This is a genomic window from Methylobacterium sp. E-066 (assembly GCF_022829635.1).
Taxonomy (GTDB): Bacteria; Pseudomonadota; Alphaproteobacteria; order Rhizobiales; family Beijerinckiaceae; genus Methylobacterium.
Genome location: NZ_JAKSYO010000040.1, coordinates 1 through 55,582, shown reverse-complemented (window position 1 = coordinate 55,582; position 55,582 = coordinate 1). Strand labels below are relative to the sequence as shown.

Sequence of the window (55,582 nt, the reverse complement as noted above, 5' to 3'; positions counted from 1 at the left end):
AACGGTGATTTCGGCGATGCACAATTCATCGACCCGATCGACATCTTCGCCGATCCCGAGAAGAACGCGCCGTTCATCGTCAAGGACGGGATCCTGAAGATCCGGGCGCGGAAGCACGACAACGGAAAGTGGACCTCCGGCCTGCTCTCCTCGGCCGATCCCACCACCGCCGGATTCGCCCTGATGTACGGGTATTTCGAGGCGCGCATGAAGCTTCCGCCCGGTCCCGGCGTGTGGCCCGCCTTCTGGTTGAACGCCAACAAACCGAAGGACGACAAGACCCCGTCGGTGGAGATCGACGTGCTCGAATATTACGGCCAGTTCCCGGACGGATTCCATTCGGTCTGGCACGTCTGGGACAAGACCGACCCGAAGAAGAACAGCGGCGGCGAGATCATCACCTCGGTCCCGAGCGGCTCGCTGAACGACAGCTTCCACACCTACGGGGTGAACGTGACGAAGGAGTGGGTCGTGTTCTACCTCGACCGCCGCGAGATCGGCCGGACGCCGACGCCGCCCGAGCACACCAAGCCCCTGATGATCCTGGTCAATCTCGCCCTCGGTTCCGGCTGGCCGATCGACAAGACCCCCAACCCCTCCGATCTGCTGGTCGACTACGTTTACGCCTTCGCCCCCGACGAGACGAAGCGCGACGCCATCTGCAAGGAGTAAGGCCGATGGCCCGGCGCCGGGCCATCGGACTCAGGACGCGGGGGAGATCGGATATTCCCTCGCCTGTACGGCGATTCGACGGATATCGCGGGATCAAACAGTGTCCTGACGATCAAATGCCACGAATCATCGTCCTTTTGATTGCATCCGCGGGCACAGACTAAAAATCGCGATTGCCATGCTTCCGACAGGTCGGGCATGCGGGATCGCGACCGAGCTGCACCTCCGCGGCGGCGATACGCACGGGTTTCGAGGGCTCAAAAGCATCATGCTCCTTCCCAAAACAGCGGCCGCCCGGATCATTTCCTGCGACGTGTTCGATACGCTGCTCCATCGCGACCACCGGTCGGAACGCCAGCGGTTCAACGACATTGCGGTGCGCGCCGCGCAGCTTCTCGCCGCCGAGCGGCGGATCGTGCGGCATCCGGGGGCGATCTACGACGCCCGCATCGAGGTTCAGAAGCAGGCCTACCGGGCGCTCGACCTGTCCTGCCCGACGGGAGACGTGCGGTTCGCCGACATGGTCGACGCCATGGGCCGGATCCTGAGTCTCGATGCGCAGGCGGCGGAGATCCTGCATCGGGCCGAGATCGCGGTCGAGATCGCCCAGCTGAAGGCGAATACGCCGCTCTTGGCCTGGCTGGCCGAGCAGGCGCGGGCGGGATGCCGGATCATCGCCGTGAGCGACACCTATCATCGCGGCGAGACGATCGCCCAGCTGCTCGCCGCGCACGCGCCCGATCATCCCGTCGCCCACATCTATGCCAGCGCCGACCACAACGCGACGAAGCGGACGGGCGCCCTGTTCGGCGTCGTGCTGCGCCAGGAGGGCGTCGCAGCCACCGACATCCTGCATATCGGCGACGACACCACCGCCGACGTGACGATGGCCCAGGCCGCGGGGTTGCGCTCCCTGCAGGTCCTGCGGCCGAAGCATCTCGTGTTCCGGCGCCGGGCCGATGCCCTGCGCGCCCGCGCCCTGCACGGGCTCCGGATCCGGGCGGCGCACGCGCCGCGCGCGGGTGCGCCGGCGTGACGGCGCCCGATACCGGCCCGCTCGACGCGGAGGCGTTCGGGCGCAGCGCGCTGGGGCCCATCCTGGCGGAGTTCTGCCTCCGCCTCTGGCTGTTCGAGCGCTTCATCCAGGGCGACGATGCCGTCCTCCTGTTCTGCGCCCGGGGCGGCCTGCGGATGCGGCTGGCCTACGAGCACTTCCTGGCGCGGACCGGTCTGCCGCAACGCTTGCCCCGCGCGGATCTGATGGTGTCGCGCCTCGTCGCGGCCCGGACCGCGTTCGACCCGCCGAGCCCGGGGGTCCTGTCCGAGCTGGAGCGCGAGTTCAGCGGCCAGTCGATGGCCGAGATCGCCGCCGCCCTGTCGCAACGCGACGACCTCGACCTGCCGCCCCCCTGGCATGCGCCATTCGAGGCAACACGCTTCACCACCCTGCTGGCCGGCACCGAGCCCGGCGTGGTGATGCTCCGCCAAGCGGTCGCCGAGCAGGATGGCCTGTTCCGGGCCCATCTGACGGCCTGCACCGGCGCGCGTCGTCACGGAATCCTGGTCGATACCGGGCTGTACGGCAGCACGGTGCGGATCCTTCAGGAGGGCATTCCAGATCGGCAATGGTCCGGGCTTCAATTCGCCCGCTGCAATTACAAGCGGCTTCCGACGCCGCATTTCGCGCGCACGTTGGGCCTCAGCGTCGAGAGCGACGGCTACAAGCCCTGGGAGGTCCGGACCTCGGCGCTCCGCTTCTGGCAGTTGATCGAGTCCTGCCTCGAGCCGGAGCTGTCCAGCGTGCGAACCTTCACGGCCTCAGCCGATGGCGGGCCGCCGCGCGCCAATCTCCAGGTCCCGGGGTGGGAGAGCCGCATCGCGCCGGAGCAGCCGGGCCTGTTCACCGGCGTCCTCGCTTACATCGATGGCCTCACCCCGGAGACGCTCCACCGGGTCCCGGAGGATGCGGCCCGCGCCTGGCGGCACCTCAAGGACGCGGTGGTCTGGCCGAGCGAGCAGGCCGTGGCGACCTTGAGCCTCGGGCACCGATCCCGGGACTTCGGACGGACCGAACTCCGAGCGCAATTTGCCGGCGCGGGCAGCACCAGCCCCTTGAAGCAGATCCGCGAAAGCCTCTGGCGCGAAGGTGCGGTCGTGCGCAGCTTCCCGCGGGGCGGCCGCCTGGCGCTCCCGCTCATCGAACTGATCTATGCCGCGCGAGCGCTGCGCTCGGAGATGCGGGCCCTGCGTCGGCGCGGTCGGGCGACCTGAGAGATTCGCCGTCGGAGGGAACCGGCGACCGCCGCCCTGGCCCAGGCTGAAATCGCTGCGCAGAACACGGATATAAGTACTGATCCGGATGTAGCTCATTTCTCTGCGCCGCTAAAGATTCCGAGCAGCTGATCCATCCGCTCGCTCGGCTCGCCGGCCAGCGAGGTCGGTTCGGCTCGACAGCATCGCCCACGATTGTTGTCGTCCGGATAGCGCGACAGAATTGCTCGTTCAGTAAATTACGTACCGATTCGGCTTTAACGATCTTGCCGTTAAGCAGTTGATATTTCGATTGAATGATTGCGCCAACAGGCATCAGAGCTACAAAATCCAAAGCGCGGCGAAATTATATCGGCCGCCAAACGTTAATGACCGGATGAACGCAGTTCCCCGTCACACGGATGCCAGGGACGTATTACCATGTTAGAAATATATCAGACCGAGACCTACGCGGAGAACAATCCGAGCTGGCACGAGGAAGACGCGCCCTGGAAAGCGAAGCAGATCGCACAGATCATCAATAAGAACGCGATCACGTTCGATCGGCTCTGTGAGGTCGGCTGCGGAACCGGGGAGATCCTTCTCAACCTGGAGCGGTCCTTCGGTTTCTCAAAGGGTTACGGCTACGAGGTCTCCCCGCATGCCTATCAGCGGGCCAAGAGGAAGCAGACCGGCCGGACCAAATTCTACCTCGAAAGCGTGTTCGACGCCGCGGCATCGCCGTTCGACCTGATGCTGGTGATCGACGTCATCGAGCACGTCGAGGATTACATCGGCTTCGCCGAAAAATTGCGGCCCCTCGCCAAGTACAAGATCTTCCACATCCCGCTCGATCTGTCGGTGCAGTCGCTGTTACGGGAACGGCCGATCATGAATCTCCGGAAGGGCGTCGGGCATTTACACTACTTCTTCAAGGAATCGGCGCTCGCGACCTTGAGGGATTGCGGATACACGATCATCGACCACGCCTACACAGCCGGACGCCTCGAACTGCCCAATCAGGCCACGTCGAGCCGGCTCATGAAAATCCCGCGCCAGGCCCTGTTCGCGCTGAACCAGGACCTCACCGTGCGGATCCTCGGCGGCTATTCCCTGCTGGTTCTGGCCGAGTGAGCCGGGCCGGCCGCGACCCGGACGATCCTCGGCCGCAGGGGTCGCGCCGCAGCCGCGCCGTGCTGATGCGCGACGGCCATTTCTTGTACACGGCCTGGAGATAGCGTAAGGATCGTTTCCTCAAGGAGTGTTTACTATTAATAGTGCCGCGATTGTGCAAAACGGGTTGTAGCAGTTGAAACCGAAGCGGCGGCTTGAGAGGGTGTCATTGAACACCCCAAATACTCAGAAGCATTGCCGCCGATGTCGGTTCAATTCAAAAATTATAGTTCGAATATCGATAGGAGTATATCGTTAGTATGACGGCGGCTGAATCGTTCGGGATCAATGGTCGCTTCCTGACGCAACCGATGACCGGCGTTCAGCGCTACGCATGGAACGTGACCCGGGCGATGAGCCAGGCCGTGGCCGCGCGCGGGGCCACGATTCCCCTGCTGGCACCGCCCGGCGCCCAGGATCCCGGCTTCGCTGGGACGCCGCTCAAGGTCATCGGCCGCTCGGGCGGCCATGCCTGGGAGCAGGTCGCCCTGCCGCGCGCTTGGCCGGGCCGGTTGCTCAACCTCTGCAACACCGCGCCCGCCCTCAGGGCCGACCAAGTCGTCTGCATCCACGACGCGAACGTCTTCCTCGAACCGGAGAGCTACAGCGCCTCGTTCCGCGCCTTCTACAAGACGCTCCAGCCCCTGCTGGCGCGGCGCGCGGCGCGGATCGCCACCGTCTCGAGCTTCTCGGCCGGGCAGATCGCGCAGCATCTGTCGGTGAAGGCGTCCGACATCCTCGTCCTGCCCAACGGGCACGAGCACGTCCACGCCTGGGACCCGGACCAGGCGACCCGGGCGCCGTCGGCGCTGCGCCGCAATCCGGACGGCACCGAGCGCCCGTTCGTGCTGGCGCTCGGCTCGCGCGCGCGCCACAAGAATCTCGGCCTGCTGCTCGGCTTGGCGCGCGAGTTCGCGAGCCTCGGTGTCGACCTGATCATCGCCGGCGGCCAAGCGGGCATCTTCGCGGCGGAAGAGCTGCAGCGCAGCGACAACGTCCAGCATCTCGGCTTCGTCACCGATCACGATCTCGCCTACCTGCTCGAACGCGCCCTATGCCTGGCCTTTCCCTCGCTGACCGAGGGCTTCGGCCTGCCGGCGCTGGAGGCGATGGCCCGGGGCTGCCCGGTCATCTCGACCGATCGCGCCAGCCTGCCGGAAATCTGCGGCACCGCCGCGCTCCTGGCGCCTCCCGACCAGCCGGAACTCTGGCTGGCGCATGTCCGGGCCCTGCTGGCGAGCGCCACGCTTCGGGAAGACCTGATCGGCCGCGGCCGCATTCAGGCGGCCCGGTTTTCCTGGGCCGACACGGCGCAGGGCTACCTGGACGTGATGCGCTCGCCCGGGCGGAGGGATGTCGGGCGCCCGCGCACCGCGTCGGCGCCGCCCAGCATCGCCGTGGTCATAGCGACCCTGGGGCGCCCGGAGGTCGTGGCGCAGACGCTGCGGCGCATCCTCGATCGGCAGACCTACAAGCCCGCCGCCGTGATCATCTCATGTATCAAGCCGGAGGATGCCGGCGACGCGGCCAGCTGGGGCGACGTCACGGTGCTGACCGGCCGCCCCGGTCTTGCGGCGCAGCGCAACACGGCGCTGGCCGCCCTGCCCGACGGAATCGAGATCGTCACCTTCTTCGACGACGATTTCGTGCCCGAGCCCAACTGGCTCGAAGTCGCGGCCCGGACATTCCGCGACGAGGCGGACATCGTCGGCTTCACGGGCGACGTGCTGGCGGACGGTATCAAGGGCCCTGGTCTGAGCTTCGCCGAGGTCGATCGCCTCCTCGCGGCGACCGGGCCGGTCGAATCGGCGCCGATGATCGAGCCGTTCAGCCCCTACGGTTGCAACATGGCGTTCCGGCGCTCCGCCATCGGGACCCTGCGGTTCGACGAGCGCCTGGTCCTGTATGGCTGGCTGGAGGACCGCGATTTCGGCGCAGCCCTGAGAGCCAAGGGCGGACGGCTCGTGAAATGCATGGCGGCGCGCGGCGTCCATATGGGTGTCAAGGGCGGGCGGATCGCCGGCGATCGGCTCGGCTATTCGCAGGTGGTTAATCCCCTGTACATGCTGCGTAAGGGAACGATGACTTACGCTCAGGTGCTGGATCATTTATTTCGGAATTTCACTAGCAATCTGGCGCGATCGGCTGTCCCGGAACCGTTCATCGATCGGCGCGGCCGTTTACGGGGCAATCTACGGGGCGCGGCCGACGCCCTCCTGGGACGGCTCGAACCCGAGCGGGCCCTGCAGATCCGACCGAAAGCCGTGAGATGACCGTGCACAATCAAAATCGGATCGCGCCGGAGCGGCCTCAGGCGGTCTGGCCGTTCCCGGAGGCGGCCTCCGTGGGCGTGCCGGATGGCCCCCTGGCGGTGATCTCGGCCGCCCTGAAGGCGGCCAAGCGCCACAAGTTCGTCGTGGCCCTGTGGATCCTGTTCTGCGTCGGCGTCGCCCTGCTTTACGCGATGACCGCGACGCCGCTCTTCACGGCGACCGCGACGCTGCTCCTGGAACCGCGACGCCAAGCCGGTTCGGGGTCGCCGGAAGGCTCGCTGGCGCCGAGCCTCGATGTCGGCCGGGCCGAGAGCGAACTCCAGGTCCTGCGCTCCGAGCGCCTCCTGTCCAACGTGTTCAACAGCCTCGGGCTCGCGAACAATCCCGAATTCGGCACGCCGCCCTCCGGCAAGGCCGAGACGCGGCGCTTGAGCCTCAAATCCCTGCTCGGCATTCCGGAACCGCCGCCGCCGACCCCCGAGGTCGTGCAGCAGCGGCAGTTCGAGACCTTCGCGCAGCAATTCACCGTGCGCCGGGTCGGCCAATCCTACGTCGTGGAGGTCGCCTACACCTCCCCGAACGCCGACTTGGCGCGACGGGTCGCGAACGCGGCCGTCTCGGCCTACCTCTGGCAATCGATCGCCGCGAAGGCCGATGCCGCCAAGAACGGCGCGGAATTCCTGCAGGGCCGCGTCAACGCCTTGTCGTCGCAGGCGCGGTCTGCGGCGGCCGCGGTTTCCAGTGGAAGCCTGCCCGACGCGCCGACACCGGATGCCGATGCCCGCGTGATCGGCGCGGCGCTCCAGCCCCTCACGCCGTCGGCGCCCCGCAAGACGCTGATCCTCGGCCTCGGCCTGACGGTGGGTCTCGTCGGCGGACTTTTGGCCGTCGCCCTCCGGCAGGCCCTGGATCGACGGATCCGGACGCCGCAGGATCTCGTCCAGCGCGTTGGCGTTCCCTGCCTCGCCGTCATGCCCGACGTCTCGCGCAAGAGCGTCGCCGGCCGGCGCGGCCCGAGCGACCTGAGATCCGCGACGACCCTGTGGCTCGGCAACAGCGGCTTCGCCTCGGGCATCCGTGACCTGAGGACCTCGATCCAGCTCGCCCTGTCGAGCCGCCCCGGCGAAGCCGAGACCGTCGTCGCCCTGGTCGGCTGCACGGCGAATTCCGGCACCTCGCTGATCGGATTGAACTTGGCCCGGATCATCCAGGAGAGCGGGCGCCCGGTGACGATGATCGACGCCGACGTGCACGGGTCCGCGCCGCGATCGCTGACCTACGATTTCGACACCTGGGAAGGGACCTGCCTGGCGGATCTGATCGAGGATCCCGCCCGCATTCCCGGCGCCAAGCTCCTCGATTACGGCGGGATCGCGGTGCTGCCCGCACGCCTGCCCAACACGGCTGTCAACAGCCGCGTCTACCTCGGTGCGCCGTCCTTCCACAAGGTGATCGAGCACATGCGGCAGACGGGCTACGTCATCCTCGACCTGCCGCCCCTCTCGGTCTCGGCCGAGACGCGGGCCGCCGCGCGGCGGGCCGATGCGGTGGTCATCGTGGCCGAAGCCGGACGCACGACCGTCGACGAATTGTCCGACGCCGTGAACGGGTTGCGGAGCGCCGGCGCCAGCGTCATCGGCGCCATCCTCAATCGCGTCTGATTGCCCGCTGCACGTCGTGCTCATGCTCCGACGCGCCTTCCTGAGCCGAGCCGGCCTCCGGCTCGACGGAGGACCTGCGACGGTCCGAGCGAAGCCTCGCCGGCGCGGCAGTCTTGCGGCGATTGCCGCGCCTGCAAACCATCCTTCGGAGTATCGTTGATGCCAGCCGCGACCGATCGAAAGATCAGAGTCCTCTATTGCCAGCCCGGCACCAGCGTCTTTGCGGGCATCGAACGGGTCAATGACGAGATCTGCACCGAACTCGCCAAGACCTACGGCGACGCATTCGACGTCGATGTCCTGCTGGTATCCGAGCACCGCAATTATCCGTCCACCCCGCGGGCCTACAACATCGTCAGGCGCGCGGTCTCATCGCGCCTGGGTCTCATGCGGGCGTTCCGCAGCGTCGTCCGGGACAAGCGCTACGATCTCGTCGTGGTCCCGCAGATCGATCCAACGGTGATCTTCTGGTTTGCGCGACTGGGCTTAAAGCGGCCTATCGCGATGCACCTGCACGGAAATCCGCGCCGCGAGAACGGACATCTCAAAGCGAAGATCCTGTTCTTCCTCCTCCGGCATCTCGTCCTGCGACAGGTGACGGTGGTGTTCGGCACCTCGCCCCGGCAGCTCCGAGCCTTCACCGAGGATTTCGACTGCCGCAGGCCGACCGTCTGGGTGCCGAACCCGGTCCGGAAATTCGAGCCTCCGGCAGCCGAAGAGAAGCCGCCGGCCGGCCTGGTGACGTTCGTCAATGTCGGACGCTACGACTACCAGAAGGGCCAGGACCTCCTGATCGACGCGTTCGCCCGGCTCTACGAACGGCGCCAGGACATAAGGCTGCGGCTCGTCGGCCATGGAGCCGACGAGCCCGCCCTGTCCGATCGGATCCAACGCCTCGGCCTGTCAGAGGTGGTCAAGCTCGAATTCCATCCGGATAACCCGCAGCGGGCACTGTATGCCAGCGACGTGTTCGTCGCCACGTCGCGATGGGAGGGCTGGTCGCTGGCGATCTGCGAGGCGCTCCGGTGCGGGCTCCCGGTCATCTCGACCGATTGCGATTTCGGCCCCAGCGACATCCTGGTCGACCGCCGCCTGGGGCAGCTGGTCCCGTCGAACGACGAAGCCGCGCTTGTGGAGGCCATGAACCACTACTGCGATCATATCGCCGAAGAGAAGACGTTTGCCGACTTCCGACGGCACAACATCGAGCAGTACAGCGTCGAGAACACGGCAAAAATTCATGCCGAAGCCATCCGGCGAGCCGTCGGAGCCGATTTGGCCGCGTGACTGCGGCGTCATAGAGAACGCAGCGAAAGCGACCGACGCCCTCGCGCGCCGGTCGCGGTCCCGTCCGACCCAGGCCCGATCGCTACCGCAGCGCGGATCGCATCGATGCCAGGGCGAGAGGGTCGGAGACGAGCCCCGCGGACTGCGCGGCGGGGAGCCGCTCGCGTTCCGGCCAGGCAGATGCGACCCCGGCGAAGACGTAGAACAGCAGGCTCTGGTCGACCGTAGGCCCGGCGATGATGCTCCCGGTCAGCAGGGACAAGCAGGCGAGACGAGACGCTGCGCGCACGTCGCTCGAATAGCTCCGGGGCTCGCCCCGGCGGACGCCGAACACGGTCGCGAGGAACAACAGGTAGAAGACCGCGCCCGGAACGCCGACATTCGACAACACCGCCAGCGGAAAGCTGGAGGTCCGGTTCGTCCCGAGGCCGACCCCGAGGCCTCGTGAGTCGAAGAAATTCTGCCAGGCGAGCGTGTTCCAGTACGAGCGCTGGACGCCCGAATCCGTCTGCGCCTTGCTCAAGATCAGCGTGTCGACATACTCGTAAATCCTCTCCGCCACGCCTTCGGTGACCAGCACGAGCAGCACGATCAGGCAGAGAACCAGCGGACCGAGGACGACCGCCGCGGCGCTGAAGCGATCTTGCGGGCGCATGCTGCACCGCTGCACGGCCGTGACGTAGAGGAGTCCCAGGACGACCACCGAGCCGACCAGCCCGGTCGATGAGGTCGAGATCACCACGAACAGCAGCGACAGCAGGGCCAAGGACCCGGTGACGAGGGGATTGCGTCCGCAGAGCCACAGCATGCCGGTGAACCCGAGCGCCCCCAGCGTCATGCTGGCGAAAGCCGAGGCTTCCGGCCAGGAGCCGATGATCCGCCGCATCGTGCCGATGGTCTCCTCATCATGGAACGTGTACTGAGCGTTCCGGATGAATTGCAGCGCCTCCTGGGTGCCGGTCGCGCTCGTGAGCAGGTCGAGGATGCCGAAGCCGATATTGGTGGCCGCGTAGGCGGTCAGCGCGGTGGCAAGCGTCGCAAGACCCCGTTGCGTCGATCCGACGGTCGCGATCATGAGGAAGCAGACGAGGTCGCCGATCAGATAGATCGGCTGGGTCAGGTTGCTGGAGACCGGTCCCAGCGGCACGGCGCCGTCATAGGTGCTCAGATGCGTCGAAGTGCCGAGCGGGATGATGTAGGTCGCATCGGCAAACAGCCGCGGCATGACATAGCTGCTCAGCACGCCGTACAGGACCAGACAGAGCAGCCAGAAGCCGGGCTCGGTGATCTTGAGCGCCTCCAGCATCGTGATGGAGGTCTTGCGCCAGAACAGCGTCGAGATGGCCAGGAAGACGAGAAACAGGTGTGCCGGCTGAACGTTGGCACCGCCGAGCAGCAGCGCGGCGGCGGACCCAAGCGTGCAGAACACGACGAACGCCACCACGGTCGATCGGGTGCCGAACAACAAGCAGAACAGCCCGACAACGATCGTGATGGCGCCGATCGGTTCGAAGCTCATGATCCGCTTGCCTCGAGTTGAAGACCGACGATTTGGCCGAGGATCGCGTCTTCCCGCGAGCGAACCGGCATCGCGTCCTACCGATCCGTACTTTCCGCGGCGCGACGCACGGCCTCCGCGGAGGCCGGCCCGGTGCGATTGGCGTTGCCGCCCTCAGGCGGGCGGCGCGGTCCGGAGACTTGCGGCGCCTCCCCGGACCGACCGCTCGGGTTCCGGACGAGGGTGACCCGGACGACATCGCCGGGCTCGACCTGGGCATCCTCCTGCGCGAACCAAGTGCTGGACCGGTCGCCGACCCTGCGGGTCACCTCGTAGCGCGGGATCAGCATCTCGCCGCCCTCCTCGCCGCTGCCGAGCATCTGCGACTCGGCATCCGCCGAGAGCCGCCCGGCGGTCAGCGTCTTCTCGTCGTTCTGCCCGAGCTTGAGGCGCGTCTCCGCCGCATCGGCCAGGGCGTCGCGGCGGAACCGGGACCGGAGCTCGATGATGTCGCGCTCGGCCCGCGTCAGGCTCTGCTGAGCGCGCAACGTCGCGACCTGAACGTCCAGCCGGTTGCTCTCGAACGCGGCTTGGCTCTGCTCGGCGGCGAGCTTGCGCGGCGTGATCGTGAGTCCCTTGGCGACGAGGTCGTTGACGAGGTTCAATTCGCCCCGGCTCAGCTCGATCTGGCGATCGAGGGATTTGGCCTTGTTCTCCAGGGCGCTGATCTCGGCGCGGAAGCTGACGATGGATTGCTCGATCGCGGCGATCTCCGCCTTGACCGCGTTGCGCCGCGTCTCGAACAGGAGCTGCTCGCCGCGCATGGCCTGATCGGCCCGCGCCTTGTCGGGGGCCGCCTTCAGATCCTCGCCGAAGCTGACGGAGTCCGCGCCGGCGATCTCCGCGTCCAGCCGCGCCTGCTTGGCCGCCAGCGCGATCCGCTCCGTGACGAGCGTGCGCAACTCGCCTCGCGTCGTCACGATCTCACGCCGGATCATCCGCGGATCCAACCCGCGCATGAGGCCCTCCGCGGTGCTGACCGCCTGGAGAACGGTCAGGCTGGGCTGATATTCGAACTTGCCCGGCCGCTGGACCGCACCGGTGATATAATACGGCCGGTATCTGGCGACCTCGACCGAAGCCGCCGGCGTTTCCGCGAGATCGGCCGCCTGTTTCAGCGAGGTTCCGATCGCCTCGGCCAGATCGGTCGGGGTCCCGCCGGCCGCCTTGATCTGGCCGATCAGAGGCATCGACACTGTGCCATCCGCGGCCACGGAGAACTCTCCGTTCAACGCGGTCCACGAATACGCCTCGCCGGTGTTGCGCCGCAGATCGTAGACGCGAATAGTCAACCGATCCTGCGGGCCGAGCAGGTATCGGCCCGGGGCTTCGGCAGCCGGTGCTGCGAGAACGCTGGCAACCACGAACACGCAAGACGCAGCGATCTGCCGCCAATACATCCAAGTCTCCCAAACCGAAACCGGCTTCCGGCAAAATACTTCGGCCAACAACCTCTATTAGGGAGCCGAGCCGCACTGCGTCGCTGGATGTTACTGTATACGATATCAGGCCGCACTCAACCCGCTCGGCAGTTTACGCCACGCTCGAACCGGCCGATCACGCTGAAAACCCGATGCCATGGCAAACAAACACATCCCGATCCCAGGGATCCGGAGACAGCACATCCCTGCCGGGCGCCTGTCGCGATCGCGATTGATCCCGCCAGGTCATTGTCGCAGGGAGCGCACGCGGAAGCCGCACATGTGCATCGACGCGGCATAGACGAGCGCACCACAGAGCGTCATGGCGGCGAGCGGCGCGAGCGCCCCGATCTCGACCCGCCGCAACGCTTCCTCCAAGGCGAAGACCGAGGCCGCCATGACGATGCAGGACAGGCCGACCTGCCAGAGATTGCCCAACTGCACCGCGATACTGACGCCGATCACACGGCGCGCATAAACGGCGCTGACCAGAAGATGGATGACCGCGGCCAGGACACGCGCATACAGCATCAGCAGCAGACCGCCCGTATAGAACGCCACGGTCATCAACGGGATCTTCACCGCGGCTTCGAACATGTTGATTTTCAACAACAGGTTCGGCTCGTCGACCGCGAGGCACAGTGAATAGACCGGCTGGTAATAGGCGGTGAACATGATCGCCAGAGACAGCCACCGCAAGTATACCGCCGCGGAACTCCATTGGCTTCCGAGGATTACATTGACGATCTGGTCCGATGTCAGCGCGATTCCGATCCCGGCCGGCAATGCGATGAACATCGTCAGGCGGGCCGCCTTCAGGAACGAGAGGCTCAGACGCCTCCGGTCGTCGGCCATGGTGGCGAACGCTGCCATGACCGGGCGCATGGCCGGACCGATCAGGCTCTGGGTCGGCATGACCGAGAAGTCGCTGGCCAGACTGTACCGGCCCAGAACCGACTTCTCGACGTTGTAACCCAGGAACACGCGGTCGTATTGCCAGCTGAACGCGGTCAGGATCTGCGCCGAGGTGAACCAGCCCGTGAACGCCGAGAAGTCGCGCAGCTTTTCCAGGGAGAGCTTCGGCGCGTACGGGGCCAGCACGTGGGACAGGATCGTGGGTATCCAAGCCGATATGACGGGATTGATCACGAGCGCCCAGTATCCGCCCCCCGCATACAGCGTCGCCACGGAGATCAGCGCCGCGATGATTTTTCCGGAGAAGTCCGTGACGAAGGAGACGCGGAAATCGAGATCGCGGTAGAAATGCACCATCGCGGGGCTGGCGAGGCTCCGCGCGATCGGTGCCAGCGCGAGGAACAGGATGAGCGCGACGAGACGTGAATCGTCGTAGATATGCGCGACCGGCCAGGCGGCGAGCATCATCAGAACCGCGACCACGCTGCCCCGCAGCAGGCCGAGGGTGAAGGCGGTGTCCAGATGCGATCGCTCGATCCTCGGGAGGCGCATCAGAGCCTGCACCAGCGGCACTTCGAGAATCATCTCGACGATCGAGATCAGCGACACCGCGATGGCTGTGAGGCCGAAATCCGCCGGCGTCAGAATCCGGGCGAGGACGAGGAGCGTCGCGAGGTCGATCATGCGCGCGGACGTCCGGGCCGCGACGCTCCAGCCGGCACCGCGTAACGTCTTGAGGGTGAGCATAAACCGATCCTGCGGGGAACGACATTGAGCGGGATCGCGGCCGGCGCGAAACGTGCTGTCTCTATCGATGATATTGGACCCGGATAAGGGCAATATGGCGATGATAAGCTCAGTCCGGCCTATTTACCGGATCTGCGACACGACGCCATGCTGACTGCGTCTCCACGACCGTGCCGGTTGCGCCGCGCTCACGCCGCGGACGGCTTGGCCCTGGATCCGGTGGCGCGGTCATAGACCGCGATGACCTCGCGCGCCACGCGCTCGATCCGCAGGTTGTCGATCGCAATCTGGCTGTGAGCGCGCCACGCCTGCAGCAGGTCCGGATCGGTCACCAGCATCCGGAGCGCATCCGCGATCTTGTCGGGCGCGTTCGGCGGCACGAGTATCCCGGACCGTCCCTGATCGAGGAGTTCCGGAATCCCGTCGACCTGCGTGGCGATCACCGCGCAGCCGGCCTCCCGGGCCTCCGAGAGCACCAGGGGCGCCGGATCGGCATGGGAGGGCAGGACGAAGATGTCGGCGCCCAGCATCCACGGATAGGGGTCGTCCTGCGGGCCGGCGAAGGTGATCGCGGCCGCGGATGCCATCTCCCGCGCCATCTGGGCATAGCTATCCTGTGTCGGGCCGCCGCCGACCACGTAGAGGCGCACGGCCGGGTGCTGCGCATGCACCGCGTCGAACGCCTGGAGGAGATTGGGCAAGCCTTTGCGCGGATGGAGGCCGCCCACGAACACGATCGCGGGGTGGTCGAGCGCTTTCGGAACCTCGCAGCGGTCGGCCATCCGTGCGGAGCCGATGGTCCCGTTCAGCACGACGTCGATGCGCGAGGCGGAAATGCCGCGCTTCTGCATGGACTTCGCCACGGCGGCGCTCACCGCGATGACGCGGTCGCCGAGCCCCATCAGGATCGCGCCCCTCTCGAACTCGTTGTGCACGGTGGTGATCAGCGTGACACCGGCCAGCTTGCAGGCCGGCCAGGCGAGGACGGTGCTCGTCATCATATGCGCGTGGACGACATCCGGCCGCCACCGCTTGAGCAGCCCCGCAAGCCCGACCATGGATTTCAGAATCCGGCCGGGGCGGCGCTCGTGATCGACGATGAAGCTCTCGACGCCGTTCTCCTGAAGCAAGGCGTCGAATTCACCGCCCTGGCTCGCGATGGCGACGGTGTGGCCGAGCTTGGCCTGCGCGCAGGCGAGATCGACGGCTGCATGAACATGGCCGTTCATGCGGCGCGTGTGGTTGAGAAGATGCAGAACTCGCACGTTACACCAACGCTCACTTCGTCCGAGAGCCGCCCAACTTGACATCCGACACGTCGGAACCTTGGCCGGTGAGGTCAGATCCTAATCAACGCAGAAGGTCAATACAAATTGTCTGAAACAATTTGACTACGTATTGTGGGGTTATTCACGGGATAAATGGAAATTTGAGCGATTCTCGGACGCCTGCGATTCTAGTGCGAGGCATTATTTGCACGCAGAAATTGTCGCACCGACCGTCGCCCGACGGAGAACCGGAGCGCGAGAAGGGCCTGTGCTTGGTGCAGGGGCGCCAGGAACATCGCCACGGAGAACAGCGTGTTCGCGATCTTCCATTTCCAGGGGCGCGGCTCCGTCAGAATAGCGCGGAGCAATTGCAGGAAGGACCCTGGCCGATATCGGGAGCCTCGAACGAGCGTGGCGGAGAAATCCATAAGCCGAAAGTAGTAGGTCCGCTGGGCTGCGATCAGAGCCGCCTCGGGCCGCAGGTGCCGGACCAGTTCGCGCAGATGCGCCAAGCGCAACTCGAAGCGCCGGAGATCACGCTCGAAGGTCGCGGCCTGCGGGGCACGCCCGACCCCCGAATCATTTCGTCCATGGACACGGTACAGGCCGAGGCTGTCGGCGATGCTGACCACATCGCCCATGAACGGCGCGATGAGCAGGATGACGCCATCGACCGCGCGATCATAGTCGCACTGGTGCAGGATCTCGCAGACATCCCGCCGGAACACGTTCCCCGAGGTCGGCGGCGTCTGGTAGACGCCCGAGCGCAGGACCTCGTCGACGACCCTGTCCTGGCTGCGGAAGGCTTCGAGCGCCGGGTAGCGCTCGGCGATGACGTGCCCGGTCGCATCGACGCAGGTCAGGCAGAACTGGACCTTCGCGACCCCGGGATCGAGCATCGGGCGGATCCGGTCGAGCGCGCCGGGCAGCAACTCGTCATCCGCATCCAGGAACAGGACGAACGGCGCGCGCGTCCGGCCGAGACCGTACAGGCATGCCGACCGTTGCCCACTGTTGGCGATCCGATAAGCGCGAACGCCCGTCTGCTGGATGACCTCCCAGGACCGGTCCGTCGATCCGTCGTCGATCACCACGAGTTCGCAATCGGCCGCGTTCTGGCCGACGACGCTCTGGATCGCCCGGCCCACGTAGGTTTCATAATTGAAACACGTGATGACGACGGCGATTCTCGGCTCCCTCTCCACGACTGACGCCCACTCCGTTTCGCGCTCCCGCAGATCAGGCTCGCTCGCGGACGCCTCACGCCGCGCGGCTTCGAGCCCATATCCGGAGCGGAAGCCCGTTCGCGAAGGAAAGCAGGCCCCACCAAGACTCGGAGCCGCACGCGCGCAACGCGCCCGGGGACGGCTCTCAAGCCGCGATGTATCCCCATCGGCCGATAAAATCCACTCGTTCCGACGGCATATACAGTGACTGGATTGCTGAATTCACATCCTTTGCTCTGATGACGCAGGCTCTCAATTTTTCGTGTCAGGCAATTCCAAGCTTACGGTTGAGCATAACTGTGCGCTCTCAACCACCCCAACACGCGAGTCCGAGATGGCGGCAGCCCTGTCCTGTGATGGCTGTTCGGCGTCAGGGGGTTTCCGGCTCGGGCCTGCGCCGCAGATGCGCTTCGGCGTTCTGGGTGGAGACGCGAGCGGTCGGCTGATAATCGAACCCGCCCTGCCGCCCGAACGACTCGACCCCGAAATCGCGCAGTCGCGTCAGCGCCAAAGCGACGCGTTCCTGTGCCCGGTTGACGTAGATCGGATAGGCATTCGGAACGAAGCGGGCGCCCTCCAGCTTCAGGTCGCCGTCGAACAGATGATTGCGCGCGACATGCGACCGGAAATCCCGCTCCGCAATCTCCAGACTGTTCCCCGCTTGGGAAGCGATGACTTCCACGCCAAAATAGTCGCGCCCCTCGGCTTTGCCGTAGAAGACGGAATACATCGTCAGACGTTTCCAAAACCCGTCATGTGAGAAATTGTACAGGACCGAGCAATCGAAGCCCGTCTTGCCGGAGAAGCTGAAAAACAGGCTGATCAGCGTCACGGACGACAGGGTTTCATCGGTATCCAGTCCGCAGATATCGAGGGCCCGGTTGATCGGAATCGTCGACACGACCCGCTCGGCGGTCAAGGTCCGTCCAGCGGCGTCGAAATGGAATGTCGACCCGACTTTTCGGATCCGCGAGACCTCGCAGCCGAGCCGGAAAACCGTGCCCTGTCCGCGCAGTTTCTCGGCAGCAACCGCATACAGATCGTCAAAGCCGGATCGCGGCCGGGCAAGTTGTCGATTGGTGGGCGCGGCCGCTTTATGCGGGCGCAGGTGCCGAAGCATCGCCCTCACGGAGGAGCGCTCCCTGATCCAGAGCATCCGTTTTTCGGCAAAATCGAGATCGACCTTCTCGGCGGCGATGCCGAAGAAGCGCGTCATGTAACTTTCCAGCCCCGACCTTTTCAACATGTAGTCGCCGATCCAGTACCGGGCGAAATCGCGCGCATTCCGGATCTTGGAGCGGAATATTCTCGAGTACAGGAGCGAAAATCCGATCCTGACGCAGCCCCACAAGCCGGAGCGCAAGATGTCGTCTCTGATGGACAGAGGATAGCCTGCAACGGCCCCTTGCGGCGTCAGCTTCCCCCAGGTCGGGTCTATGGGAACGTAAAGGGGCAGCATCTCCGGAAAATGCGCCAGCAACGGCGAGTCGTCCTGAAATATAAGACTCCCGATGTCGAATGTGTACGGGCCGATCGTACAATCGATATGATTGCCGCCGTACTTCTCGAATTCATCGATGACGAGAATGTGCCGGTATCCCTGCTCATTCAGGACCGCGGCCGAGACGAGGCCGCTGATACCGGCACCGAGAACGACCGCATCGAAATTTTCAGTCGTTCCAGGGGGTTCGATCGTCGAATTTGCCTGATCAACCATGTCTCATCTCGACATGTCGATTGGAATATCCAATCTTCATCATACGAATGATGTGAGCGTCAGCATGGCCGCGGGCGCGATGATGCGGCCATAAAGGTTTCTATCTGGCCCATCGGCGATATGTTCCATTACAAATTGTGATTCGATTGGCATTCGTATCGCATCACAGGCAGATCGGTAAATCTGCGAAGCGGGGCGAGAACGATTTTATTTCCGCGGGCAGATACATGCCTCACGAGGGAGGGGCCGCGCGTGCCGGATCCCCGTCCGACGGATGCGGCGGACGGGAATTCGGAGAGCCTGCCTCTCCGGAAGGGGCGTTAAAGTGCTCGCCGCCGACGTGGATTCCAGTTCGGCGCAAGCGAGCACGTCATATCAAGGACTTAGAGGCGAGCCCGATTGCAGCGCGATCGGGAACGGCTCTAGACCAATGGGCGCCGAAATGCTGCGTTGCAGCCGCGCAGGCGACATCCGGGGATCGACGAGACTTCCGGAGAGGTCCGTCGAGGCCTGCTGGCGCCGGCGCCGCGAAACCGCCCTAAGGGAAGGCCGCTCGGGCGCGTTTCAGCGCCCGTAGATATCTTCGACGCGGATGATGTCGTCCTCGCCCGTATACGAGCCAACCTGGACCTCGATCAGCTCCAGCGGGATCTTGCCCGGGTTGGCCAGCCGGTGCATCGACCCGATCGGCAGGTACACCGCCTCGTTCTCGTGGACCAGCACGACCCGGTCGTCCACCGTCACCTCGGCGGTGCCGCGCACCACCACCCAGTGCTCGGCCCGGTGATAGTGCTTCTGCAAGGACAACCGCCCCCCCGGCACCACCTGGATCCGCTTCACCTGGAAGCGCTCGCCGATGTCGATCCGCTGGTACCACCCCCACGGCCGGTACATCCGCAGATGCGCGTCCGCCTCCGGCTCGCCCGAGGCCCGCAGGGCGTTGACCAGCTGCTTGACCTCGCCCGAGCGCGCTTTCGAGGCCACCAGCACCGCGTCCGGGGTCGCGACCACGACGATGTCCTCCAGCCCGACCACCGCGGTCAGGCCGCCGCCCTGGCTGTGCACCAGGCTGTTCTTCGTCCCGATCAGCGACACTCGGCCCCGCACCGCGTTGCCTTCCTTGTCGTGGTCCAGCACCTGCCAGACCGCGTCCCAGGTCCCGACATCCGACCACGCGAACGACACCGGCAGGACGCCGGCCCGGGCGGTCCGCTCCATCACCGCGTAATCGATCGAGATTTTTGGAGCTCTGGCGAAAGCCTCGGCATCGAGCCGCACGAAGTCGAGGTCGGTCACCGCCGCTTCCAGCGCGGCGCGGGCGGCATCCAGCACGTCCGGCACGAAGGCTTCGAGCTCGGCCAGCATCAGGTCGGCGCGGAACAGGAAGTAGCCCGAGTTCCAAAGCGCGCCGTCAGTGATCAGCGCCTCGGCGCCGGCGCGATCCGGCTTCTCGACGAATTTTTCCACCCGGGCGGCGCCCTGCGCCTCGGCGATCGGCGCGCCGCGGCGGATGTAGCCGTAATCCGAGGCCGGGCGGGTCGGCTCGATGCCGAGGGTCATGGTGTAGCCGGCCCGCGCGCCGATGGCGGCGGCCTTCACGGCGGCGACGAAGGCTTGGGTATCGGGCACGACGTGGTCGGCGGCCATGATCAGCACCACGGCCTGCGGGTCGATCGCGGCGGCGTGGAGGGCGGCCACCGCCACGGCGGCGGCGCTATCGCGGCCCTGGGGTTCGAGCACGATGTCGGCGGCGATCCCGCACTGGCCGCATTGCTCGGCGACGATGAACCGGGCCTCGGCCGAAGCGATCACGGTGGGCTTGGCGAACACGGCGGCGTCCGCGACCCGCTCGAGGCTAGCCTGAAAGGTCGAGGTCTTGGCATCGACCAGCCGGGCGAACTGCTTGGGCATGCTCTCGCGCGAGGCCGGCCACAGACGCGTGCCCGTGCCACCGCACAGGATCATGGGATAGACCGTATCGATAGGCTCAGGCATCAAGCTCAATCTTTCGCACGAAGATAGGGTACGGATTTAAAACGAGACGATCAGCTTAAACTCAATTCAGCAGGTCGAGCTGTCCACCCGCGATCACGGGGCGGTGCCCTTGTTCGCCCCGGGCGAGGACACCGTCAATGAACTGCCCCATCGCGTCTGTGAAGCGCGCGACGCTGAACTCGGCGGCGCGGCTGATCAGAGCGTCTGGCCTCGGCGCGATCGCCTTGCAGCGTTCGATGGCGTCGATCAGCGCCTCTACCGATTGCTCGTGGAAGAACGTCCCGGTCACCCCCTCCTGCACCGTCTCCGTTGCGCCGCCCTTCCCATACGCGATCACCGGCCGCCCGCTCGCCATGGCCTCCACGGGCACGATCCCGAAATCCTCTTCGCCGGGGAAGATCAGGGCCTGACAGCGGGCATAATGGTGTTTCAGCACCGCGAAGGGCTGCGGGCCGAGCATCGTGACATGCGGGCCGGCCAAGCTCCGCAACTCGCGCAGCATTTCCCCGCCGCCGATCACTACCAGAGGCTTTTGGAGACGGTTGAACGCCTCGATTGCCAATTCCGGACGCTTGTAGCGGACCAGCTCGCCGACCATCAGATGGTAATCCCCGAGCTCCTGCTCCGGAACCGCACCGAACGCATCGGTATCGACCGGGGGATAGATCACGGTGGCGCTACGCCGATAATAGGTTTCGATCCGCCGTGCGACGGTGGCGGAATTCGCCACGAACTCGTGGACGCGGCTCGCCGAGATCGCATCCCAGTTCCGGATGTAATGCGCGGCCGGCGGCATCAGGAGGCGGTTCAGGAACCCCGTCCGCTCGCGATAATCGTGGAACATGTTCCAGACGTAGCGCATCGGGGAATGGCAATAGCAGATGTGGGTCGAATTCGAGGGCGGGATGATGCCCTTGGCCGGCCCGGACTCGCTGCTGATCACCAGATCGTACCCGCGCAGATCGAGCTGCTCGAGGGCCATCGGCATGAGCGGCAGATAGGACTTGTAGCGCGTCGCGGAAAACGGAAGCCGACCGATGAACGAGGTCTGGATCCGATGGGCTTTTATGAGCGGCGAGATCGAATCCGGCGCATAGGCATGGGTGAAAATGTCGGCCTGCGGGTACATCTTGCAGAGCGCTTCAACAACCTTCTCACCGCCTCGCATGCCCACAAGCCAATAATGAACGATCGCAACTCGCATTCAGGCAACCTCTATCAGGATTCATGGCTTGAGGCCGGCATTAGCACGCTTTAGCGCCGTTCAGACCCGATTGCGCGTACTGAGTTTATCCTCCCAGGCGAGCGCCTGGGCGACGATGGCGTCGAGGTCGTCGTGGCGCGGCTGCCAGCCCAGCCGCGACCGGATCCGCCCCGCCTCCGCCACGATCCGCGCCGGATCGCCGGGCCGGCGCGGGCACAGCCGCACCTCGAAGTCCCGCCCGGAGATCCGCTTGACCACCTCGATCACCTCCAGGACCGAGTAGCCCCGGCCGTAGCCGCAATTCAGCGTCAGGCTCTCGCCGCCCCCGCGCAGGTGGTCGAGCGCCACCCGGTGCGCCTCGGCCAGGTCAGAGACCTGGATGTAGTCGCGCAGGCACGAGCCGTCCGGGGTCGGGTAGTCGGTGCCGTAGACGTCGAGCCGGTCGCGCCGGCCGAGCGCAGCTTGCGTGGCCACCTTGATCAGGTGCGTGGCGTCCGGGGTCGACTGCCCGGAGCGTCCGGCCGGATCGGCGCCGGCGACGTTGAAGTAGCGCAGAACCACATACGAAAAGCCGTGCGCGGCGGCCGCGTCGGCGATCATCCACTCGCTCATCAGCTTGGAGCGGCCGTAGGGGTTGATCGGGTTGAGGGGCAGGTCCTCGGGCACCGGCACCACCTCGGGCTCGCCGTAGACGGCGGCGGTGGAGGAGAAGATCACGTGGCGCACGCCCGCCCGCGTCGCGGCCTCGATCAGGGCGCGGGTCTTGACGGTATTGGCCAGGTAGTAGCCGAGCGGATCGGCGACCGAGTCCGGCACGACGATCCGGGCGGCGAAGTGGGCGAGCGCGTCGATGCGGTGCTGCAGGATGGTCTGGGTGACCAGCGCCTGGTCGGCGACGTCGCCGACCACGAGCTTGACGCCCTCGGGCACGGCCCAGTCGAAGCCGGTGGAGAGATCGTCTAGCACCACGATCTCGTCGTGGCCGGCATCCAGCAGCGCCAGAACCATGTGGCTGCCGATATACCCCGCCCCGCCCGTCACCAGAACCGCCATGTCATCCGCTCCGAAGCCGTTCCGATGATATTCGCCGGGGGTCTTGCCCGAACCGAATGCGGCCGGGCAAGGGGCCAGCCCGCCGCTTCATCGCGCGTTCAAACGCCGGGTGGGATTCCACTTGGTAACGGCCACTTCAGGTGGTCGGAGACGGTATATTTACGGTGCTCTGCCTCATACTAACGACGTAGAGGCCTTGCAAAGCATCGTGCTAAGCTATCTCACGGCTCGAACCATTGCCCATGCCGTTCCTTTCTGTTCCCGGGGTTGCCGCTTGATGAAACCGATCCGCAAGGCTGTCCTGCCCGTCGCGGGCCTGGGCACGCGATTCCTGCCCGCCACCAAGGCGGTCCCGAAGGAAATGCTCACGGTCGTGGACCGGCCGGTAGTGCAGCACGTCGTCGACGAGGCGCGTGAGGCCGGCATCGAGCACTTCATCTTCGTCACGGGTCGCGGCAAGGCGGTGATCGAAGACCATTTCGATATTGCGTACGAACTCGAACACACCCTTCAGGAGCGTGGGAAGACGGCCGCTTACGAGGAGCTGAAGCGCGATCTGCCCAAGGCCGGCCAGACCAGCTTCACCCGCCAGCAGGCCCCCCTCGGCCTCGGCCACGCGGTCTGGTGCGCCCGGGAGATCGTCGGCGACGAGCCGTTCGCGGTGCTGCTGCCGGACATGCTGAGCCGCGGCTGCATGCAGCAGATGCTCGCGACCTACGAGCGGCACGGCGGCAACATCATCGCGGTCGAAGAGGTCGCCCCGGAGGAGACGCACCAGTACGGCATCGTCAGCGTCGGCGAGACCTACGGCCAGTCCTTCGAGATCACCGGCATGGTCGAGAAGCCCAAGCAGGGCACCGCGCCGTCGAACTTCATCATCTCCGGCCGCTACATCCTCCAGCCAGAGATCTTCGGGATCCTGGAGCACGGGAAGAAGGGCGCCGGCGGCGAGATCCAGCTCACCGACGCCATGATCGACCTGATGGAAACGCAGGATTTCTTCGGCCTGCACTACGAGGGCCGGACCTACGACACCGGCTCGAAGATCGGCTTCCTCACGGCCAACCTCGCCTACGCGCTGGAGCGGCCGGACCTGGCGGGTCCGCTCAAGGCCGAGATCGCCAAGCTGCTGGCCCAGAGCTAGACCCTGTGCGCATGGCGCGGCCGAGCCATGCAATCATCGCGGAGGCCGACGCGGTTTTTGCCCTTGCTTCTTGTGCGGCGCACTTTAATTTGTGCGTTGCGAGATCGCGATGGCGTCGCGGTCCCGTAGCCCTTCTTGGGCGTTTCCTCCCTAGACTTCGGGCCGCTCCTTCGGGAGTGGCCTTTTTTCTTTTCGGGCTCTCGACAAGCGATGTCGAATGCCTGCGGCGCGGATCCTATTCGGCCGCCATCCGGCTGGGCGCGAGATCGCCGAGATCGGCCGCCACCGTGGCGATGACCGTCCGCAGCGCCTTCACGAGGGTCGGGAAATCCGCCGTCACCGCGAGGCTCGTTTCGTTCATGTAGAGCGCCCGGTTGACCTCGATCTGCAGGGCATGACGCCCGAGATTCGGTTCGCCGTAATGCTCGGTGATGAAGCCGCCCGCGTAAGGCTTGTTACGCACCACGCGAAAGCCGTGGGCGCGGAACGTTGCCTCGAACGCCTCGATCAGGCCGGGTGCGCAGGCCGTTCCGTAGCGATCCCCCAGGACCATGTCGGCCTTGATCTCGGCATCACGCCCGAGGCTTGAGGACGGCATCGAGTGGCAATCGATCAGCACGCAATGGCCGTGCGTGCGCGCGGTGCGCTGGATCAGCCCGCGCAGCACCCGGTGGTAGGGCTTGTACAGGGCCTCGATCCGGGCGGTCGCCTCGCTGACCGGCAAGCGCTTGGCGTAGATCTCCTGGCCGTCCGCCACGACCCGCGGAACTGTGCCAAGCCCGCCTGCGACCCGCATCGACCTCGTGTTGGCAAAGGGCGGCAGCCGCCCGTCGAACATGCGCGGGTCGAGCTCGAACGGCTCGCGGTTCACGTCGAGGAAGGCCCGGGGAAAGTTGGCCCGGAGCAGCGGTGCGCCGAGCTCGACCACCGGGGCGAACAGGCGATCGACATGGGCGTCCTCGGACCGGCGCAGGGTCAGGGCATCCAGGCGCGAAGCCGCGATGAAATCCGGGGGGTAGACGGCGCCGGAATGGCCGGTATTGAAGACGAAGGGCAGGGTGTGCGTCGCCGGCTCGTCGACCGCGAAGGCCGGGGCAAAACCGAAGGCGTCGGGCTGTACCGTTTCGGGCGCGATCATTGGATGTGTGCAGGCCCCGGCGGTTGGGAAAACGCAGCGGACACGCACTGTGGTATGCGAATGATCGCCTGTCCACTCTGGTGCCGACGGCCCACACGGCCGTCCATGAGACGCGCGGCGCCGGCCGCGGGCTCCAATCCTAACACCTTGTTTACCATCGCCTCCCTTTATGGGATCAACATTTCGACTCGAGGGCTCGGAAACGGCCGATGAAAATCCTGCTGGCGGAAGACGACAACGACATGCGCCGGTTCCTGGCCAAGGCGTTGCAGAACGCGGGCTACGACGTCCTGTCCTTCGACAACGGCCTCTCCGCCTACAACCGGCTGCGCGAAGAACCGTTCGAGCTGCTGCTGACCGATATCGTGATGCCCGAGATGGATGGGATCGAGCTGGCGCGGCGCGCCACCGAGCTCGATCCGGACATCAAGGTGATGTTCATCACCGGTTTCGCCGCGGTCGCGCTCAACCCGGATTCGAAGGCCCCGAAGGACGCCAAGGTGCTGTCGAAGCCGTTCCACCTGCGCGACCTCGTCAACGAGGTCGAGAAGCTGATGGCCGCCTGACAGGCCCATCCGGCTAATCGGTTCTGTATTCGACATCGGCCCCGCGCCATGCGGGCCGGTGCGTCTGTGACCACGCGGGCATAGGTGTTTCGACGGGTGTGCTCCTATATGGTGGGAGTTCACGCGCGAGACGACGCCCGCCATGCAGCCGGTCACGATCTACACCACGGCCTGGTGCCCCTACTGCTCGGCGGCCAAGAGTCTGCTGAAGGAGAAGGGCGTCGCCTTCCAGGAGATCGACGTGGAGCGTGCGCAGGGCGCGCGGGCCACGATGGTCGAGCGCGCCGGGGGGCGCACCAGCGTCCCGCAGATCTTCATCGCGGCGACCCATGTCGGCGGCTGCGACGATCTGTACGCCCTCGACCGTGCCGGCAAGCTCGATCCGCTGCTGACGGACAAGGCCGATGCCTGAGAGGCGCTTCACCGCCGCCTGCGTGCAGATGCGCTCGGGCCGCGACCCGGCGGCCAATTGCGACGCGGCGATTGCCGGCGTGCGCGAGGCCGCGAGCCGCGGCGCGCATTACGTCCAGACCCCCGAGATGACCTCCCTGGTCGAGCGCAGTCGCGAGCGGCTGTTCGCGCACGTCACCGTGGAAGACCAGGATGCGACCCTGGCCGGCCTGCGGCAGACCGCCCGGGATAGCGGGGTGATGGTGCATATCGGCTCGATCGCGGTGCGGTCGGGCGACAAGATCGCCAACCGGGCCTACCTGATCGGCGCGGACGGCGCGATACTCGGCTCCTACGACAAGCTGCACCTGTTCGATGTCGATCTGCCGAGCGGCGAGCGCTGGCGCGAATCGGCGACCTATACCGGTGGCGCCTGTGCGGTCCTGGCGGCGACACCCTGGGCGATGCTCGGCCTCACGATTTGCTACGATATCCGCTTCCCGGCTCTGTACCGGGCCCTGGCCGAGGCGGGCGCGGAGATCCTCACCGCGCCGGCCTGCTTTACCCGCCAGACCGGCGAGGCGCATTGGCACATCCTCCAGCGGGCGCGGGCGATCGAGACCGGCGCCTTCGTGATCTCGGCGGCGCAGGGCGGTGTCCACGAGGATGGGCGCGAGACCTACGGCCACTCGCTGATCGTCGATCCCTGGGGCCGGGTGCTCGCCGATGCCGACGGGGCCGAGCCGGGGGTGATCCTGGCCGAGATCGACCTCGCCCAGGTCGCGGATGCGCGGGCGCGGATCCCGGCGCTGCAACATACGCGCGCGTTCACGGTCGAGCGCATCGGGCCTGAGGTCCAGGCCGCACAGTAAGCGACAGAATGATCCGGTACAGTCTCGTCTGCGAAGCCGCCCACGGCTTCGACAGCTGGTTTCCCTCTTCCGAATCCTACGATGCGCAGGCCGCGCGCGGTCTGGTGACCTGCCCGATCTGCGACAGCGCCAAAGTGACGAAGGCGCTCATGGCCCCGAGCGTCGCCCGCACCGATCGCAGGCAGCTTCCGGCGCCGGTGGCGCCCCAGGCCGACGCTCCGATGCCGATGATCGCCGAGCCCGAGCGGCAAGTGCGCGCCATGCTGCGGGCGCTCCGCGAGCAGGTCATCGCCAATTCCGAGCATGTCGGGGCGCGCTTTCCCGAGGAGGCGCGCAAGATCCATTACGGCGAAGCCGAGGGCCGTCCGATCTACGGTGAGGCGAGCCCCGCCGAGGCCCGCGCCCTGATCGATGAGGGGATCGACGTCGCGCCGATCCCGATCATGCCCGACGACCGCAACTGATCGGGTTTTGCTTAGGGACGCACGGCGGCCGTGCCGGCGAGAGAGGCCAGCACGAAAGCCACGACGGCGTTCCATCCGGCCAGCGAGATCCCCAGGACCCGCATCGCCGCAACCGAGCAGTCGACCACCTTCGTGGTCTGAAGCTGGTTCAGGAAATCGCCGACCTGGCCCGGGTTGGCGCCGGTCCCGCCGCCGCAATCGCTCGGCCCCGGCCAGAAGCCCCATTCCGCACCCGCGTGGTAGACGCCGATCCCGGTGCCATACAGCAGCCCCAGGGCTGCGAGCCCAAGCGCCAGGCGCGCGAGCCGCTCCGGCGCGAACAGGGCCGCGAGCCCGAGCGGGACCGCGGCGTAGTAGGGCAGGCGCTCGATGAGGCAGAGCTTACACGGCGCGTAGCCGTAGCCGTACTGGAGCACCAGGACGGCACCCAGGATCAGGGCGGAGGCGAGGGCGAGCCAGAGGCCCGCTCTCTTGAGACGCAGCGCGGCCGCCATGTTCATCGCTACAGGATCACCTTGAACAGCAGGAAGCCGAGGACGACCACGGCGACCGAGATCGCCACGACCGCGTTGAGATGCCGGTCGAGCACGCCGCGGATCTGGACGCCGTAGCGCCCGAGCAGCCCGGCCAGGATGAAGAACCGGGCCCCGCGGGTGACGATCGACAGAACCGTGAACCAGAACAGGCTGTAATGGGCGAAGCCCGACGTGATCGTGACGAGCTTGTAGGGGATGGGCGTCAGCCCCTTCAACAGGATCACCCAATGGCCGTAGCGGGCGTAGGAATCCTGGAAGGTCGCGGCCGAGTTCTGCAGCCCGTAGAGACGGATCAGCCATTCGCCGACAGAATCGAACAGCAGCGCCCCGATCGCGTAGCCGACGAGGCCACCCAGCACCGACGCCACCGTGGCGATGGTCGCATAGAGCCAGACCCGGTCCGGGCGGCTCACCGCCATCGGCACCAGCATCGCGTCCGGCGGAACCGGGAAGAACGAGCTCTCCGCGAAAGCGACGGCCCCGAGCACGTAAGGCGCGGAGGGCCTGCCGCTGAGCGCGAGGATCCACGCGTAGAGCCGCCGAAGCATACAACTTCCAGATCGTGAGGAAACAGCCGCCCTTTGAGCATAGGCGCTGCGCCCTGGCCAGTTCGACGGCGCCGGCAAAAAAACCTGCACGCACACCCTTGGCCTGGACGCCACACCTATGCGAAGAGCGCGACGCGCGCGGGTATGGCGGAATTGGTAGACGCGGGCGACTCAAAATCGCCAGCCGCAAGGCGTGGGGGTTCGATTCCCTCTACCCGCACCATCGTCTCAAATCAGCGAATTGCGGTTCGGCCTCATCGCGCCGGATCGCCGGCCCGGACCGGAGAGGCCCGGCCGATCGCCTGAAGCAGACGGTCGCGCACGTGGACGACGCGGGGATGACGCAGGGCGGCCTTGTTCCAGACGAGGTAGAGCCTGTTGTCCGGTCCCGGCTTCACGGTCGGCAGCTCGACCAGGCGCCCCGTCGCCAGGGCATCGGCACATATGTAATCCGGCAGGACGGTCCATCCGGTCCCGGCTTCCGCCAGGCCGAGCAGGATGCGCAGATCCGGTGCGGTCGCGGCCGCCTGCATGTCGGGCGGCTCGCCGAAGACGTGCTCGAAATACGGTCGAATGAGCGGCAGGGTCTCGTCATAGGCCAGGCTTGGTAGGGCGGAGAGGAAGTCCGCGGTGACGCTTCGTCCCTTCGCCCGCGCGGCGAAGGTAGGCGCAGCCACCAGCATCTGCCGCTCGGTCTCGAGGTCGGCGAAGCCGTAACGCTGCGGATCCGGCGTGGAGGCGGTGACGGCGAGGTCTGCGTGGCCCCCGGTGGGCGGTGGTGTCGTCGACGCGTTCGGGCTGACCGCGACGGCGATCGTCGGTGCGGGGGCCGCCGGGGTCGGCATCGCAGCCCTTATCATCCAGAACGGCGGCGAACGGCCGCGTATCCGACGTCCGGATTCCGCATGATGCGGGAGGCGTCGCCTGATCGAGATATCGGCTGCGTGATCCCGGTATCCGTACGATCTGCGAGCCGTCCCGGTTGAGGGCGGGCTCAAGCGCCGCAGTCGGGCTTCCCTGCCATCCGGCCGCCTGCCGCGCTATGTCCACGCGATGCGCGACGCCACACGCCCGAGACGTTCCAACGATGCCGTGAATCGGCGCCACAGCGTCTCGATCCTCGACGCGGGTGCTTGGGCCTTGTCGCGGGGTTCGGCTGGCCGGACGCTCATGACCGAGCGATGAGGCGGCCGGCGTGATCCCGCCCATCGCCTTTCACCCGGCCTACGAATCGAGCCTGCCGGTCGGGCACCGCTTTCCGATGCGCAAATACGGCCTGCTCGCGGAGACCTTGGTCGCCAAGGGTCTGGCGCCGCTCGGCTTCGTCACCCCGGAGCTGGCGACCGCCGAAATCCTGACCCACGCGCACGATCCCGCCTACGTGGCGGCGGTGCTCGGCGTCGCCGTGCCCCGGGAGATCGAGCGGGCGATCGGCCTGCCGGTGGACGCCGCCCTGGTCCGCCGCTCGCGCGCCTCCGTCGGTGGGACGCTCCTCGCGGCCCGGCTCGCCCTGACGGAGGGATTGGCGGGCAGCGCGGCCGGGGGCAGCCACCACGCGCGGAGGCAGCAGGGCGCCGGCTTCTGCGTGCTGAACGACGTGGCCGTCGCCGCCCGCACTCTTCAGGCGGAGGGGGCGGTCCGGCGGGTGCTGGTGGTCGATTGCGACGTGCACCAGGGCGACGGCACGGCGGATTGCCTGGCCTTCGACCCGGATCTGTTCACGCTCTCGATCCATTGCGAGAACAACTATCCCGCCCAAAAGATCGCCGGGGATCTCGATATCGGCCTGCCGGACCGGCTCGACGATGCCGGCTATCTCGAAGTCCTGCGCGCCCGCCTGCCGCCACTGCTCGACGTACTGGCTCCCGACCTCGTCTTCTACAATGCGGGTGTCGATCCGCACCGTGACGACCGGCTCGGCCGGCTCTGCCTCAGCGATGCCGGCCTGCTGGCCCGGGATCGGTTCGTCGTGGCCCAGGCGCGCGCGCGCCTCATCCCGCTCGTGGCGGTAATCGGCGGCGGCTACACGTCCGACGTGGAGGCCCTGGCGCTCCGGCACGCGCTGGTCTTCGAGGTTCTGGCTGCCGAGGCAGCGGGGGCCGCGCCGAGGTGAGGCGTGGATGCATCACGGTCCCGCTCATGGTTTCCGGAGACCGACACAGAAAGGTTTTGGGAAGGGTCGCGGCTGAAGATCGTGAGGTCACGGATCGATCAGCCGGCGCGCTGCACCCCGTCTGAACAGCTTCGCCCCAGGCTGATCTGCTCAAGATGCTGTGACGCCATTGGGAATCAGTCATGCTTGCGCGGACCTGGGAGGTTGTGAAGGCAACGATGGCGGTGGCGGCCTTGATCGCGGCCGCTCTCGTCTCGGCCGACAAGCTCGACCGGCAGAAGGCCCCGGCCCACGCCGCCGCGGCTCTGGCCGAGCCCGCCGCCACCGGGGCTATCACGCCCGGTTCGCGACCCTGACCGCGCCGCCCGCCATCGGCCGCCGATCCCATCGGAGCGCCGCCGCACATCGCGGCGCGCCCGGTGGTGCGACAGAATAGGGCACTGGCCGAGGGGAAATTTCGGCCCGTCCCGACGTTCTCGCCCCACTTCGAGCCTTGGCCGTTCGGGCCGTCCACGCCTCCGCCAGAGGATCCGGTACCATGAAATCCGCTTCGTTCGCTCTGCTCGCCCTGATCGTCGGCGCGGCGCCGGCGCTGGCGGAATCCCGGGCCGACCGTGCCGCCTGCACGCCGGACGTGATGCGCCTCTGCGCCTCCCAGATCCCGAATGTGGCCGCGATCACGGTCTGCCTGCGCCAGCAGCGCCCGAATCTCAGCCCCGGCTGCCGCGTGGTGATGGACCAGTCCGACCGCCCGGTTCGGACCGTCTCGAACCGGCCCTGACACCCGGCCTCACCAGCCGTTGATGCGCGGCCAGACCGCGCCGGTCAGCCGGCCGTCGGCGATGACATGATAGCGATCGTGCTGGGCGCCGGTGGCGCAGGCGTGGTTCGGCAGGATTCGCAGGCGTGATCCGATCGGAAGGTCCGGAAGGCGCCCGGAGGTGCCGGGCCGCAAAGCCAGGATGCCGTGTTCCTGGTTCGCGTCCCGCACGATCAGATCCGGATAGGGTTGACCGGCCAGGTCGCAGGCGATTCCGTAGCCCTGGTCGACCGCCTGCCGGGCCGTGCCGCGGTCGCGCGAGAGCGCCATCCAGCCGGCATCCGTGATGATCCAGCCCTTGTCCCGCTGGTGGCCGATCACCGTCGTGAGGACGCTCAACGCGATATCGTCGATCCCGCAGGAGCCGACACCGGCCTGAAACAGGTCGCCGATCATGAACACGCCGGCCCGAACCTCGGTGATGCCATCGAGAGTCGCCGCGTAGCGCGCCGTCGGGGTCGAGCCGACGCTGACCACCGGGCAGGGGAAACCTGCCTCGCGCAGGATCGCAGCGGCTGCCAAGGCGGCTTGGCGCTCAGCCTCGGCCGCAGCTTTCAGATCCGTAGGATCGCTCAGCCCGTAGCTGTCGCCTGCGTGCAGCATCACGCCCCGCAGGCTCGCGCCGTCTGCCAGCACCCGGCCGATCGCCGTGAGCGTATCGGCGTCGCGGGGGTTTACGCCGGAGCGATGCCCGTCGGCATCGACCTCGATCAGCACCGGCAACGGATCGCCGTTGCCGCGGCCCCAGGCCGCCACCGCTTCGGCCTGCTCGACCGAATCGAGAACGATCTCCAGATCCACGCCCCAGCGCCGCCGGATTGCCCCGACCCGGTCGAGCTTCTGCGGCGCGATTCCCACGGCGTAGATCAGGTCACGGACGCCGCCCTCGGCGAAGTACTCCGCCTCCTTCAGCGTCGAGACGGTGGCCGGGCCGGACCGGCTCGCCATGGCGATGCGGGCGACATCCAGGGATTTGGCGGTCTTCAGGTGCGGCCGCAGCGCCACGCCCAGTCGGTCGAGCCGCGCTCGCATCCCCGCGACGTTGGCGGTCAGCTTGTCCGAATCCAGAAGCAGGCAGGGCGTCTCCAGATCGTCGAAGCCGTCCGCCCGCCCGATGCGCCCGTCCGTCATTCTCCCGCTCCCACGCTCGCCACCCGAGCGCTTCTAGACAGGGCGGGAGGCGCCGTCACGGCAGCTTTGCGTTCATGCAGATCCCCCGATCGCCGCGATGAAGGCTGATGCGTCCCGGGCGACATCGGCTGCCGGCTTGCCGGGACGGTAGAGGTTCGAGCCGAGCCCGAAGCCCACCGCACCCGCCTGTCGCCAGGTGGAAACGCCGTCCGGCGTGACGCCGCCGACCGCGAGCACGCGCGCGCTGGACGGGAACACCGCCCGGTGGGCCTTGAGCGCCGCCGGGGTGGCGATATCCGCGGGGAAGAGTTTCAGGGCGGTCGCGCCAGCCGTCAGCGCCGCGAACGCCTCGCTGGGCGTCTGATAGCCGGGCAGCGACACGAGGCCGGCGGCGACGGTGGCGCGGATCACGGCCGCATCCGTGTTGGGCGAGACGATCAGGGTCCCGCCCACTGCAGCGACGTCCGTGACCTGCGCCGGAGTCAGCACCGTGCCGGCGCCGACCAGCGCGCGCCCGGTGAAGCGTTCGGCCAGCAGCCCGATGCTTCTGAGCGGATCGGGCGAGTTCAGCGGCACTTCAATCAGCGTGAACCCGGCCTCAACCAGCGCGTCGCCGATCGCCGGGGCCTCGTCCGCCGTGAGCCCGCGCAGGATCGCCACCAGGGGGCAGGCCGCGAAGGCCACTTCGAATCGGTCGAGGATCGTCATGCCCGCACTCTCCAAATGGCGTGGATGCCGGCCGTCGTGGACCCGTCCGGAACCGTCTGGGCATGGCCGCCGGCTTCCGTGATCGCAACGGCGTAGAGCGCGGCCAGCGTGCCGCCGCCCAGCAGGTGGACCGGGCGTTCGCCGAGATCGAGGCGCGTGCCGACATCCGCGCCGATCATGAGGCCGCTGGCATAGGCGGCGGCATCGGCGGGAGCCAACCTGTCGAGCAGCACCCCGGCCCGGACCTCGAACAGGGACGCGGCGAGGTTGCGCGCCTGGCGCCCGCGGCGCAGGCCATCGCGGAACGCGTCACCGTCCGCCACCGCGCCGTCCAGCATGCCGGCCAGGATCCCGTGGCTGCGGACCAGGGCGAACAGCTCGCCGGTCATGACGGTGGTGAAATCGGTGATCGCGCCGTCCACCGTGTCGATCCACTTGTTGTGCGTGCCGGGCTGACAGAACAAAGCCGTCGGCGGCGCCGCGCCGGTGCTGATCGCGCCGAGCACCTGCACCTCCTCACCCCGCATCACGTCCGGACGCGGGCCACTGCGGAGGGCGACGCCCGGGATGATCCGTACGTCGGTCGCCACGTCGAGGCTGGCCGCGGCGAGATCCTGCAGTGTGGCGGGCGCGTCGATATATGGGGCTTCGCGCCAGCCCCGCGTCGAGCCGACCATGCCCGCCGCGACCACGATCTGCGCGCCGAAGCGCGCCCGCAGCCGCGCGATCTCGCAGGGATAGTCGCCCGGCGACAGCGCGAGGACGCCGCGATCGTCTTGCAGGGTGTCGATGACGTCGCCATCCGCCGACATCGCGTAGGCGCGCCGGTTGGTGGTGCCCCAGTCGACGGCAATGTAGGCCGCTCGACCGAACATGCGCACCCTCCCGATCCGTAATTTGTCTGAGTTACAGGCCCGGCCTTGAGACGGTCAAGCCGGTCGCCCTGCCGGTCCGCTCCGGAAAACAGGCGGCCCGACCGCTGTCGGGGTCACTCGTGTGGATCCGGCGTGATGCCCGACCCGGGTCGGAAAAGTGTCAACATATCATGAGCCGGGGATTGTCCCGCCGCGACGAGCGTTTGCGATGGACTGTTCACGACCGGATCGGCGATATGGTCGTCAATAAATCATACGCGGGAGGGACGCGCTTGGCACGGGACGTGATCCTGGCGACCGATGGCTTGACGATGGAATTCAAAGGATTCCGGGCCGTCAACGGCGTCAAGCTGGAAGTCGAGCGCGGGACGATCCATGCGCTGATCGGCCCGAACGGCGCCGGCAAGACCACCTGTTTCAATCTGCTGACGAAGTTCCTCATCCCGACCGCCGGCAGCATCCGGTACAAGGATCGGGACATCACCGGGATGCGGGCGGCCGACGTGGCGCGGCTCGGCTTGGTGCGCTCCTTCCAGATCTCGGCGGTGTTCCCGCACCTGACGGTGACCGAGAACGTGCGGATCGCGCTTCAGCGCCGGCTCCGGGGCGATTCTTTCGATTTCTGGCGGCCCGAGAAGGTGCTGCGGGCGCTGGACGGCGAGGCCCTGGCGCTCGTCGAGGCGGTCGGCCTGTCAGAATTCGCCGATTCGCTCGCGGTCGAGCTGTCCTACGGCCGCAAGCGCGCCCTGGAGATCGCCACGACACTGGCGCTGGATCCCGAGATGCTGCTCCTCGACGAGCCGATGGCCGGCATGGGCCACGAGGACGTGGATCGGACGGCGCAGCTGATCCGCCGGGTCTCGAAGGACCGGACCATCCTGATGGTCGAGCACAACCTTTCGGTGGTCGCGTCGCTGTCCGACCGCATCACCGTGCTGGCCCGCGGCCAGGTCCTGGCCGAGGGCGATTACGCCACCGTCTCGAAGGATTCGCGGGTGATCGAGGCCTATATCGGGGCGGGACATGCGTGAGGCGGCCCTGAAGACTCCCGTGCCGGCCGCGGCGACGGATGCTCTCCTGACCGTGCGCGGGCTGGAGGGCTGGTACGGCGAGAGCCACGTGCTCCACGGCATCGATCTCGATGTCCGGGCCGGCGAGGTCATCACGCTGCTCGGCCGCAACGGTGCCGGCAAGACCACGACACTCCGGGCGATCATCGGCATCCTGGGCAAGCGCGCCGGCTCGATCGTCTATGACGGCGTCGAGACCATCCGGATGGCGTCGCGCAACATCGCCCGGCTCGGCCTCGGCTACGTCCCGGAGGAGCGGGGCATCTTCGCGAGCCTCACGGTCCACGAGAACCTGATGCTGCCGCCCCGGGTGAAGCCCGGCGGGATGACGGTGGCGGAGATCCACACCCTGTTCCCGAACCTGAAGGAACGCGCCGGCAGCCAGGGCACCAAGCTCTCGGGCGGCGAGCAGCAGATGCTCGCCATCGGCCGGATCCTGCGGACCGGCGCCAAGCTGATCCTGCTGGACGAGCCGACGGAAGGTCTCGCCCCCGTCATCGTCCAGCAGATCGGCCGGACGATCCAGCAGTTGAAGTCTCAGGGCTACACCATCGTTCTGGTCGAGCAGAACTTCCGCTTCGCCCAGACGCTGGCCGACCGGCACTTCGTCATCGAGCAGGGCAGGGTGATCGACATGATCCCGAATGCCGAGCTTGACGCCAATATCGACAAGCTTCACGCCTATCTCGGCGTCTGAGGCGGACGACCAATACCTGATAAGCGCCGGAAAACGGCGTCGGACACTCGGCAGGCGGTGATCCGCTGCGCCGCTGGAGGATAGGAAGACCATGTTCGGACGTCACATCGGGTCCGTATCCCTCGCCGCCCTCGCTGGTGCCCTTATGATGGGCGGCGCGAGCGCGCAGACGAATGTGAAGATCGGCATCCTAGGCGACCGCTCGGGCGCCTATTCCGACATCAGCGGCGAGGGTTCGGTGGTCGCCGCGAAGCTGGCGGTGGAGGATTTCAAGCCGGCCGAGCGCGGGCTGAAGGTCGAGATCGTCTCCGCCGACCACCAGAACAAGCCCGATGTCGGGGCCGGCATCGCCCGGCAATGGTACGACCGAGACGGTGTCGACATGATCACCGACGGCGTCACCTCGTCGGTCGCCCTGGCGATCAGCCAGGTGACCAAGGAGAAGAACAAGGTCTTCATCGATACCGGCGCCGGCACTGCCGACCTCACCGGCCCGCAATGCACGCCGAACACGATCCACTGGGTCTACGACACGGTGGCGCTCGCCAACGGCACCGGTGGCGCCATGGTCAAGCGCGGCGGCAACACTTGGTTCTTCCTCACGGCCGACTACGTGTTCGGCCAGACCCTGCAGCGCGACACCAGCGCGGTGATCACCAAGAACGGCGGCAAGGTCATCGGCTCGGTCAAGACGCCCTTCCCGACCTCGGACTTCTCGTCGTTCCTGCTCCAGGCCCAAGGGTCCGGCGCCAAGGTGATCGGGCTCGCCAATGCCGGCACCGACACGATCAATTCGATCAAGCAGGCCGGTGAGTTCGGCATCACCGAGGGCGGCCAGGCGCTGGCCGGCCTCCTGGTGTTCTCCTCGGACGTGCACTCCTTGGGCACCAAAGTCGCGCAGGGCCTCGTCCTGACCGAGCCATTCTACTGGGACCTGAACGACCAGACCCGGGCCTTCTCCGACCGGTTCGCCAAGCAGATGAAGGGCAATTCCAAGCCCACCGCCAACCATGCCGGCGTCTATTCGGATGTGCTCCACTACCTGAAGGCGGTGGCCGAGACGAAGTCGACTGCGGACGGCGCCGCCACCGTTGCCAAGATGAAGTCCATGCCCACCGACGACCCGCTGTTCGGCAAGGGCACGATCCGCGCGGACGGGCGCAAGATCCACGACATGTACCTGTTCGAGGTCAAGAAGCCGTCCGAGTCGAAGGGCGAGTGGGATCTCTACAACAAGCTCGATACGATCCCCGGCGACCAGGTCTTCCGCCCGCTCAACGAAGGCAACTGCCCGCTGGTGAAGGGCTGACGATGCGGCACCGAGGACGGCCATGAGGGGACCGCGATGACCACGATCTTCGGCGTGCCGACCCAGGCCCTGTTCGGGCAGTTGCTGCTCGGCCTGATCAACGGCTCGTTCTACGCGATCCTGTCGCTCGGGCTCGCGATCATCTTCGGGCTGTTGAACATCATCAACTTCGCCCACGGCGCGCTCTACATGATGGGCGCGTTCGTGGCCTGGATGCTGCTGACCTATGTCGGGCTCGGCTACTGGTGGGCGCTGGGCCTCGCCCCGCTGGTGGTGGGGGTGTTCGGGGTCGTGCTGGAGCGGGTGCTGATCGCCCGGCTGTACAAGCTCGACCACCTCTACGGCCTGCTGCTGACCTTCGGGCTGGCCCTGATCATCCAGGGCCTGTTCCGCAACCAGTACGGTGTCTCGGGCCTGCCCTACGCGATCCCGGCGGAGTTGTCGGGCGGTCAGCGTCTGCCGTTCATGTTCCTGCCGAACTATCGGGCCTGGGTGGTGGTGGCCTCGCTCACCGTCTGCATCGCCACCTGGCTCGTCATCGAGAAGACCAAGCTCGGCGCGTACCTGCGCGCCGCCACCGAGAACCCGACCCTGGTCCAGGCCTTCGGGGTCAACGTGCCCCTGTTCCTCACCCTGACCTACGGGTTCGGCGTGGCGCTCGCTGGCTTCGCCGGCGTGCTCGCGGCACCGATCTACTCGGTGAACCCCAACATGGGCGCCGACATCATCATCGTGGTCTTCGCCGTGGTGGTGATCGGCGGCATGGGCTCGATCATCGGCTCGGTGATCACCGGCTTCGCGCTTGGCCTGGTCGAGGGCCTGACCAAGGTGTTCTACCCCGAGGCCTCGGCCACCGTGATCTTCGTGATCATGGTGCTGGTGCTGCTCGTCAAACCCGCCGGCCTTTTCGGGCGCACGGCCTGATCGCGATCTAAGGGACGAATCCCATGGCCGACACCGCCGCCATCGACGTCGCACCGATCGCCGCCGCGCTGCCGACGCGCCGCGACGACAAGGCGCTGCACCGGATGATCTTCGTGGGCATCGCGCTGCTGCTGATCGCGGCGCCGCTGGTGCTCTATCCCGTCTACCTGATGAAGGTCCTGTGCTTCGCGCTGTTCGCGCTCGCCTTCAACCTGCTGCTCGGCTACGGCGGCCTGCTCTCGTTCGGCCACGCCGCGTATTTCGGCATGGCGAGCTATCTCTGCGCCTACACGGCCAAAAGCCTCGGCTTCACCCCGGAACTGGCGATCCTGGCAGGCACCGCCACGGCGGCTCTGTTCGGCCTGGTCTTCGGGTCGCTCGCGATCCGCCGCCAGGGCATCTATTTCTCGATGATCACCCTGGCGCTCGCCCAGATGGCGTTCTTCTTCTCGCTGCAGGCCAAGTTCACCGGCGGCGAGGACGGCATCCAGGCCGTGCCGCGCGGGTACCTGTTCGGCGTGTTCAGCCTCGCCGACGACCGGGCGATGTACGGCCTCGTCTGCGTGGTCTTCATGGTCGGAATGCTGCTGATCTACCGGATCATCCACTCGCCCTTCGGACAGGTGTTAAAGGCGATCCGGGACAACGAGCCCAGGGCGATCTCGCTGGGCTACCGGGCCAACCAGTACAAGCTCGCGGTGTTCGTCCTCTCGGCGACGCTCGCCGGGCTCGCGGGCTCGACCAAGGCGATCGTGTTCCAGCTCGCCTCGCTCACCGACGTCCACTGGTCGATGTCGGGCGAGGTCGTGCTGATGACGCTGGTGGGCGGCATGGGCACGGTGTTCGGGCCGATCGTCGGCGCGCTGGTGATCGTCACGATGGAGACGTACCTGGCGCAGTTCGGCGCCTGGGTGACGATCATCCAGGGCTGCGTCTTCGTGCTCTGCGTGCTGCTGTTCCGCGAGGGGATCGTCGGCCTGATCGCCCGGATCATCCGCAAGCCGCTGTGAGATCCGCCGAGGTGGCCATCGTGCGATCGTTGACGGATCATTAACCACGACAGCTCAACCTGCAGTTCCCAGGCTGACAGGTTTACCCATGACGAAGACCCAGCCACTGAGCATCGACGATCCCGCGGTGGATTGCCCGATTCCGCCCGAAACCGTCGGCCAGTTGATCAAGGCCGACGCCGATACCGCCTCCTACATCCTCGATGGCATCCCGGAGGCGACCCGGGCGCGCCTCGCCGTCTGGCTGTACGGGCGCAGCCACACCCACGAGATCGGCGTGCGCGTCGCCGCGACCTGCGACGGCGCAACGCTGCGCCGCACCGCCGGCCTTGTCGGCAACGCCCTCTACGACGCGTCGCGCCGGCCCTACAAGGCGCCGAGCCACGGCGCCCGGCCGGCGGGCAACCGCGTCAGCCTCGGCGGCTCGGGCCGCCGCGCCTGAGCGCCGCGGCGGCATGAGGCTCTAGGAGCGCCGCTCCCCCCGGGCTATCGTGGCCCTCGATGTCCATTCTCGCGCCCGTCATCCGCCGCCTGGACCCGATCCTCGTCGACCGCATTGCCGCGGGCGAGGTGGTGGAGCGTCCGGCCTCGGCCGTGAAGGAGCTGGTCGAGAACGCCATCGATGCCGGGGCCCGCACCATCGACGTGGTGGTGGAGAATGGCGGCCGCCGGCTGATCCGGGTGGTCGATGACGGCCGCGGCATGAGCCCGGAGGATCTGGCGCTCTGCGTCGAGCGCCACGCCACCTCAAAGCTGCCGGGCGGCGACCTCTCGGCCATCGACACGCTGGGCTTTCGCGGCGAGGCTTTGCCCTCGATCGGCGCCGTCTCGCGCCTCGCGATCACCACCCGCCCCGAGGGCGCCGAGGCCGGGGCGAGCCTCACCGTCGAGGCCGGCCTCAAGGGTCCCGTCCGCCCGGCCCCGGCTCAGCGCGGCACGCGGATCGAGGTGACCGAGCTGTTCGCTGCGACGCCGGCGCGGCTGAAATTCCTCAAATCCGACCGGGCCGAGAACGCCGCCATCGCCGAGACCCTGCGGCGGCTCGCCGTGGCCCAGCCCGGCATCCGCTTCACCCTGCGCTCCGATGCCGGCCAGCCGCTGCTGCTGCCGTCCGAGACCGGCCCTGAAGGGGAACTCCGCCGCCTCACCGCCGTGCTGGGCGCGGATTTCGCCGCCAACGCTCTGCCGGTCTCGCTGACCCGCGAGGGGTTTTCGGTCACCGGCCATGTCGGCCTGCCGACCTATCACCGCGGGGCCGCGGGCTACATCCACCTCGTGGTCAACGGCCGCCCGGTGCGCGACCGGCTGCTCCTCGGTGCGGTGCGCGGGGCCTATGCCGACACCCTGGCCTCCGATCGCCATCCGGTGCTCGGGCTTTCCATCGCCTGCGATCCCGAACTGGTCGACGTCAACGTTCACCCGGCCAAGACCGAGGTCCGGTTCCGCGAGCCCGGCCTGGTGCGGGCGCTGGTGGTGAGCGCGATCCACGACGCCCTGCGCCGGGGCGGCGCCCGCTCGGCCACCACCGGCGCCAACCGGACCCTCGACGCCCTGCGCCCGGCCGGGCCGGCGCTCGCCACCCATACCGGCGCCGCGGCGCCGAGCCTGTTCCGATCGGCCCGGCCGAGCTTCTTCCCCGCGGGCACGCCCTCCGTAGCGGCCCCCTCGGGCTATCGCCGGCCGGAGAACTGGCGTCCGGCCCCCGAATCCGCCGTCGAGCATGCGGAGCCGGTCTTCGGGGAACCGCAGGGTTTCGGGGAGGCGGCCCAGGCCCTGTTCGAGCGGCCGGCAAATGACGCGGCGCCGCCCCAGGCGGATGTCCGCTCCGTGGCCGAGGCGGCCGAGGCCGTCGACCACCCCCTCGGCGCGGCCCGCGCCCAGATCCACGAGACCTACATCCTGGCCCAGACCAGGGACGGCCTGGTGATCGTCGATCAGCACGCCGCCCATGAGCGCCTCGTCTACGAACGGATGAAGGCGGAGCGGGCCCGGGGCGGCATCGCCCGCCAGGGCCTGCTGATCCCCGACGTGGTCGAGATGAGCCCGGACGCCGCCGAGCGCCTCGTGGCCGCCGCACCGGATCTCGACCGGCTCGGCCTCACCATCGAGGCGTTCGGGACCGGCGCCGTGCTGGTCCGCGAGGTGCCGGCCGCCCTGCTCGGCGCCTCGATCCGCGACCTCGTCACCGACATCCTCGACGCGCTGGAGGCGAGCGGCGACGAGGAGGGCGGCGCCCCCGCCACCGAGGGCGGCCCGCTCGGCCGGCGCCTCGACGCGGTGCTCTCGCGCATGAGCTGCCACGGCTCGGTCCGCGCCGGGCGGCGCCTGCGTCCGGAGGAGATGAACGCGCTGCTCCGCGAGATGGAGGCGACGCCCAATTCCGGCCAGTGCAACCACGGCCGCCCCACCTCGATCGAGCTGAAGCTCTCCGATATCGAGCGGCTGTTCGGCCGCCGATAACCTCCCTCGCCCAGCGCCCCCGCCGGAGCCCGCGACCATGGATTTCACCATCTCCCGCCGCGTCGAGGATTACCGCGCGCGGATCGCGGCCTTCGTGGACGCGCATATCCTGCCGGTGGAGGCGGATCGGTCGGCCTACGACGCGCACGGCAACATCAGCCTGGCCGAGCTGGCCCGTCTGCGCGGTCTAGCCCAGGCGGAGGGGCTGTGGTGCCTCCAGCTCAAGCCCGAGACCGGCGGCGCCGGGCTCGACAAGGTCGGCATGGCGGTCTGTTACGAGGCGATGAACCGCTCGATCTTCGGGCCGGTGGTGTTCAACTCCGCCGCCCCCGACGACGGCAACATGATGGTGCTGGAGAAGGTCGCGACCCCGGCCCAGAAGGCGCGCTGGCTCGCCCCGATCGTGCGCGGCGAGGTCCGCTCGGCCTTTGCGATGACCGAGCCGCATCCCGGCGGCGGCTCCGATCCCGGCATGATCCAGACCCGGGCCGAGCGGCGGGGCGACACCTACGTGGTCACCGGCCGCAAATGGTACATCACCGGGGCCGAGGAGGCCGCCCATTTCATCCTGATGGCGCGCACCTCCGACGATGCCCGCAAGGGGCTCACCGCCTTCCTGTTCCACAAGGACCAGCCGGGCTGGGAGATCCTGCGCCGGATCCCGATCATGGGCCCGGAGGAGCATGGCGGCCATTGCGAATTGCTGTTCGACGGTCTGGAGATCCCGGCCGAGAACGTCCTGATGAACGAGGGCGACGGCCTCAAGCTGACCCAGATCCGCCTCGGCCCGGCGCGGCTGACCCATTGCATGCGCTGGCTCGGCCTGTCGAAGCGCTGCGTCGAGATCGCCCGGGCCTACGCGGCCGAGCGGCACGGCTTCGGCATCCGCCTCGCCGACCGGGAGAGCATCCAGCTCATGCTCGGCGACCTCGCCATGCGGATCGAGATCGGCCGGCTGCTGGTGATGAAGGCCGCCTGGGCGCTGGACCAGGGCAGCTTCGCCCGCAAGGAAGTCTCGATGGCCAAGGTCCACGTCGCCAACCTGATCCACGCGGCGGCCGACATCGCGATCCAGATCAACGGCGCCCGGGGCTACTCCACCGACACGCCGCTCGAATGGATCTACCGCTACGCCAGGCAGGCCCGGCTGGTGGACGGGGCCGACGAGGTCCACAAGATGGTGCTCAACCGCAATCTCGAGGCCGAAGGCGATGCGTTCTGGACTTGGGGTGTTGAGGAATGACCGACGTCATTCCATCCCTTGAATGAGTGTCCAACCCACCCCCTCATCCTGAGGTGCGGCGAAGCCGCCTCGAAGGAGGCCTCCAGGGATCGCGCGGCGGGCTGGAGGGCTCCTTCGAGGCCCGCTGACGCGGGCGCCTCAGAATGAGGGCGCGGGTGGGATGATCGGTTGTCTGCGCATCCGGCAGTAAAGAATAAAAACCGGCAATGGGAACGCCTTGATCGGCGGTAGGCGACGAGAGGAAAGGTCCGAAAAAATGACCGATGTCGTGATCACCGGCGCGGTGCGCACCGCGATCGGCACCTTCGGGGGCTCGCTCGCCGCGATCCCGCCAGCCGAGCTGGCGGCCCAATGCGTCGCGGAGGCGCTGAAGCGCTCCGGGACCGCGCCCGAAACCGTCGGCCATGTGGTGCTGGGCCACGTCATCCCGACGGAGCCGCGGGACGCCTATATCGCCCGGGTCGCGGCCATCGAGGGCGGGGTGCCCGAGGCGGTGCCGGCGCTCACGGTCAACCGCCTGTGCGGCAGCGGCCTGCAGGCGATCGTCTCGGCTGCCCAGGCGATCATGCTGGGCGATGCGGACGTCGCGGTGGCCGGCGGTGCCGAGAGCATGAGCCGCTCGCCCCACCTCTTGAAGACTGGGCGGTTCGGCCAGCGCATGGGCGACGCCGCCCTGGTCGATTACATGGTCGGCGTGCTCAACGACCCGTTCGGCCACGGCCATATGGGCGTCACCGCCGAGAACGTCGCCGAGCGCTACGGCATCTCCCGAGCCATGCAGGACGACTTCGCGGCCGAAAGCCAGGCACGGGCCGCCCGGGCGATCCGCGAGGGCCGGTTCCGCGAGCAGATCTTACCCGTCGAGGTCCAGCACAAGCGCGAGACCGTGGCGTTCGACACCGACGAGCACCCGAAGGCCACGAGCGCCGAGGATCTCGCCAAGCTCCGTCCGGCCTTCTCCAAGACCGGCAGCGTCACCGCCGGCAACGCTTCGGGGCTCAACGATGGTGCCGCGATCGTTGTGCTGGCGAGCGCGGCGGCGGCCGAGCGCGACGGGTCGAAGCCGCTCGCCCGGATCGTCGGCTACGCCCATGCCGGGGTCGATCCGTCCGAGATGGGCATGGGACCGGTGCCGGCGGTGCAGCGTCTGCTAAAACGCACCGGCCTGCGCGCCGCCGATTTCGATGTCATTGAATCGAACGAGGCCTTCGCGGCTCAGGCCTGCGCGGTCTCCCGCGCCCTGGATCTCGACCCGGCCAAGGTCAACGTGAATGGCGGCGCCATCGCGCTCGGCCATCCGCTCGGGGCAACGGGGGCGATCGTCACCGTGAAGGCCCTCTACGAGCTGGCTCGGGTCAACGGCCGCTACGGGCTTGTCACCATGTGCATCGGCGGCGGCCAGGGCATCGCCATGGCGATCGAGCGGCTGCACTGAGATGGCGAACCTGTTCGATCTCACCGGCCGGCACGTGCTGGTCACCGGTGCGTCGAGCGGCCTCGGCCGCCACTTCGCCGGCACGCTGGCCAAGGCCGGCGCCCGCCTCTCGCTCGGCGCCCGCCGCGCCGACGCCCTGGCCGAAACCGTCGCACGGGTCGAACAGGGCGGCGGCGAGGCACACGCCGTCGTCATGGACGTGACCGATGCCGCGAGCGTCGAGCGGGCGCTCGACGCCGCCGAGGCGCGGTTCGGCCCCGTTTCGGTGCTCATCAACAATGCCGGCGTCACCGCCACGAAGCCCGCCCTCGATTTGGATGAAGCCGACTGGGACTTCGTGCTCGACACGAACCTGAAGGGCGTCTGGCTGGTGGCGCAGGCGACCGGGCGGCGCATGGTCCGGCACGGGGCGGGCGGCAGCATCGTCAACATCGCCTCGATCCTGGGCTTGCGGGTCACCGGCGGGCTCGCGCCCTACGCTGCCTCGAAGGCCGGGGTGGTGCAGCTCACGAAAAGCCTGGCGCTTGAATGGGCGCGCCATGGAATCCGGGTGAACGCCTTGGCCCCGGGCTACATCGCCACCGAGCTGAACGACGCGTTCTTCGACTCCGAGCCCGGCAAGGCGCTGATCAAGCGCGTGCCGCAGCGCCGGCTGGGCGCGGCCTCGGAACTCGACGGGCCGCTCCTGCTGCTCGCGTCGGATGCCGGCTCGTACATGACCGGCAGCGTCGTCGCGGTCGATGGCGGCCACCTCGTGTCGGGACTCTAGCCGATGGAACAAACGCGGCTGCGCGACTGGATCGCCGGGCATCTCGGCCATCCCGACCTCACCATCGAAGAGATCCGCCCGCTGGGCGGCGGCTCGATCCAGGAGAATTGGCTGGTCCGCTGCCGGATCGGAGATACCGCGCGGGCCTTCGTGCTGCGCATGGACGCCGCCGCGACCATCGCGTCGAGCCGTTCCCGGGCGGAGGAATTCCGCATCCTCGAAACGGTCTGGCAGGCGGGCGTGCGGGTGCCGGAGCCGGTCGGATTCTGCGACGATCCGGCGGTTCTCGGTTCGCCCTTCGCGCTGATGGGCCTCGTCGAGGGCGTCGGCCTCGGACCGCGCATCGCCAAGGACCTGTCCCTCGGTGGCGACCGGGAGGTCCTGGCCGAGACGCTCGGCCGGGAGTTGGCCCGCATCCACGGTGCCGTCGATCCGCGGGAGCCGCCCGCTGCGCTCGCCTTCCTGGGCGAGCCCGAGAAGCAGCCGGCGCTCGCCGAGATCGCCCGGCTGCGCGCCAGCCTCGACGGGATCGGCGCCCAGCGCCCGGCGATCGAATGGGGGCTGCGCTGGGGCGAGGTCCGGGCGCCGGACTGCCCGGCGCCGGCCCTGGTGCATCGCGACTTCCGCACCGGCAACTACATGGTCGATGAATCTGGGCTCACCGCGATTCTCGACTGGGAATTCGCCGGCTGGGGCGATCCCGCACAGGATCTCGGCTGGTTCTGCGCCGCCTGCTGGCGCTTCGGCCGCCCCGACTTGGAAGCCGGCGGCATCGGCTCCCGGGCGGCGTTCTATCGGGGCTACACGGAGGAGAGTGGCTGGGCCATCAATCCCGAGAGCGTCGCCTACTGGGAGGTGCTGGCGCATCTGCGCTGGGCGGTGATCGCCCTGGAACAGGGCGCCCGCCACGTCTCCGGCCGGGAATTCTCCCTGGAGCTGGCGCTCACCGGCCGGATGGTGCCGGAACTCGAACGCACGATCCTGCGGGCGACCGCCCCGGAGCACTGGAGCTGAGCATGCAGGACGAACCCTCCGGCGCCGCCCTCCTCGACGCCGCCCGCCGGGCGCTCACGGAAGAAGTCGTGCCCGGCCTCACCGGCCGCCCCCGCTACGTCGCCCTGATGGTCGCCAACGCCATCGGCATCGCCGCCCGCGAGATCGCGCAGGCGGACCGGCTCGGCGAGACCAGCGCGCGGCTCCTTGGTGGCACGGGTGATGATGCGCTGGACGACCTGGTCCGGGCGATCCGAACCGGCGCGCGCGATGCCGATCCGGAGCTGCACGCGGCCCTCAGCGCCGCCGCGGAGGCCGCCGCCGACATCTGGAAGCCGTCGAAGCCCGGAGCGTGACGGTCAAACCTGGGGGGGCATCCAACTCACCCCCTCATCCTGAGGCTGCTGTGCAGCAGCCTCAGGATGAGGGCCTACGACGTTCACACATCCCCGGATGTGGCGCGGTTCCCCTCTCCCGTGCGGGAGAGGGACAGGGTGAGGGATGCGACCTCTCCGGAAAGACCTGATCCCTCACCCCAACCCTCTCCCGCACGGGAGAGGGGGTACGTCGCGGCTTTCGCAAGCCGATGTGCGAGCATCGTTGCTCTGCGGGGGAGGGAGGGCCGCGGTGTCTCCGGCGTATCCTGCCGACCCCGATGTGTGAATCTGCTAGGGATGAGGGCGGGGGTTGGATACCCAGCGTTAGACCGGATCCGACAACCCCCGGGCCTGCTCGCGCAGGACGAATTTCTGGATCTTGCCGGTCGAGGTCTTTGGCAGGGGGCCGAACACCACGGTCTTGGGCACCTTGAACCGCGCCATCCGCTCTCGGCAGAAATCGATCAGCTCCCGATCGGTGAGGCTGCCCGCGCCGGGCTTCATCTCCAGGAACGCGCAGGGGCTCTCGCCCCAGGTGGCGTCCGGGCGGGCCACCACGGCGGCCAGCATCACCGCGGGATGGCGCATCAGTACCTCCTCGACTTCCAGGCTGGAGATGTTCTCCCCGCCCGAGATGATGATGTCCTTGGCCCGGTCCTTGATTTCGACGGCGCCGTCGGGGTGCCAGACCGCGAGGTCGCCGGTGCGGTACCAGCCGCCGGCGAGCGCCTGCGCGGTGGCGTCGGGATTGCCGAGATAGCCCTTCATCACGGTGTTGCCGCGTAGGCAGATCTCGCCGACCGTCAGGCCGTCCTGCGGCACCGGCCGGTCGGTGTCCGGATCGACAACGACCACGCCCTCCAGGGTCGCGAGCGCCACGCCCTGCCGGGCCATCCGGGCGTAACGGTCGTCGTCCGGCAGGTCGGCCCAATCGGGCTGTTCCAGGCAGACGGTGGCCGGGCCGTAGCTCTCGGTGGCGCCGTAGAGATGCGTCACCTGGAAGCCGAGCTCTTCCATGGTGCGGATGATCGTCGAGGACGGCGCCGCCCCGCCCACCGCGCAACGCACCCGCTGCCGAAACGGCACGCGGTCCGAGGCCGGGGCGTGGGCGATCATCGAGAGCACGATCGGTGCGCCGCACAGATGCGTCACGCCGTGCTCGGCGATCAGCGCAAAAATCGCCGCCGGCTCGACCTTGCGCAGGCAGATCTGGGTCGCGCAGGCGGCGACGCTCGCCCAGGGGTAGGACCAGCCGCTGCAATGGAACATCGGCAGCGTCCAGAGATAGGCGCTCTCGGCGGTGAGCCCGAAGGTGACGGCGTTGCCGAGCGCCTGCAGATAGGCGCCGCGATGACTGTAGACCGCCCCCTTCGGATCGCCGGTGGTGCCCGACGTGTAGAGCAGGCAGAGCGACTGCCACTCGTCCCTGGGGCCGGGCCAGGCATAGTCCGGGTCGCCCTCGGCGAGCAGGGTCTCGTAGGGAATCGCGCCGGCGATGCCGGTGACACCGATCTCCACCACCAGGATCGCCCGCGCACGATCGGCGAGGGCCCGGGCGGCGAGCGCCCCGTACTCGGCCTCGACGATCAGCACCTGGGCGCCGCCGTGGTCGAGGGAGAACGCGATCGTCGCCGGGTCGAGGCGGGTGTTCAGCGGATTCAGCACGGAGCCGAGCATCGGTACGGCGAAATGCGCCTCGATCATTTCGGCGACGTTCGGCGCCAGGATCGCCACCGTGTCGAGGCGCCCGATCCCGCGCCGTGCCAGCCCGGAGGCGAGGCGGCGGCAGCGCCCATACAGCTCGGCATAGGTCAGGCGCCGCGCCCCGTCGATGACGGCGATCCGCGCCCCTACGGAGGCGGCGGCCCGAGCCAGCAGGCTGACCGGCGTCAGCGGAACGTAGTTCGCCGGCGTTTGGTCGAGCCCGGTCTCGAACGGGTGACGGTCGGATTCCCGGGCGCCCGCGCGGGTCGGATCTGTCTCCGTCATCGGTGTGCCTTCTGATCGGGCGGCTGGCGTGGCGTGCGCTCGGCCCTGAGATGACGTCGCGTCCCTCCGGACTGTCAATCGGCGCGCCGGTTACAGGCGGGCTCGGTCATCACACCGCCGCACGGATGTCGAAACCTGTCGAGACGATCCAGGCTCTGTCACGCGGCGGCGGTTGACGACGGAGCCGCCCTGGCGGAATGCGGTTGAGGACGTTCGACGCGCGGGAGAGGCTTGTGAAGGACGACAACCTGCCGATGGTCCCGCCACAGGCTGGACGCGAGATCGCCGAGGGCAGCCTGGCGCGGGTCCGCGAAGCCTATGAACACTTCGCCGAAGCCGGCGAGATGGCGTTGAACGCCTTCGAGACCTCCCTGGCGCAGAGCTTCGACGGCTGGCGCTCGGTGATGGGCTCAAGCCGCGAGACGGCGCATCAGCTCTCCGACAGCAATGTCGCCGGCGCCCGCAAGATGCGCGAGCAGTGGGACGCCGTCGGCGCGCGGCTCTACAACGCGTTCGAGGACAATGCCGGACACACCATGGCGGCGATGCGCGAGATCGGGCACCGGATGCTGATCGCCTCCGACACCAATGTCCGCGCCTCCCTGGACTTCGCCGAACGCCTGACGAAGGCGGCCGACGCCCGCGAGGTGGCGGCCTTGCACGTCACCTTCATGCAGGAGCAGTCGCGCCGCCTGACCGACCAGATGGTCGACCTCCACCAGACCACCAGCCGTCTCGCCCGCGAGGCCGCTGCCCGCACGGAAACCCCGTGACCGCGCTCTCCGCTGAGCGGGTCGCGGAGTCCGCACCGGAGCCGATGCCGCGCCTGGACGATCTCAGCCGCGCCGACGTGCCGTTCCGGACCGGCCATTTCGCCGCCTACGCGCCGCATGACTTCCACCGCATCGCCTATGTCGAATGGGGCGATCCGGACAGCCCCCACGTCGTCGTCTGCGTCCACGGCCTGAGCCGGCAGGGCCGGGATTTCGATCCGCTCGGATACAAGCTGGCCAAGATGGGCTACCGGGTCGTCTGCCCCGATCTGCCCGGGCGGGGCTTGAGCGGCTGGCTCAAGGACCCGGAACTCTACGGCCTGCCCCAGTATGCCGCCGATATGGCGGCCCTGATCGGGCACCTGCGGATCAGCGGCAAGATCGACTGGGTCGGCACCTCGCTCGGCGGCCTCACCGGCATGGTGCTGGCAGCCTCGGCCAACACGCCGATCCGCCGGATGGTCATCAACGACATCGGACCGTTCCTGCCCTGGGCGCCGATCCGCCATATCGGGACGCGGCTGCGCGACGCCCCGCGGCTGCACCACAACCTGGCCTCCGGCGAGTCGCGTCTCCGGACGGTGCTGTCGGCCTTCGGGCCGCTCACGGACGAGCAGTGGCGCCACATCGCCAAGCACAGCTTCTTCCCGGAGCCCAATGGCGGCTGGCGCCCGCACTACGATCCGGGCATCGGCGACGCCTTCCGGCCGGGGCGGGTCTACAGCGTCAGCATGTGGCGCGACTGGGACGCGATCACCTGCCCGGTTCTGCTGCTGCGCGGCGCGCACTCGGAACTGCTCCTCGCCTCCACCGCCGACGAGATGACCCGGCGCGGCCCGCCCACCCAGCGGATCGAGATCCCCGATTGCGGCCACGCCCCCGCGCTGCTCGACGACGCGCAACTCCGCATCGTCACCGACTGGCTCGGCCCCGCCGCCTGATCGGCAAGCCTCCGCACCGGCAGGACTCGGCATCGGCAAGCCTCGACATCGGAAAGACTCCGTGCGGATCAGATCAGGATCGATCCGAGGTTCGAAAGTCCAGGCGAGGCCGAATCATTTGTGCAGCAGGCAATCGTGCGAACGCGATCGTTGCCGGAAAGTCCCGGCCTGCGTAGTACCGACCGTCAAAATTGATCCGCCGGCGATCTGTGTGCCGATCGCCTTGGCGCGAACGCGAAACTCAGGCGGCTATGTTCGCCCTGCATGATCATGCAAGCGTGACCATTCGTTGCACACTGGGCTGCACTGTGGCACTAACAGGCGTCACGTCTGGACCTTGGCCGCGTGATGTTGCACCTGTCGGTTGTGAGCGTCGGCCAGGGTCCGCACGACCACGTCTGCGCAACCTGAAGAAGTTCGGACTTCCAACCATGTCCAACCCCACCCCCAAGCCGAAGCAGACCACGGCCATCGATCACGGGGTCGGCAGCCGCATCGCGTTCCTGCGCGCGGCCAACGGGCTGAGCCAATCCGCCCTCGCGAGCGCTTTGGGCGTCAGCTTCCAGCAGGTTCAGAAGTACGAGACCGGCAAGAACCGCGTCGGCGCCGGGCGCCTCCAGGCGATCGCCGAGCGGCTCGGCGTGCCGGTGGCGAGCTTCTTCGAGCCCGAGCCCGAGGCCGCCACCGAGAACGGCCCGGCGCTGCTCCGGGTCGCCGGAGCTGTGGAACTGCTTCGCGCCTACAACCAGATCACCGACGACCAGATGCGCCGGGACGTGATCGCGCTGGTGAAGTCCGCGGCCCGGATCGGCCACGGCACCGCCGACATCGCCGCGCAGCAGCGGTCCGCGACCAACGGCGCTGCCGCACCGTCGGCCTGAGACGGTCGCTGGGGCCGGTTGACCGGCTCCGCCAAACAGCCCACCGCGTCTCGCGAACCGGATTCGGGAGACGCCGGCGATGGCCGCGACACTGCTGACGAACCTGTTCGCCGATCTCGCCCTCGACGCGTCCGAGGAGATCGTCACGGTGCTGTATGCGGCGCCGGGCCTGCGGATCGAGCGCATCGTCTCGACCGGGCAGGCGAGCCCGCCGGGCTTTCACTATGACCAGCCGCAGGCAGAATGGGTGGCGGTGCTGGCCGGATCCGCCAATTTGCGCTTCGCCGACGAGCCGACACCGCGCCGGCTCACCGCTGGCGACACGGTCCTGATCGAGCCCCATCGCCGTCACCGGGTCGAGCGCACCGATTCGCCGACGATCTGGCTCGCGATCCATGTCGGGCCGGAAGTCGGAATGGACGAGACGCCGTGAACCCCGTTCAGCCTGCGAAGCGCGCCACCGCCACCGCAGTGTCGCCGTAGACGCGCCGCTCCAGCGGGGTAAAGCCCTCGGGCCAGGCGAGTTGCACGCCCTCGGCCTCCTCCACCACCGCCAGGGTGCCCGGCGCCAGCCACCCCCCTTCGGCCGCGCTCGCCAGCGCCAGGGGCGCCAGCCCGCGATTGTAGGGCGGATCGCAGAAGACCAGGGAGAACGGCGCCGTGGTGCCGGCCGGCCCGAGGCGCGTCGCGTCGCGGCGGAACAGCCGGGTCACGCCCTCGGCGCCGAACGCCTCGATATTGGAGCGAATCACCGCGCGCGCCTCGGCGCCCTCATCGACAAGGAGGGCATAGGCGGCACCCCGCGACAGGGCCTCAAAACCCAGGGCGCCGGTGCCGGCGAACAGGTCGAGGACCCGCGCGCCGGTAACAACTTCGTCATAGGCGTGCGTCAGCACGTTGAACAGCGACTCACGAAGCCGGTCCGACGTCGGCCGGATCGCGTCGGTGCGCGGGGTCGCGAGCTTCCGGCCGCGCCAGGCGCCGCCGACGATCCTCATCGACCGCGCGGCGGACGCCCACCGCCGCCACCACCGCCGCCGCTGGGTCTCGCGCCGCCGGGCTTACCGCCACCCTTGAAGCCGCCTGGACGGCCACCCGGCTTGGCTCCGGGACCTTTCCCAGCGAAGCCGCCGGCGCTCTTGCCGGCAAAACCACCGGGCCTGCCGCCGGGACGCGCTCCGCCGCCGGGCTTCGGACCGCCGAAGGCCGGCTTGCCCCCGGGGCCGGACCGCTCGCCGCGGAAGCCACTCTGGCCGCGCGGCGCGCCTTCGCCGGACCGCTCACCGCGAAAACCGCTCTGGCCGCGCGGTGCACCCTCGCCGGATCCAGCGCCGTAGGGCCGATCTCCGCGTCCGCCCGGCCGGGCGTCACGGCGGTCGTCCCGGCGTGCATCGTCCCGCGGGCCGGACGCCCCCCGGGCTGATTCGCGCGGCCCCGAACGGTCGCCGTAGCTCGGACGGTCACCCGCGCCCCGGTCGCCCCGCGGCGACGGTCCGCGGTTGCCCCAGCTCTCGCGATCCGGACGGCCCGCGGAACTCCGCTGACCGCCCTCGGGTGCGCCGCGGTCGGCGTAGCGGCGGCGCGGCTTCTCTTCCACGGCCGGCGCGGCCGGGCTCGCCGACAGGCGCTCGACCACGACCCGGCGATCGCCCTTCTGGAACGACCCGACCCGCTCATGGCCGCGCTCGGCCGCGGCCGCCTGCGACGCGCGCGGATCCGCGCCCCGGCGCGGGACGCGGGCGGCGTGCGGCTTGCCGGAATCCTCGTCGGCCCGCCAGGCCGACTTGCGCGGGCCGGACCCGGCCCCGCCGGTGGAGACCCGGGGCGCCGGCGCGGGGCGCGCGGCGTTGCGGCCGGCGGACGGCGCCCGCTCGGACTTCTCGGCCTTCTTGGGGCTTCCGAAAGCGCCGATCGGCTCGCGCACCGGGCTCTCGAAATCGACCCCGGCCTGCTCGGCCAGGGCCTTGCCGAGCTGGTCCTTGAGGACGCGCATGCGCACCTCCTCGACCAGGCCGACTTCAAGATCGCCGAGCTGGAACGGGCCGAAGGACAGCCGGATCAGGCGGTTCACCGACAGGCCGAGATGCTCGAGGATGCGCTTGACCTCGCGGTTCTTGCCTTCGCGCAGCCCGAGCGTCAGCCAGAGATTGTCGCCCTGCACCCGGTCCAGGGTCGCCTCGACCGGGCCGTACTCCATTCCGTCGATGGTCACGCCCTTGGCGAGGGTGTCGAGTTGGGCCTGATCGGTGTCGCCGTGAGCACGGACGCGGTAGCGGCGCAGCCAACCGGTATCGGGATGGGCGATCACCTTGGCGAGACCGCCGTCGTTGGTGAGGAGCAGAAGCCCCTCGGTGTTGATGTCGAGCCGGCCGACCGCGACCACCCGGGGCAGGTCCTCGGGCAGGACCTCGAAGACCGTCTGGCGGCCTTCCGGGTCGCGGGCGGTGGTCACGAGGCCGCGCGGCTTGTGGAAGATCCACAGGCGGCTGCGCTCGCGCGCCGGCATGCGCTCGCCGTCGATCAGGATCGTGTCGTCGTCGGTGACGTTGCGGGCCGGCGAGGTCAGAGTCTCGCCGTTCACGCTGACGCGCCCGGCAAGAATCATCGCCTCGGCGTCACGCCGGGAGGCGATGCCGGCCCGGGCCATCGCCTTGGCGATGCGCTCGCCCGGCGGGGTCGGGGTGTCGGGCTCGTCTGCGACCGGCTCGGCCGCCGCCTTCCGCGGGGGGCTCGCCGCGGAAGAATCTTCGGGCTTCGTCTCGGATTCGCTGCCCACATCGGTGGCGGGCTTCCAGCGCTCGGTTCGCGTGGTCTCGGTGTCCGGCTGGGCGGGCGCCCCCGGGACATCGTCTTTCGGTAAGTCACTCATGCGCCGGCCTTACCAGAGCCGGCCCGGACAGGCGAGACGGGTTGAGCCGCGGCAAAGGAATATGCGCTCAGCCCAACAAAACGGGGCGGCCCGAATGGACCGCCCCCGATCCTACGCCGTCAGGCGCGTCGTCAGAGCCTGGGGGAGCGCCCGCGCATCACGCCGAACACGGCGGAGACGAGGAACAGGGCGATCGCCACGAAGAACACGATCTTGGCTGCCTCGATGGCGGTACCGGCGATGCCGCCGAAGCCCAGGAGCGCCGCCACGAGAGCGACGACGAGAAACGTGATAGCCCAACCGATCATGGCAACCTCACGAAAGTCACGCGGTTCGGGATCGGAACCCGCCGCGGGCGGATCCCGATCCGGTCAGACGCTGGAACTCAGAGCTTGTCGGTCGCCGACTTCACGGCGCTCTTGGCGTCGCCCACGGTGCCCTGCGCCTTGCCCTTGAGCTCCTGCGCGGCACCCTCGGCCTTCAGCTTGTCGTTGTTGGTCACGTCGCCGAGGCCCTGCTTGGCCTTGCCGAGGGCCTCGTTGGCGGCGCCCTTGATCTTGTCGGTGGTGCTGCTCATGGCGTTTCCTTCCGTCCAATCATCTCGCGGCGGCGCCGCAATCGAACTGGCAACGATGGCGATGCGGGGAATGTTCCAGGCATTAACATTGCCCTGGATCAGTCTCCGGCGCCGGGTGCTGCCTGTCCCGGCGATGGGGTGATAAACACCGTGGCGGCCGATCCGATCCAACAAGCTCAGCATGAATCGTCGGGGGCGTTCGACCGCGCCTTCGCGGCGGCGCGCGCGGCCGCCGCAGTCGGTGAGGTGCCGGTCGGGGCAGTGGTGGTCCGCGACGGCGTGGTGCTGGCGGTAGCCCATAACCGGCCGCGGGCGCTCCACGACCCGACCGCCCATGCCGAGATCCTGGCGATCCGCGCCGCCTGCGCGGCCATCGGCGACGAGCGGCTGACCGGCTGCGATCTCTATGTCACCCTGGAGCCGTGCCCGATGTGTGCCGGCGCGATCTCCTTCGCCCGGGTCCGGCGGCTCTACTACGGCGCGGCCGATCCCAAGGGCGGCGGCGTCGAGCATGGGCCTCGGGTCTTCAACCAGTCGACCTGCCACCACGCGCCGGAGGTCTATGGCGGCTTCCGCGAGATCGAGGCGGCCGGACTGCTGCGCGAATTCTTCGCCGAACGCCGCGACTGAGAGCTTGAACACGCGCGGCTTCGGGGCATCCTCGCAGGATCGAACGGAGCGTCCGCCCATGACACCGACTTATGCACGCGCCCTGATCGTCGGCGCCGGTTCCGGCCTCAGCGCCTCGCTCGCTCGGCTCCTGGCGGCGGACGGGCTGAAGGTCGGGCTGGCCGCCCGCAACGTCGATAAGCTCGCCGCGTTGGCCGCCGAGACCGGCGCCGTAGTCCATGCCTGCGACGCGAGCGATCCGAGCGAGGTCGAAGCCCTGTTCGCCCGGCTGGAGCCGGCCTTGGGCGGATCGCCCGACGTGGTGGTTTACAACGCCAGCGGCCGGCTGCGCGGGCCGGTCGTCGATCTCGATCCGGCAGCCGTCGCACAGTCCCTGATGGTGTCGGCCTATGGCGGCTTCCTGGTGGCGCAGGCGGCGGCGCGTCGGATGCTGCCGCACCGGCATGGGGCGATTCTGCTCACCGGCGCCTCGGCGAGCGTGAAGGGCTTTGCCGGCTCGGCGCCCTTCGCCATGGGCAAGTTCGCCCTGCGCGGCCTCGGCCAGAGCCTCGCCCGCGAATTGCAGCCGCAGGGCATCCACGTCGCCCACGTGGTGATCGACGGCGCCATCCGGAACCCGGCAAGGGGCGGCGAGCCGGCGGATTCCCCGGACAGCCATCTCGACCCGGACGCCATCGCCCGCGCCTATCGCGACCTGCTGCGCCAGGATCGCAGCGCCTGGACCTCGGAACTGGAGCTGCGCCCCTGGGTCGAGCGCTTCTGACGTGTTGTCTAGGTCGCGGACTCATAAAGTTCGCAGCCAGACCCGGAGGGCGGCGAGTTTGACGCTGGCAAGAAAGTTGTCGGGATCCTTGTCGTAGCGGGTGGCGACGGCGCGGAAGTGCTTGATCTTGCTGAAGAAGCGTTCGAC

54 protein-coding genes, 1 tRNA gene and 1 pseudogene (1 of these 56 cut by a window edge) are annotated in these 55,582 nt (G+C 68.0%); 34 read left to right on the top strand and 22 right to left on the bottom strand.

Features of this window, described 5'->3' with window-relative positions; all coding sequences use genetic code 11:
• The 7 genes from MKL20_RS03970 to MKL20_RS03940 form a co-directional block, all read left to right on the top strand.
• Positions 1 to 672, top strand: partial view of a glycoside hydrolase family 16 protein gene (locus MKL20_RS03970; RefSeq protein WP_244035595.1) — the 3' portion only. It extends 198 nt beyond the left edge of the window; only the last 672 of its 870 coding nucleotides appear in the window; its start codon lies beyond the left edge, outside the window; its stop codon occupies positions 670 to 672.
• A 268-nt stretch (positions 673 to 940) separates the two neighbouring features.
• On the top strand, positions 941 to 1,708 hold the full coding sequence (locus MKL20_RS03965) for an HAD family hydrolase (RefSeq protein ID WP_244035594.1): 768 nt from the start codon (positions 941 to 943) through the stop codon (positions 1,706 to 1,708).
• Positions 1,705 to 2,943, top strand: a complete 1,239-nt coding sequence (locus MKL20_RS03960) for a glycosyltransferase (protein WP_244035593.1) — start codon at positions 1,705 to 1,707, stop codon at positions 2,941 to 2,943. The genes MKL20_RS03965 and MKL20_RS03960 overlap by 4 nt, the downstream gene beginning before the upstream one ends.
• 420 nt (positions 2,944 to 3,363) lie before the next feature.
• Entirely contained in the window at positions 3,364 to 4,056 is a 693-nt protein-coding gene (locus tag MKL20_RS03955) for a class I SAM-dependent methyltransferase (RefSeq protein ID WP_244035592.1), read from the top strand.
• Positions 4,057 to 4,355: 299 nt separating this feature from the next.
• Complete coding sequence (locus MKL20_RS03950; RefSeq protein ID WP_244035591.1) at positions 4,356 to 6,368, top strand: glycosyltransferase; 2,013 nt, start codon at positions 4,356 to 4,358, stop codon at positions 6,366 to 6,368.
• On the top strand, positions 6,365 to 8,029 hold the full coding sequence (locus MKL20_RS03945) for a Wzz/FepE/Etk N-terminal domain-containing protein (RefSeq protein ID WP_244035590.1): 1,665 nt from the start codon (positions 6,365 to 6,367) through the stop codon (positions 8,027 to 8,029). The genes MKL20_RS03950 and MKL20_RS03945 overlap by 4 nt, the downstream gene beginning before the upstream one ends.
• A 159-nt stretch (positions 8,030 to 8,188) precedes the next feature.
• Entirely contained in the window at positions 8,189 to 9,316 is a 1,128-nt protein-coding gene (locus MKL20_RS03940; RefSeq protein WP_244035589.1) for a glycosyltransferase, read from the top strand.
• Positions 9,317 to 9,398: 82 nt separating this feature from the next.
• On the opposite strand, the gene MKL20_RS03935 is transcribed toward MKL20_RS03940, so the two are convergent.
• The 9 genes from MKL20_RS03935 to galE all read right to left on the bottom strand — a co-directional run bounded on the left by MKL20_RS03935 (position 9,399) and on the right by galE (position 22,420).
• Positions 9,399 to 10,835 (bottom strand): hypothetical protein, encoded by a 1,437-nt coding sequence (locus MKL20_RS03935; protein ID WP_244035588.1) that lies wholly within the window; start codon positions 10,833 to 10,835, stop codon positions 9,399 to 9,401.
• A gap of 77 nt (positions 10,836 to 10,912) precedes the next feature.
• Positions 10,913 to 12,274: a polysaccharide biosynthesis/export family protein gene (locus MKL20_RS03930; protein WP_244035587.1), complete on the bottom strand. Its 1,362-nt coding sequence runs from the start codon at positions 12,272 to 12,274 to the stop codon at positions 10,913 to 10,915.
• 267 nt (positions 12,275 to 12,541) lie between these two features.
• Complete coding sequence (locus MKL20_RS03925) at positions 12,542 to 13,957, bottom strand: lipopolysaccharide biosynthesis protein (RefSeq protein WP_244035586.1); 1,416 nt, start codon at positions 13,955 to 13,957, stop codon at positions 12,542 to 12,544.
• Positions 13,958 to 14,145: 188 nt separating this feature from the next.
• Positions 14,146 to 15,222: a glycosyltransferase family 4 protein gene (locus tag MKL20_RS03920; RefSeq protein WP_244035585.1), complete on the bottom strand. Its 1,077-nt coding sequence runs from the start codon at positions 15,220 to 15,222 to the stop codon at positions 14,146 to 14,148.
• A gap of 191 nt (positions 15,223 to 15,413) precedes the next feature.
• The gene (locus tag MKL20_RS03915) at positions 15,414 to 16,430 is read right to left on the bottom strand and encodes a glycosyltransferase family 2 protein (protein WP_313902703.1); all 1,017 of its coding nucleotides are present in this window, start codon (positions 16,428 to 16,430) and stop codon (positions 15,414 to 15,416) included.
• A gap of 391 nt (positions 16,431 to 16,821) precedes the next feature.
• Entirely contained in the window at positions 16,822 to 18,168 is a 1,347-nt protein-coding gene (locus MKL20_RS03910) for an NAD(P)-binding protein (protein ID WP_244035583.1), read from the bottom strand.
• Between the two features lie 564 nt (positions 18,169 to 18,732).
• The gene (locus tag MKL20_RS03905; RefSeq protein ID WP_244035582.1) at positions 18,733 to 20,163 is read right to left on the bottom strand and encodes a mannose-1-phosphate guanylyltransferase/mannose-6-phosphate isomerase; all 1,431 of its coding nucleotides are present in this window, start codon (positions 20,161 to 20,163) and stop codon (positions 18,733 to 18,735) included.
• A 61-nt stretch (positions 20,164 to 20,224) separates the two neighbouring features.
• Positions 20,225 to 21,367 carry a glycosyltransferase gene (locus tag MKL20_RS03900; RefSeq protein ID WP_244035581.1) on the bottom strand — a complete coding sequence of 381 codons (1,143 nt, stop codon included), beginning with the start codon at positions 21,365 to 21,367 and terminating at the stop codon, positions 20,225 to 20,227.
• 60 nt (positions 21,368 to 21,427) lie between these two features.
• Positions 21,428 to 22,420, bottom strand: coding sequence for a UDP-glucose 4-epimerase GalE (galE, locus tag MKL20_RS03895; RefSeq protein WP_244035580.1), 993 nt, complete (start codon positions 22,418 to 22,420; stop codon positions 21,428 to 21,430).
• 277 nt (positions 22,421 to 22,697) lie between these two features.
• Here galE and galU point away from each other — a divergent pair, with 277 nt between their 5' ends.
• Positions 22,698 to 23,564 (top strand): UTP--glucose-1-phosphate uridylyltransferase GalU, encoded by an 867-nt coding sequence (gene galU, locus MKL20_RS03890; RefSeq protein ID WP_243962231.1) that lies wholly within the window; start codon positions 22,698 to 22,700, stop codon positions 23,562 to 23,564.
• A gap of 235 nt (positions 23,565 to 23,799) precedes the next feature.
• Here the strand turns inward: galU and MKL20_RS03885 are convergent, their stop codons facing one another.
• Entirely contained in the window at positions 23,800 to 24,702 is a 903-nt protein-coding gene (locus MKL20_RS03885) for an N-formylglutamate amidohydrolase (protein ID WP_244035579.1), read from the bottom strand.
• A gap of 209 nt (positions 24,703 to 24,911) precedes the next feature.
• On the opposite strand from MKL20_RS03885, the gene cpdR reads away from it, so the two are divergent.
• The 4 genes from cpdR (at position 24,912) to MKL20_RS03865 (ending at position 26,994) form a co-directional block, all read left to right on the top strand.
• Positions 24,912 to 25,268 carry a cell cycle two-component system response regulator CpdR gene (gene cpdR / locus MKL20_RS03880; protein WP_007558883.1) on the top strand — a complete coding sequence of 119 codons (357 nt, stop codon included), beginning with the start codon at positions 24,912 to 24,914 and terminating at the stop codon, positions 25,266 to 25,268.
• Between the two features lie 142 nt (positions 25,269 to 25,410).
• Complete coding sequence (grxC, locus tag MKL20_RS03875) at positions 25,411 to 25,680, top strand: glutaredoxin 3 (RefSeq protein ID WP_244035578.1); 270 nt, start codon at positions 25,411 to 25,413, stop codon at positions 25,678 to 25,680.
• Positions 25,673 to 26,530 carry a carbon-nitrogen hydrolase family protein gene (locus MKL20_RS03870; protein ID WP_244035577.1) on the top strand — a complete coding sequence of 286 codons (858 nt, stop codon included), beginning with the start codon at positions 25,673 to 25,675 and terminating at the stop codon, positions 26,528 to 26,530. Before grxC ends, MKL20_RS03870 begins: the two co-directional genes overlap by 8 nt.
• Before the next feature lie 8 nt (positions 26,531 to 26,538).
• Positions 26,539 to 26,994, top strand: coding sequence for a DUF1178 family protein (locus MKL20_RS03865; protein WP_243962235.1), 456 nt, complete (start codon positions 26,539 to 26,541; stop codon positions 26,992 to 26,994).
• Positions 26,995 to 27,005: 11 nt separating this feature from the next.
• Here MKL20_RS03865 and MKL20_RS03860 read toward each other — a convergent pair whose 3' ends face one another.
• Together MKL20_RS03860 and MKL20_RS03855 are read right to left on the bottom strand one after the other, a co-directional pair.
• On the bottom strand, positions 27,006 to 27,494 hold the full coding sequence (locus tag MKL20_RS03860) for a disulfide bond formation protein B (protein WP_244035576.1): 489 nt from the start codon (positions 27,492 to 27,494) through the stop codon (positions 27,006 to 27,008).
• 2 nt (positions 27,495 to 27,496) lie between these two features.
• Positions 27,497 to 28,078 carry a YqaA family protein gene (locus tag MKL20_RS03855; RefSeq protein WP_243962237.1) on the bottom strand — a complete coding sequence of 194 codons (582 nt, stop codon included), beginning with the start codon at positions 28,076 to 28,078 and terminating at the stop codon, positions 27,497 to 27,499.
• Positions 28,079 to 28,216: 138 nt separating this feature from the next.
• On the opposite strand from MKL20_RS03855, the gene MKL20_RS03850 reads away from it, so the two are divergent.
• A tRNA-Leu gene (locus MKL20_RS03850) sits at positions 28,217 to 28,301 on the top strand.
• A gap of 31 nt (positions 28,302 to 28,332) precedes the next feature.
• Here MKL20_RS03850 and MKL20_RS03845 read toward each other — a convergent pair.
• Complete coding sequence (locus tag MKL20_RS03845; protein WP_244035575.1) at positions 28,333 to 28,923, bottom strand: substrate-binding domain-containing protein; 591 nt, start codon at positions 28,921 to 28,923, stop codon at positions 28,333 to 28,335.
• Between the two features lie 350 nt (positions 28,924 to 29,273).
• On the opposite strand from MKL20_RS03845, the gene MKL20_RS03840 reads away from it, so the two are divergent.
• The 3 genes from MKL20_RS03840 to MKL20_RS03830 all read left to right on the top strand — a co-directional run bounded on the left by MKL20_RS03840 (position 29,274) and on the right by MKL20_RS03830 (position 30,972).
• Complete coding sequence (locus MKL20_RS03840; protein ID WP_244035574.1) at positions 29,274 to 30,191, top strand: histone deacetylase; 918 nt, start codon at positions 29,274 to 29,276, stop codon at positions 30,189 to 30,191.
• 182 nt (positions 30,192 to 30,373) lie between these two features.
• Complete coding sequence (locus tag MKL20_RS03835) at positions 30,374 to 30,547, top strand: hypothetical protein (protein ID WP_243962241.1); 174 nt, start codon at positions 30,374 to 30,376, stop codon at positions 30,545 to 30,547.
• Between the two features lie 182 nt (positions 30,548 to 30,729).
• Positions 30,730 to 30,972 (top strand): hypothetical protein, encoded by a 243-nt coding sequence (locus tag MKL20_RS03830; protein ID WP_244035573.1) that lies wholly within the window; start codon positions 30,730 to 30,732, stop codon positions 30,970 to 30,972.
• A 9-nt stretch (positions 30,973 to 30,981) separates the two neighbouring features.
• On the opposite strand, the gene MKL20_RS03825 is transcribed toward MKL20_RS03830, so the two are convergent.
• From MKL20_RS03825 to MKL20_RS03815, 3 genes are all read right to left on the bottom strand, one after another.
• On the bottom strand, positions 30,982 to 32,142 hold the full coding sequence (locus MKL20_RS03825; RefSeq protein ID WP_244035572.1) for a DSD1 family PLP-dependent enzyme: 1,161 nt from the start codon (positions 32,140 to 32,142) through the stop codon (positions 30,982 to 30,984).
• A gap of 72 nt (positions 32,143 to 32,214) precedes the next feature.
• A complete protein-coding gene (locus tag MKL20_RS03820) occupies positions 32,215 to 32,850 on the bottom strand; it encodes a 2-dehydro-3-deoxy-6-phosphogalactonate aldolase (RefSeq protein ID WP_244035571.1) in 636 nt (211 codons plus the stop codon).
• The gene (locus MKL20_RS03815) at positions 32,847 to 33,725 is read right to left on the bottom strand and encodes a 2-dehydro-3-deoxygalactonokinase (protein ID WP_244035570.1); all 879 of its coding nucleotides are present in this window, start codon (positions 33,723 to 33,725) and stop codon (positions 32,847 to 32,849) included. Before MKL20_RS03815 ends, MKL20_RS03820 begins: the two co-directional genes overlap by 4 nt.
• A gap of 272 nt (positions 33,726 to 33,997) precedes the next feature.
• Here MKL20_RS03815 and MKL20_RS03810 point away from each other — a divergent pair, with 272 nt between their 5' ends.
• The 12 genes from MKL20_RS03810 (at position 33,998) to MKL20_RS03755 (ending at position 45,991) form a co-directional block, all read left to right on the top strand.
• Positions 33,998 to 34,756, top strand: coding sequence for an ABC transporter ATP-binding protein (locus tag MKL20_RS03810; protein WP_244035569.1), 759 nt, complete (start codon positions 33,998 to 34,000; stop codon positions 34,754 to 34,756).
• Positions 34,749 to 35,492 carry an ABC transporter ATP-binding protein gene (locus MKL20_RS03805; protein ID WP_243962247.1) on the top strand — a complete coding sequence of 248 codons (744 nt, stop codon included), beginning with the start codon at positions 34,749 to 34,751 and terminating at the stop codon, positions 35,490 to 35,492. The genes MKL20_RS03810 and MKL20_RS03805 overlap by 8 nt, the downstream gene beginning before the upstream one ends.
• A 91-nt stretch (positions 35,493 to 35,583) precedes the next feature.
• Positions 35,584 to 36,801 carry an ABC transporter substrate-binding protein gene (locus MKL20_RS03800; RefSeq protein WP_244035568.1) on the top strand — a complete coding sequence of 406 codons (1,218 nt, stop codon included), beginning with the start codon at positions 35,584 to 35,586 and terminating at the stop codon, positions 36,799 to 36,801.
• A gap of 36 nt (positions 36,802 to 36,837) precedes the next feature.
• The gene (locus tag MKL20_RS03795; RefSeq protein WP_243962249.1) at positions 36,838 to 37,725 is read left to right on the top strand and encodes a branched-chain amino acid ABC transporter permease; all 888 of its coding nucleotides are present in this window, start codon (positions 36,838 to 36,840) and stop codon (positions 37,723 to 37,725) included.
• Between the two features lie 23 nt (positions 37,726 to 37,748).
• A complete protein-coding gene (locus MKL20_RS03790; protein WP_244035567.1) occupies positions 37,749 to 38,735 on the top strand; it encodes a branched-chain amino acid ABC transporter permease in 987 nt (328 codons plus the stop codon).
• An 88-nt stretch (positions 38,736 to 38,823) separates the two neighbouring features.
• Positions 38,824 to 39,177 (top strand): hypothetical protein, encoded by a 354-nt coding sequence (locus MKL20_RS03785; protein WP_244035566.1) that lies wholly within the window; start codon positions 38,824 to 38,826, stop codon positions 39,175 to 39,177.
• A gap of 59 nt (positions 39,178 to 39,236) precedes the next feature.
• Positions 39,237 to 41,195 carry a DNA mismatch repair endonuclease MutL gene (gene mutL, locus MKL20_RS03780; RefSeq protein ID WP_244035565.1) on the top strand — a complete coding sequence of 653 codons (1,959 nt, stop codon included), beginning with the start codon at positions 39,237 to 39,239 and terminating at the stop codon, positions 41,193 to 41,195.
• Between the two features lie 37 nt (positions 41,196 to 41,232).
• A complete protein-coding gene (locus tag MKL20_RS03775) occupies positions 41,233 to 42,438 on the top strand; it encodes an acyl-CoA dehydrogenase family protein (RefSeq protein WP_244035564.1) in 1,206 nt (401 codons plus the stop codon).
• A 256-nt stretch (positions 42,439 to 42,694) separates the two neighbouring features.
• On the top strand, positions 42,695 to 43,873 hold the full coding sequence (locus MKL20_RS03770; protein ID WP_244035563.1) for an acetyl-CoA C-acyltransferase family protein: 1,179 nt from the start codon (positions 42,695 to 42,697) through the stop codon (positions 43,871 to 43,873).
• Position 43,874: 1 nt separating this feature from the next.
• Positions 43,875 to 44,642 (top strand): SDR family NAD(P)-dependent oxidoreductase, encoded by a 768-nt coding sequence (locus MKL20_RS03765; protein ID WP_244035562.1) that lies wholly within the window; start codon positions 43,875 to 43,877, stop codon positions 44,640 to 44,642.
• A 3-nt stretch (positions 44,643 to 44,645) separates the two neighbouring features.
• Positions 44,646 to 45,656 (top strand): phosphotransferase family protein, encoded by a 1,011-nt coding sequence (locus MKL20_RS03760; protein WP_244035561.1) that lies wholly within the window; start codon positions 44,646 to 44,648, stop codon positions 45,654 to 45,656.
• A 2-nt stretch (positions 45,657 to 45,658) separates the two neighbouring features.
• Entirely contained in the window at positions 45,659 to 45,991 is a 333-nt protein-coding gene (locus MKL20_RS03755) for a DUF6285 domain-containing protein (protein WP_244035560.1), read from the top strand.
• A gap of 345 nt (positions 45,992 to 46,336) precedes the next feature.
• On the opposite strand, the gene MKL20_RS03750 is transcribed toward MKL20_RS03755, so the two are convergent.
• The gene (locus MKL20_RS03750; RefSeq protein ID WP_244035559.1) at positions 46,337 to 48,001 is read right to left on the bottom strand and encodes an AMP-binding protein; all 1,665 of its coding nucleotides are present in this window, start codon (positions 47,999 to 48,001) and stop codon (positions 46,337 to 46,339) included.
• A gap of 233 nt (positions 48,002 to 48,234) precedes the next feature.
• Here MKL20_RS03750 and MKL20_RS03745 point away from each other — a divergent pair, with 233 nt between their 5' ends.
• The 4 genes from MKL20_RS03745 (at position 48,235) to MKL20_RS03730 (ending at position 51,029) form a co-directional block, all read left to right on the top strand.
• A complete protein-coding gene (locus MKL20_RS03745; RefSeq protein ID WP_244035558.1) occupies positions 48,235 to 48,774 on the top strand; it encodes a phasin family protein in 540 nt (179 codons plus the stop codon).
• On the top strand, positions 48,771 to 49,715 hold the full coding sequence (locus tag MKL20_RS03740; RefSeq protein ID WP_244035557.1) for an alpha/beta fold hydrolase: 945 nt from the start codon (positions 48,771 to 48,773) through the stop codon (positions 49,713 to 49,715). The genes MKL20_RS03745 and MKL20_RS03740 overlap by 4 nt, the downstream gene beginning before the upstream one ends.
• Before the next feature lie 431 nt (positions 49,716 to 50,146).
• Positions 50,147 to 50,596 carry a helix-turn-helix domain-containing protein gene (locus MKL20_RS03735; RefSeq protein ID WP_244035556.1) on the top strand — a complete coding sequence of 150 codons (450 nt, stop codon included), beginning with the start codon at positions 50,147 to 50,149 and terminating at the stop codon, positions 50,594 to 50,596.
• A 79-nt stretch (positions 50,597 to 50,675) separates the two neighbouring features.
• Positions 50,676 to 51,029: a cupin domain-containing protein gene (locus MKL20_RS03730; RefSeq protein ID WP_244035555.1), complete on the top strand. Its 354-nt coding sequence runs from the start codon at positions 50,676 to 50,678 to the stop codon at positions 51,027 to 51,029.
• A gap of 7 nt (positions 51,030 to 51,036) precedes the next feature.
• On the opposite strand, the gene rsmD is transcribed toward MKL20_RS03730, so the two are convergent.
• From rsmD to MKL20_RS03710, 4 genes are all read right to left on the bottom strand, one after another.
• Entirely contained in the window at positions 51,037 to 51,594 is a 558-nt protein-coding gene (gene rsmD, locus MKL20_RS03725; RefSeq protein WP_244035554.1) for a 16S rRNA (guanine(966)-N(2))-methyltransferase RsmD, read from the bottom strand.
• Positions 51,591 to 53,465: a pseudouridine synthase gene (locus tag MKL20_RS03720; RefSeq protein WP_244035553.1), complete on the bottom strand. Its 1,875-nt coding sequence runs from the start codon at positions 53,463 to 53,465 to the stop codon at positions 51,591 to 51,593. The genes rsmD and MKL20_RS03720 overlap by 4 nt, the downstream gene beginning before the upstream one ends.
• A 131-nt stretch (positions 53,466 to 53,596) precedes the next feature.
• Complete coding sequence (locus MKL20_RS03715) at positions 53,597 to 53,773, bottom strand: DUF1328 domain-containing protein (RefSeq protein WP_092039708.1); 177 nt, start codon at positions 53,771 to 53,773, stop codon at positions 53,597 to 53,599.
• Positions 53,774 to 53,850: 77 nt separating this feature from the next.
• On the bottom strand, positions 53,851 to 54,042 hold the full coding sequence (locus MKL20_RS03710) for a CsbD family protein (RefSeq protein WP_243971002.1): 192 nt from the start codon (positions 54,040 to 54,042) through the stop codon (positions 53,851 to 53,853).
• A 150-nt stretch (positions 54,043 to 54,192) separates the two neighbouring features.
• Between MKL20_RS03710 and MKL20_RS03705 the strand changes: the two genes are divergently transcribed.
• Together MKL20_RS03705 and MKL20_RS03700 are read left to right on the top strand one after the other, a co-directional pair.
• Positions 54,193 to 54,672, top strand: a complete 480-nt coding sequence (locus MKL20_RS03705; protein ID WP_244035552.1) for a nucleoside deaminase — start codon at positions 54,193 to 54,195, stop codon at positions 54,670 to 54,672.
• A 58-nt stretch (positions 54,673 to 54,730) separates the two neighbouring features.
• Entirely contained in the window at positions 54,731 to 55,435 is a 705-nt protein-coding gene (locus tag MKL20_RS03700; RefSeq protein WP_244035551.1) for an SDR family NAD(P)-dependent oxidoreductase, read from the top strand.
• Positions 55,436 to 55,456: 21 nt separating this feature from the next.
• On the opposite strand, the pseudogene MKL20_RS03695 reads toward MKL20_RS03700, so the two are convergent.
• Positions 55,457 to 55,582, bottom strand: a pseudogene (locus MKL20_RS03695) (IS5/IS1182 family transposase); the annotation flags it as partial.

Excerpts from the sequence above, each read along its gene's own strand:
- rsmD (WP_244035554.1), bottom strand. The coding sequence starts at position 51,594 with ATGAGGATCGTCGGCGGCGCCTGGCGCGGCCGGAAGCTCGCGACCCCG.
- MKL20_RS03935 (WP_244035588.1), bottom strand. The coding sequence starts at position 10,835 with ATGAGCTTCGAACCGATCGGCGCCATCACGATCGTTGTCGGGCTGTTC.
- MKL20_RS03865 (WP_243962235.1), top strand. The coding sequence starts at position 26,539 with ATGATCCGGTACAGTCTCGTCTGCGAAGCCGCCCACGGCTTCGACAGC.
- MKL20_RS03710 (WP_243971002.1), bottom strand. The coding sequence starts at position 54,042 with ATGAGCAGCACCACCGACAAGATCAAGGGCGCCGCCAACGAGGCCCTC.
- MKL20_RS03945 (WP_244035590.1), top strand. The coding sequence starts at position 6,365 with ATGACCGTGCACAATCAAAATCGGATCGCGCCGGAGCGGCCTCAGGCG.
- MKL20_RS03925 (WP_244035586.1), bottom strand. The coding sequence starts at position 13,957 with ATGCTCACCCTCAAGACGTTACGCGGTGCCGGCTGGAGCGTCGCGGCC.
- MKL20_RS03930 (WP_244035587.1), bottom strand. The coding sequence starts at position 12,274 with ATGTATTGGCGGCAGATCGCTGCGTCTTGCGTGTTCGTGGTTGCCAGC.
- galU (WP_243962231.1), top strand. The coding sequence starts at position 22,698 with ATGAAACCGATCCGCAAGGCTGTCCTGCCCGTCGCGGGCCTGGGCACG.
- MKL20_RS03735 (WP_244035556.1), top strand. The coding sequence starts at position 50,147 with ATGTCCAACCCCACCCCCAAGCCGAAGCAGACCACGGCCATCGATCAC.
- MKL20_RS03770 (WP_244035563.1), top strand. The coding sequence starts at position 42,695 with ATGACCGATGTCGTGATCACCGGCGCGGTGCGCACCGCGATCGGCACC.
- MKL20_RS03700 (WP_244035551.1), top strand. The coding sequence starts at position 54,731 with ATGACACCGACTTATGCACGCGCCCTGATCGTCGGCGCCGGTTCCGGC.
- MKL20_RS03755 (WP_244035560.1), top strand. The coding sequence starts at position 45,659 with ATGCAGGACGAACCCTCCGGCGCCGCCCTCCTCGACGCCGCCCGCCGG.
- MKL20_RS03910 (WP_244035583.1), bottom strand. The coding sequence starts at position 18,168 with ATGGTTGATCAGGCAAATTCGACGATCGAACCCCCTGGAACGACTGAA.
- cpdR (WP_007558883.1), top strand. The coding sequence starts at position 24,912 with ATGAAAATCCTGCTGGCGGAAGACGACAACGACATGCGCCGGTTCCTG.
- MKL20_RS03805 (WP_243962247.1), top strand. The coding sequence starts at position 34,749 with ATGCGTGAGGCGGCCCTGAAGACTCCCGTGCCGGCCGCGGCGACGGAT.
- MKL20_RS03845 (WP_244035575.1), bottom strand. The coding sequence starts at position 28,923 with ATGCCGACCCCGGCGGCCCCCGCACCGACGATCGCCGTCGCGGTCAGC.
- MKL20_RS03795 (WP_243962249.1), top strand. The coding sequence starts at position 36,838 with ATGACCACGATCTTCGGCGTGCCGACCCAGGCCCTGTTCGGGCAGTTG.
- MKL20_RS03775 (WP_244035564.1), top strand. The coding sequence starts at position 41,233 with ATGGATTTCACCATCTCCCGCCGCGTCGAGGATTACCGCGCGCGGATC.
- MKL20_RS03855 (WP_243962237.1), bottom strand. The coding sequence starts at position 28,078 with ATGCTTCGGCGGCTCTACGCGTGGATCCTCGCGCTCAGCGGCAGGCCC.
- MKL20_RS03785 (WP_244035566.1), top strand. The coding sequence starts at position 38,824 with ATGACGAAGACCCAGCCACTGAGCATCGACGATCCCGCGGTGGATTGC.
- MKL20_RS03790 (WP_244035567.1), top strand. The coding sequence starts at position 37,749 with ATGGCCGACACCGCCGCCATCGACGTCGCACCGATCGCCGCCGCGCTG.
- MKL20_RS03950 (WP_244035591.1), top strand. The coding sequence starts at position 4,356 with ATGACGGCGGCTGAATCGTTCGGGATCAATGGTCGCTTCCTGACGCAA.
- MKL20_RS03825 (WP_244035572.1), bottom strand. The coding sequence starts at position 32,142 with ATGACGGACGGGCGCATCGGGCGGGCGGACGGCTTCGACGATCTGGAG.
- MKL20_RS03730 (WP_244035555.1), top strand. The coding sequence starts at position 50,676 with ATGGCCGCGACACTGCTGACGAACCTGTTCGCCGATCTCGCCCTCGAC.
- MKL20_RS03965 (WP_244035594.1), top strand. The coding sequence starts at position 941 with ATGCTCCTTCCCAAAACAGCGGCCGCCCGGATCATTTCCTGCGACGTG.
- MKL20_RS03870 (WP_244035577.1), top strand. The coding sequence starts at position 25,673 with ATGCCTGAGAGGCGCTTCACCGCCGCCTGCGTGCAGATGCGCTCGGGC.
- galE (WP_244035580.1), bottom strand. The coding sequence starts at position 22,420 with ATGGCGGTTCTGGTGACGGGCGGGGCGGGGTATATCGGCAGCCACATG.
- MKL20_RS03750 (WP_244035559.1), bottom strand. The coding sequence starts at position 48,001 with ATGACGGAGACAGATCCGACCCGCGCGGGCGCCCGGGAATCCGACCGT.
- MKL20_RS03815 (WP_244035570.1), bottom strand. The coding sequence starts at position 33,725 with ATGTTCGGTCGAGCGGCCTACATTGCCGTCGACTGGGGCACCACCAAC.
- MKL20_RS03905 (WP_244035582.1), bottom strand. The coding sequence starts at position 20,163 with ATGCCTGAGCCTATCGATACGGTCTATCCCATGATCCTGTGCGGTGGC.
- MKL20_RS03835 (WP_243962241.1), top strand. The coding sequence starts at position 30,374 with ATGCTTGCGCGGACCTGGGAGGTTGTGAAGGCAACGATGGCGGTGGCG.
- MKL20_RS03800 (WP_244035568.1), top strand. The coding sequence starts at position 35,584 with ATGTTCGGACGTCACATCGGGTCCGTATCCCTCGCCGCCCTCGCTGGT.
- MKL20_RS03860 (WP_244035576.1), bottom strand. The coding sequence starts at position 27,494 with ATGAACATGGCGGCCGCGCTGCGTCTCAAGAGAGCGGGCCTCTGGCTC.
- MKL20_RS03885 (WP_244035579.1), bottom strand. The coding sequence starts at position 24,702 with ATGATCGCGCCCGAAACGGTACAGCCCGACGCCTTCGGTTTTGCCCCG.
- MKL20_RS03820 (WP_244035571.1), bottom strand. The coding sequence starts at position 32,850 with ATGACGATCCTCGACCGATTCGAAGTGGCCTTCGCGGCCTGCCCCCTG.
- mutL (WP_244035565.1), top strand. The coding sequence starts at position 39,237 with ATGTCCATTCTCGCGCCCGTCATCCGCCGCCTGGACCCGATCCTCGTC.
- MKL20_RS03720 (WP_244035553.1), bottom strand. The coding sequence starts at position 53,465 with ATGAGTGACTTACCGAAAGACGATGTCCCGGGGGCGCCCGCCCAGCCG.
- MKL20_RS03715 (WP_092039708.1), bottom strand. The coding sequence starts at position 53,773 with ATGATCGGTTGGGCTATCACGTTTCTCGTCGTCGCTCTCGTGGCGGCG.
- MKL20_RS03765 (WP_244035562.1), top strand. The coding sequence starts at position 43,875 with ATGGCGAACCTGTTCGATCTCACCGGCCGGCACGTGCTGGTCACCGGT.
- MKL20_RS03900 (WP_244035581.1), bottom strand. The coding sequence starts at position 21,367 with ATGCGAGTTGCGATCGTTCATTATTGGCTTGTGGGCATGCGAGGCGGT.
- MKL20_RS03760 (WP_244035561.1), top strand. The coding sequence starts at position 44,646 with ATGGAACAAACGCGGCTGCGCGACTGGATCGCCGGGCATCTCGGCCAT.
- MKL20_RS03940 (WP_244035589.1), top strand. The coding sequence starts at position 8,189 with ATGCCAGCCGCGACCGATCGAAAGATCAGAGTCCTCTATTGCCAGCCC.
- grxC (WP_244035578.1), top strand. The coding sequence starts at position 25,411 with ATGCAGCCGGTCACGATCTACACCACGGCCTGGTGCCCCTACTGCTCG.
- MKL20_RS03955 (WP_244035592.1), top strand. The coding sequence starts at position 3,364 with ATGTTAGAAATATATCAGACCGAGACCTACGCGGAGAACAATCCGAGC.
- MKL20_RS03830 (WP_244035573.1), top strand. The coding sequence starts at position 30,730 with ATGAAATCCGCTTCGTTCGCTCTGCTCGCCCTGATCGTCGGCGCGGCG.